The organism is Levilactobacillus yonginensis, from assembly GCF_964065165.1.
In the GTDB taxonomy this organism is placed as follows: domain Bacteria; phylum Bacillota; class Bacilli; order Lactobacillales; family Lactobacillaceae; genus Levilactobacillus; species Levilactobacillus yonginensis_A.
In genome coordinates, this window is record NZ_OZ061549.1 from 172,203 (window position 1) to 229,873 (window position 57,671).

Consider the following 57,671-nt stretch of genomic DNA (forward strand, 5'->3'; position numbering starts at 1 on the left):
CCGGCACTTGGAAGTACCGACCGTAAAACGATTCAACAGATTTTATAAAACGTGTAGGTGCGGATGGTTTAGTCCCAGCATTGGTGAAGCTGCTTGCTCTGTGCTAGGGTAATTGGGTTCAGCCATTAACATTTCTTTCGTTGCAACCCCTTGGCTTTCACAGACATCACACAGTGACTCGTAGGTGACATCATCTAATAGGAGGCCACATTCAGACACATCACAGTTAAAAATGACAGCGGATGAGGATTGTTCAATCTTCATTTCAGCGGCTAATTTTTGGTCTGTTTGGAAGGCCTGTTTCGCCAAGTCGGATTGACAATCTTCTTTGAACATATCGAGATCCAACCGGCAATCTTTCGCCAAAGATAATGCAAGTTCTTGCGAAAATTGTTCGTGGTCATCAACCACGGCCTTTTGCATATTTAAGAGGAATCTCCGTCCCTTGCGCTTGCCCTGAAAGAGAGCGGCTTTATAAGCTAAGATAGCTTCATAGTAAACATTGAAGCGTGCGTTTCTTTCAGCTAACGTTGGCCGACCTGAAAGGGATTGCCCAACGATTTGTTGATTGAGCAATGGCACAAATTGGAACGATACCTTGCTATTAAGATGATCAGCCAACCGCATGATATTACGTTCGGAACGCATGCACCGCGCCCCCAACGGGTTGACGAACAAATAGACTTCTAACACATTGCTTCCTCCTATACCTATCCTTGCTGGCAATCAACCAGGGTCGCCGAACAAAAAGTAACAATACCACTACATTAGCAAAATTTCAAAAAATAGCAACTGGAACGTTTGTTTGAGGTGAAGACCGTTCGTTTAAAACGCAACCTAATCATGCAACATTTTCCGACCCACGTAAAGCTAAACGCCTCATGATTGTTATTCTTGGGGTAAGGTGGGGTATGTCGTGAAACTTTTAACAAGGAAATGGGTTAATTACTCTCAGTCACGGGTGAAGTATGGTAAAATCGAAAGATAAGACGTGTATTACAGGTTGGGGGATAGTCACATGGTACAAAATTGGGATCAATTCTTATTACCGTATCAGCAAGCCGTTAGTGAGCTGAAAGTTAAGCTTCGCGGTATCCGCAAACAATTTGAGAATGGCAACGAACGGCCACCAATTGAGTTCGTGACTGGCCGAGTGAAACCGGTCGCCAGCATCAAAGAAAAGATGTCCCGCAGACACGTTGCCGAGGAACGGTTGGAACAGGATATGCAAGACATTGCGGGCTTGCGAATCATGTGCCAGTTCGTTGAAGATATTTATCAGGTCGTTGATTTGTTACGGCGGCGAACGGACATGACCATCCTTGAAGAACGCGATTATATTCACAATGAGAAGCCCAGTGGGTACCGTTCGTACCACATTGTGGTCGAATATCCGGTCCAACTGGTGAGTGGCGAGAAAAAAATCTTGGCCGAAATTCAGGTACGAACCCTGGCAATGAATTTCTGGGCGACTATTGAACATTCACTTAATTATAAGTATCAAGGGGCCTTTCCAACGGAACTGAGCGATCGTCTACAACGGGCGGCCGAAGCAGCATTTAAGTTGGATACTGAGATGTCCGAGATTCGTGAAGAAATTCAAGAGGCACAACAGTACACCCCGAAAAAAGACGGTGACGTATCACCAATTTCTCATCAGAGCAAGGAAGAATGACATGAAGGTTTCCATTTTTGGTAATAACGGTTCAGCCTCGCAGCGGGTTGCCACGGCCTTGAAGACCGGACTAACAGCTGCGGGAATTGAAATTGATAGTTTAAATCCAGACATCGTTGTCACGGTTGGTGGGGATGGGACTTTGCTGTCCGCGTTTCACCATTACAGTGATCGGCTGGATAAGATTCGCTTTGTTGGGATTCATACGGGGCATTTAGGTTTCTATACCGATTGGCGCGATTATGAGGTTCAAGATCTCATCGATAGTTTGGTGGAAGACAACGGGCAGAGTGTCAGCTACCCACTATTGACGATCGAAGTGGAGTACGCTGATGGGACGCATTCTGATCAAACGCTGGCCCTGAACGAATCGACAATTAAGAAAGTTTCTGGAACTATGGTGGCGGACGTCTACATAAAGGGAGAGTTATTCGAAAGCTTCCGGGGCGATGGCCTCTGTATCTCAACACCGACGGGATCGACGGCCTACAACAAGTCCGTTGGTGGCGCGGTGATCAACCCACGGTTTAACGCCATTCAAATGGCTGAAATCGCGTCGATCAATAACCGGGTCTTCCGGACGCTGGGGTCACCCCTGATTATTCCGGCGGACGAGTGGATTCGAATTGAACCCGCTAAGTCGACCGACAACGTCTTGATGTGTGATCAGTTGTCAATTGAAGGACGACCCATCAAGGCAATCAACTACCAGATTGCTCGGCAGCGCATTTCATTTGCTGAGTACCGGCATACCCATTTCTGGCAACGGGTCGAAACGTCATTCATTGGGAGAGAGCGTCCATGACACATTTTGAGTGGATCGTCGATGGTAAGAGTCCGGTACACGTGAGGACCGTGTTAATGGCCCATGGCGTGACCCGGACTTTTTTGAAACAGGTTAAATTCCACGGTGGCGTCGTCACATTGGATGATCAGGAGGTTCGAGTAGTAGCCATGGCTGAGCCTGGTCAGCGGGTGGGACTCCAGTTACCACCAGAACCAACCAATGAGCACGTCGCAACGTCCCACGGGCCATTGGAGATACTCTATGAAGATCCTCATTTTTTAGTGGTCAATAAGCCAGCTGAAATGGCCTCTGTGCCCTCGCACCTCTACCCGGATGATACACTGGCAAATCGGGTTAAAGGGCACCTGGTGGCCACACATGCGGACAGCACGGTCACGCACATCGTGACTCGACTGGACCGGGATACCAGTGGGGCGGTATTATTTGCCAAACATCACTTTGCCCATTCGATCCTGGATAAGCAGTTAAAGAATGGCGAACTGGATAAGCGGTACGTTGCCGTGGCTGAGGGAGGCATTATACCGGAACATCAGGTGATCGAAGCTCCCATTGGTCGGGCACCGGGTTCCTTTATTAAGCGGATGGTTCGGCCAGACGGCCGTCAGGCAACGACGGAATTGTGGGTGCGGCGGCAGTCACGGTCGGTCAGTTTGCTGGCGATTAAGCTGCACACGGGCCGGACGCATCAGATTCGCGTGCACTGCGCGTCAATTGGCCATCCACTGGTTGGGGATTGGTTGTATGGTCGGCAAACGAATCCGTGGATTCAGCGCCAGGCTCTGCATTGCGCTAGGTTGCAGTTCTATCAGCCTTTCTTAGATGAATGGATTACCTGCTATGCGCCATTGCCAGCGGACATGGCTAGTCTAATTGAAAATGAGCTTTCGTAAGTAGCACTTTCCGTACATAGTTGCGGGGAGTGTTTTTTTTATGGGATAAATTTATCTGAGCTGTAGGAGAAGTTATCCGTCTAAGCTATGAGAGAATCTGATAAATTCGATGAGTTATTGAAAAATTGGGGAGATATAGACCGATAAATTAAGATAATTTATTCTAGATACACGTTGCACACATCTTTGATTGTGGAAAATTAAAATACCGAATTAATTCAAAAAATTGATCAATAGAAGCTCTGATTTTAGAGTTAGTTGATGACGTGTTGCTTTTTGTGATTTAGCGAGTTAGTTTTACTATTTTTTAGACGCCACTAAAAACATCGCTTAGATGGCCTGTATAAAGGCAACTGGTTGGTTTTGTCAATATAAAACGCATCAGAAATTAGCTTGGATTTTTGAGACCATAAGCGGATAAAGATTGGATTGAATGTAGGCGCTTACTTTTAGTTGTCAAATTTAATCACTCGAATTTTAAACTTATTTTATGATTAAACTAGTATATGCGCTGAAACGGTGGTACTATAAATTCATCCGAGGACTGAATCATGAGGAGAATTATCAGTTAGGTTCAGGAATAACAGATGAGTTTATCTGTTTTGCGGGGTAGTGTTTGTTAATAATTTGAATAAATTTTCTAAGGACGGTGTTAAGAGTGAAATTCATGCGGCATCAGGCTTTTAACGGCGATCCCAAATTACGATACAAGATGTTCAAGGCAGGTAAGAAATGGGTTTTTGCTGCCTTGGCCACTTTTTCGCTTTTAGGGGGAGCAGGTCAATTAACTGCTCATGCTGACACCGCCAGTCAAGTTTCTGAAGAAGCACAGAGTTCTGTAGTTTCTTCTAGCAGCTCGAGTGGGGGTCATCAGCAAGCGGCTTACAAAGCGCTTCGAGTTTTAGTGCGGACAGTTCCGCAACTAAGGACAGTAATTCAGAAAAGACGAGTTCAGCCAGCAGTTCATCATCTTCTGCGGCTTCTTCGTCAGCATCATCAGCTACTAGTTCTGCAACTAGTAGTGCTTCATCATCTGCAAGCAGTGCGTCATCTTCAGCATCAAGTGCTTCCAATGATAAGCTAGATTCTTTAGCTTCATCAGCGGGCGTTAACACAACCTTGACAAATAATGTGGTCAACACGGTCAACAAGGTTGCTTCAACGGGAAGATCATCATTGCTAAAAGAAGCAGCATTTACCGCACCTGCAAGCAATGCGTCAAGTACTGCAGAAGATGCCAATTTAAGGGCAGCTTCTGGTGCAGTTACTTCGGCTGCTGCATTTAACACAGCAGCCGCTAGTTATGCAGCTAAGGTTTCTGGGCTGGATGACACTGACGTTGCCAAGTTATCCGCAGCATCAGCTGTTAGTGCAGCCAGCAGTGCTTATAATGAAGCTGTTCAGGCATACACCTTTACGTCGTACTATACGAGCTTATCAGCATCGTACGCAACGGCGGTTGGTAATAGTGCCGGCGATCCAGATGACTTGGACGCACATTCTACTAGTGCGGCAAGTTTAGCAGCTTCATACGCAGCTTCAGCCAATACTTATGTAAGTGCAGCCTCCAGTGCTGCTAGTGCGGCGGCAGTTGCAGCCGCTACTGGTATTGTTGAATTGGTCAGCAGCGCGAATGCTGTGACCGATGCAGAGAATACTAGTATTTCAACGGCAGCTTCCGATGCAGATGATGCGGTTGATACCGTCTATACAGCTACGCAATACGATAACCAAAATACGACATTAACCGGAATTTACACCAGTGCTAGCAGTGCGGCTTCAGTTGCTGCTGGTGCTGCTGAGACGGCCCAGACCTTACAGATCTCTGCCGTTGCAGCGTTAGCTACGGCAAAGTCCGCTGCAACTACCGGTGACTTTGAAACTGCTAACTCGGCTTACTCAGATGCAATGAATCTGCAAAGTCAAATGGCGACAACGGCTACTACGGCTAGTGCAGCTAACTCAACCGCACAATCCGCTGCTAGTGCTGCCAATTCGACAGCTTTAAGCGACATTGCCAGTTCAGCAGCGGTTAGTGCAACTGCTGCGGCCAATGCTGGCTCATTAGCTTCAAAGGAAGCTAATCAAGCAACAACCTACACAGGATCACAGTCAATTAGCTATGCGACTGCCGCAGCTAGTACGGCGGTTACGGCGACTAGTGCGGCCGCAGTTGCCAGTACCGCAGCAGCTAATTTAGCTGCTGCGACGTCACCTAAGGACGCTACCCTGTATGCACAGGATGTTGAGAGTGCCGCAGCAGATGCTGTTTCGGCTGAAGCAGATACTTCGACTGCGGCTTCAATGGCAGCTATGTATGATGGGTCATCAGTTGCTAACGCAAATAATGATGCTAACAACGCAACTGTCACGATGACACCATCGAATACTAAATTGAATGTTGGCGATACGCTTTCGTTATCTGCAAAGCTCGATATGAATCTTTTGAGTAACCAACACGGCGATGGTACCTACACTTATATGTACTCGACAAATGGCAAGGATTGGAGTGTTTGGGATACTCAAACTGGCACTTCGTCTGCTACGAGTACTAAAACATTGTCAGCCGCTGGAACTTACTACTTCCAAGTTATTGCAACTGGTAAAACTGGTACAATCTTAATCAGTCTGGGGTCTTATAGTGCTGGTTCAGCAGTTACAACTGTAGTCGTCACTGATTCTAAGGGTAACTATACAGATCAAGCGACAACCTCAGCTAGCTTAGCTACCAGCGCTGCAACCGTTGCAAGTGATGCTGCTAATTCAGCAAACGTCAGCGCTACACAATTGGCGACGGTTGATAAGACAGATGTCACGACTTCTTCTTATGCTGTTGTTGCTCAAAATGCGACCGCAACTGCTGATTCATATGCCACTAAAGCATCCACTGCGGCATCTGCTGCGGTTGTAGCTGCCGCATCAGCAATGTCGCTTGAGGCGGATAAAAACTATGATGCAGCTAGTTCCGCTGCTACAAATGCTGCAGCCAGCGAGACTTTAGCCAGCTCATACTCTGTACTGGCAAACTCAGCAGCCGCAGTTGCTGAAACCAACACTGTTGCTGCACTGAGCCAGGATGCAAACAATGGGAGTAAGGTTGCACAATCATTATTGGCTCAAAGCTATGCAGCTTCCGCAGCTTCGTCTGCCAGTGTTGCTGCTAGTGCGGCCAACCGAGCATTGTCAAATGCGAACGATGCAACTCATATCACGTCGTTGGCGCCAAGCTACGCTAGTTCTGTAACAGATTACAATAGTGCAGCCGATGCTGCTGCTTCTGCGGCTCAGAGCTACGCCGACGATGCAGGTTCATTAGCAACTGAAGCGGCATCCTATGCAGCGGCAGGAGACTTGAGCGGGGCTACTAAGGCGGCGACTAACGCTGCTACTGATGCTAGCTTAGCTGATCAACAGTTAAGTGCAGCTCAGACCCAAGCTGGGAATACCGCAGTTACGTTGATGGCATTACAGTCAAATTACGCTTCGGAAGTTGCTAAGGCTGATTTGACTGCTTCTGGTTCGCTTGGATTAGTTGGGAGCTCCGCTGCCAGTGTGGCTAATTCTTTGGCATCAGCTATGAAGAGCAACACGGCGTTGGGTGATACTTACGTTACGGCAACATCCTCATATGCTGCCGATGCTCAATTTGGTGCAACTCAAGCGGCATCAGCTGCTTCGGTCGCCAATGCGAATATGACGGCTGCTACGATGGCTTTGAATGGCGGAGATACAGTCTCAGCCAGTTCTTATGTAGCTGTAGCTGATAGTGCCCTAACGGCAGCTTCTTCATACATGGCGATGGCTAGTTCTGCTGCAAGTTCTGCGACGGTTGCAGCCTCTGCAGCAACTGCCTTTTCAGGTAATCTGAAGAGCTACGCAAAGACAACTGGGCTTACCGGGTCTACTTGGAATCCAACTGGAAATGCTCTGACACTTCTTGGATTGCCACTAACGCAAGGTTACACGGTGCAACCGGCTGCCGTAACTTCAACGACACCTGGTTCAACTTTTTCTTTAAGCGGATCAGCAGTTATTGGGATTATCAATGTCTATGGGCAAAATAGTTCCCATTCTTGGCAAGTTCAGGTTAATGGTAAATGGTATAGCTTACAGGATGCCACAACTAACTTTGGCCTGCAATTCGATGATACAGATAACACTGATGTGAAGATTGGTGTGTTACCAATCATTATCAGCGAATCCAGTACGCTTAAAGTTACAGTTCCCGATACTTTCACCGGATCACTACTGTTTCAGATGAATGCAAGCATTAACACCGCTGGTATTTCTTTGAACGGTAGTAATTACATTTCAAGTAATTTATCTGAAGTCGATGTTTATGACAGTGCCATTAACGCTAACACCATGACACTTTCTGGTGGCGATTACTTACTGAACAAAGAGGTTGAAGGGGTTACCGCAACAACTGATCCTGCCAATGCCAATGGGACAATCGCTTGGAAGAGTAGTGATCCTTCACTGGCAAAGGTCAGTGCGGCTGGTTTGGTTACAGCTGCGGACACTGGTAAAGGTGTTGTCACCATTACTGCAACGTTAACTAACGCTGATGGGTCTACAGTCGTTGCTTCGAAGGATATCACAGTCGGCAATGGTCTTGAAAACAAGACGGTTGATGCTGGAACTAATCTTGTTTGGACGCCTGAAGGAAATGTTCCTACTGCCAGTGGGGTTACTTACCAATGGTATAAAGGAAGCACTGCTGATGGCACTGGTACTAAACTTAATGGTCAAACTGGGACTAGTTTGGATCTCAAGGGTGTTAGTGCCAGTGACGCAGGAGACTACTACCTGCAAGTGAAGACTGCCAATAACACGGTTTACATTGGTCCAGGTGCTTTGACGGTTAACGCTGCCGAAACATCAGCTGCTTCATCTGCGGCATTAGAAGCTTCTAGCGCAGCCAATGCTACTGGAGATTATGCCAGCGTTGCTAGTTCTTACGGTAATTTAGCAAGTAACTATGCACCAAAGAACTCTGCTGCTAGTTCTTACGCAAAGCAAGCTAGTTCAGCAGCAAGTGCTGCTTTGTCAGCATCTTCTGCAGCCTCAGCGGCATCTTCCGCTGCACAAACCGCTCAGTCGCAGGCTGAATCGGCTGAAGCCAATGGAGATAATGACGCTGCTCAGAGTTATGCGTCTACTGCTTCGTCAGCTGCTTCAGATGCTAAAGAAGCACAGAGCAAAGCTTCAAGCGCGGCAGGGGATGCTTCTTCCTATGCTAGTTTGGCAGTTGCTGCTGTAGATGACTCAGATTCTGAATCTGCTTCAGCCTCAGAATCCGAATCCTTAAGTGCCAGTGAATCAGAATCACAAAGTGCTTCCGAATCCGAATCCTTAAGTGCTTCCGAATCCGAATCACAAAGTGCTAGTGAATCAGAATCACAGAGTGCTAGTGAATCCGAATCCTTGAGTGCCAGTGAATCAGAATCCCTGAGTGCTTCTGAATCCGAATCCTTGAGTGCCAGTGAATCCGAATCACAGAGTGCTTCCGAATCCGAATCTTTGAGTGCTAGTGAGTCTGAATCACAAAGTGCTTCTGAATCCGAGTCCTTGAGTGCTAGTGAGTCTGAATCACAGAGTGCTTCTGAATCTGAATCCTTAAGTGCTTCCGAATCCGAATCCTTGAGCGCCAGTGAATCTGAATCACAGAGTGCTTCCGAATCCGAATCCTTGAGCGCCAGTGAATCTGAATCACAGAGTGCTTCCGAATCCGAATCCTTAAGTGCCAGTGAATCTGAATCACAAAGTGCTTCCGAATCCGAATCGTTGAGTGCTAGTGAGTCTGAATCACAGAGTGCTTCTGAATCAGAATCCTTGAGCGCCAGTGAATCTGAATCACAAAGTGCTTCCGAATCAGAATCATTGAGTGCTAGTGAGTCTGAATCACAGAGTGCTTCTGAATCAGAATCATTGAGTGCTAGTGAATCCGAATCACAAAGTGCTAGTGAGTCCGAATCCTTAAGTGCTAGTGAATCAGAATCCTTAAGTGCTTCCGAATCCGAATCACAAAGTGCTAGTGAATCAGAATCCTTAAGTGCTAGTGAATCCGAATCACAGAGTGCTTCCGAATCCGAATCCTTAAGTGCCAGTGAATCTGAATCACAAAGTGCTTCCGAATCCGAATCATTGAGTGCTAGTGAGTCTGAATCACAGAGTGCTTCTGAATCAGAATCATTGAGTGCTAGTGAATCCGAATCACAAAGTGCTAGTGAGTCCGAATCCTTAAGTGCTAGTGAATCAGAATCCTTAAGTGCTTCCGAATCCGAATCACAAAGTGCTAGTGAATCAGAATCCCTGAGTGCTTCTGAATCAGAATCATTAAGTGCCAGTGAATCCGAATCACAGAGTGCTTCCGAATCCGAATCCTTGAGTGCCAGTGAATCTGAATCACAGAGTGCTTCCGAATCTGAATCATTGAGTGCTAGTGAGTCTGAATCACAAAGTGCTTCTGAATCCGAATCACAGAGTGCTAGTGAGTCTGAATCACAGAGTGCTTCTGAATCAGAATCACAAAGTGCTAGTGAGTCCGAATCATTAAGTGCCAGTGAATCAGAATCACAGAGTGCTTCCGAATCCGAATCATTGAGTGCTAGTGAATCCGAATCACAAAGTGCTAGTGAGTCCGAATCCTTAAGTGCTAGTGAATCAGAATCCTTAAGTGCTTCCGAATCCGAATCACAAAGTGCTAGTGAATCAGAATCCTTAAGTGCTAGTGAATCCGAATCACAGAGTGCTTCTGAATCTGAATCCTTAAGTGCTTCCGAATCCGAATCACAAAGTGCTAGTGAATCAGAATCCTTAAGTGCTAGTGAATCCGAATCACAGAGTGCTTCTGAATCCGAATCCTTGAGTGCTAGTGAGTCTGAATCACAGAGTGCTTCTGAATCTGAATCCTTAAGTGCTTCCGAATCCGAATCCTTAAGTGCTTCCGAATCCGAATCACAAAGTGCTAGTGAATCTGAATCCTTAAGTGCTTCCGAATCCGAATCACAAAGTGCTAGTGAATCAGAATCCTTAAGTGCTTCCGAATCAGAATCACAGAGTGCCTCAGAATCAGAATCCTTAAGCGCTAGTGAATCAGAATCACAGAGTGCCTCAGAATCAGAATCCTTAAGCGCTAGTGAATCCGAATCCCAGAGTGCTTCTGAATCTGAATCCTTAAGTACTTCCGAATCCGAATCACAAAGTGCTAGTGAATCCGAATCACAGAGTGCTTCCGAATCAGAATCCTTAAGTGCCAGTGAATCCGAATCACAGAGTGCCTCAGAATCCGAATCCTTGAGTGCCAGTGAATCTGAATCACAGAGTGCTTCCGAATCCGAATCTTTGAGTGCTAGTGAATCAGAATCACAGAGTGCCTCAGAATCCGAATCCTTGAGTGCTAGTGAATCAGAATCACAGAGTGCTAGTGAGTCTGAATCACAAAGCTCTTCCGAATCCGAATCCTTGAGTGCCAGTGAGTCTGAATCACAGAGTGCCAGTGAATCCGAATCCTTGAGTGCCAGTGAATCTGAATCACAAAGTGCTTCCGAATCCGAATCCTTGAGTGCCAGTGAGTCTGAATCACAGAGTGCCAGTGAATCAGAATCACAGAGTGCCTCAGAATCCGAATCCTTAAGTGCTAGTGAGTCTGAATCACAAAGTGCTTCTGAATCGGAATCCTTGAGTGCCAGTGAATCAGAATCACAGAGTGCCTCAGAATCCGAATCCTTAAGTGCTAGTGAATCAGAATCACAAAGTGCTTCCGAATCCGAATCCTTAAGTGCTAGTGAATCAGAATCACAAAGTGCTTCCGAATCTGAATCATTGAGTGCTAGTGAGTCTGAATCCCAGAGTGCTTCTGAATCCGAATCATTGAGTGCTAGTGAATCCGAATCACAGAGTGCCTCAGAATCCGAATCCTTAAGTGCTAGTGAGTCTGAATCACAAAGTGCTTCCGAATCCGAATCATTGAGTGCTAGTGAGTCTGAATCACAAAGTGCTTCTGAATCCGAATCCTTGAGTGCCAGTGAGTCTGAATCCCAGAGTGCCAGTGAATCCGAATCCTTGAGTGCCAGTGAATCTGAATCACAAAGTGCTTCCGAATCCGAATCCTTGAGTGCCAGTGAGTCTGAATCCCAGAGTGCCTCAGAATCCGAATCCTTAAGTGCTAGTGAGTCTGAATCACAAAGTGCTTCCGAATCCGAATCCTTAAGTGCCAGTGAATCTGAATCCCAGAGTGCCTCAGAATCCGAATCCTTAAGTGCTAGTGAATCAGAATCACAAAGTGCTTCCGAATCCGAATCCCAGAGTGCCAGTGAATCCGAATCCTTAAGTGCTAGTGAGTCTGAATCCCAGAGTGCTTCTGAATCCGAATCATTGAGTGCCAGTGAATCAGAATCCCAGAGTGCCTCAGAATCTGAATCATTGAGTGCGAGTGAATCAGAATCGCAAAGTGCTTCCGAATCCGAATCATTGAGTGCTAGTGAGTCTGAATCACAAAGTGCTTCTGAATCCGAATCCTTAAGTGCCAGTGAATCAGAATCCCAGAGTGCCTCAGAATCTGAATCATTGAGTGCGAGTGAATCAGAATCGCAAAGTGCTAGCGAGTCCGAATCCTTAAGTGCTAGTGAGTCCGAATCCCAGAGTGCTTCTGAATCAGAATCATTGAGTGCCAGTGAATCAGAATCCCAGAGTGTTTCCGAATCCGAATCATTGAGTGCTAGTGAGTCCGAATCACAAAGTGCTTCTGAATCCGAATCATTGAGTGCTAGTGAATCAGAATCACAAAGTGCTTCCGAATCCGAATCCTTAAGTGCTAGTGAATCCGAATCCCAGAGTGCTTCTGAATCCGAATCATTGAGTGCTAGTGAGTCTGAATCACAAAGTGCTTCTGAATCCGAATCCTTAAGTGCCAGTGAATCAGAATTCCAGAGTGCCTCAGAATCTGAATCATTGAGTGCGAGTGAATCAGAATCGCAAAGTGCTAGCGAGTCCGAATCCTTAAGTGCTAGTGAGTCCGAATCCCAGAGTGCTTCTGAATCAGAATCATTGAGTGCCAGTGAATCAGAATCCCAGAGTGCTTCCGAATCCGAATCATTGAGTGCTAGTGAGTCCGAATCACAAAGTGCTTCTGAATCCGAATCATTGAGTGCTAGTGAATCAGAATCACAAAGTGCTTCCGAATCCGAATCCTTAAGTGCTAGTGAATCCGAATCCCAGAGTGCTTCTGAATCCGAATCATTGAGTGCTAGTGAGTCCGAATCACAAAGTGCTTCCGAATCCGAATCATTGAGCGCTAGTGAGTCCGAATCCCAGAGTGCTTCTGAATCAGAATCATTGAGTGCCAGTGAGTCTGAATCACAAAGTGCTTCCGAGTCCGAATCCTTAAGTGCTAGTGAATCTGAATCCTTAAGTGCTAGTGAATCCGAATCACAAAGCGGTTCTGAATCCGAATCACAAAGCGGTTCTGAATCCGAATCACAAAGTGGTTCTGAATCCGAATCACAAAGTGGTTCTGAATCCGAATCACAAAGCGGTTCTGAGTCTGAATCCGGCGGAGCTGGTGCAGTTGTTGATCCAGGTACGAATGCCGGTTCCGGTGTGAACGCTGGTGGGACTAATAGTGGCTCTGGTCAAACCATTCATGGTGGAGACGGTGCTAAGATTAATTCTGGTTCTAAGGGAACAAACTCTCATGGAACAAGCTCTAACGGTCAGAATACCGGTGGAAATGCGGGCAGCTCAGAAACTGCGGGGACGTCTGGTAATGGTGTCCAAACTGGCGGTGATGCTGCTAAGGTATCTGCAGCCGGTACCAATGTTTCAGGAAGCAACTCGAGTTCTACTGGCTTGAATTCTGGTCAGACTACAGGTTCAAATGAATTACCTCAAACTAATGAGGTTGAAGACAGTGAAGCTGTTTCGGCCTTAGGTGTTCTGCTCGCTGGATTCTTGGGTCTGTTTGGTCTCAAGAGAAAGAAGCGTGACGAATAAAGTCTGAAGTGAGCCCATAATTCTAAGTGAATTCTGTGTGAACTGAATTAAAGAGTCTTGGTATGTAAATACATACCAGGGCTCTTTTTTTCGTCCATATATTGGCTCAATAATGGGGACTTGTGATTTTGAAATTATTTTACGAACGGTATATTAATTGCAATGCTTAGTTTCTACAGTAAATTTTATTATAATGTTTATTCTGCTAGAATAACTTAATATTAAAACCCGTTCTATAGGGTGTTCACGCGGCATATTTGTGGTAAAATTAATTTAGAAATTAAATTTTTTTGCGTGAAATTAAAAGGCATTTATATCCACATTCTCAAAAGTGTGGCAGCTAAGAACGGAAAAGTGAGATGGGCCATTCATGAATTATTTTGTTGATGCCGATTTAGGAGAAACAATTACTGGAATTGAGCAAGCTGAATTTAACCGTCTTGAGTTATTCAAAAAAGCTCAAATTCCGGCAAAGATTATATATATGCACCACAATCCGAAAATTCATATTTTTTTTAAAAAATTCAAAGTTCAAGATGATGCCTTCTCAATGTATGACTATTTTCAAAAGTCAATTAAGGTGAGTGATCAGGCACCTTTTGATTGGCCGTCGTACTGGCAAGACACCTGTAAATATAGTTTGCAATATAGTGCTGATTATCCGGATATTCGGGTGACTGATGAAACCGGGAAAATCATTATCTACGCTGGGTTCTTGGACAGTACCTATACTAAGTTAAACTATCTTAATCGGTTTGATAAGAATCACAACAAAATTCAGACTGACCTTTATGATAGTCGTGGATTTTTAAGCAGTTCAAACTTCTTAGCTGAAAATGGTCTGGTAAATTCGTCCGTTTACTACGATCCAAGTGGTAAAGTGCAAATCATCCGACAAAATTTAACTAGTGAAAAGAATGCGTATGTGCGTAATATTACGTTGACTGACTATAACGGACAACAATATTATTTTGCCACTGATGAAGAATTAGAAACTTTTTTCTTAAATGAAATCAACAAAAAGGGCGACGTATTCTATTCAGATCGTAGTGAAAACTTTGCCAAGTCTTTTGATATGACTAATTCAGAGCTGAAGATAATTGCTGTCCTCCATAATACACACGTCCGAAAAGGCCAAGACGTAGTAACCGGAACGATGAAACGGGGGGTGTACGATTATGTGTTAACACATCCTCAACATTTGGTTGGCATAATTTGTTCAACGGAACAGCAAAAGAAAGATTTATTAAAGCGATTCGACGACCTTCCACCGGTTACAGTAATTCCAGTTGGTTGTGCCATTCATCATAATGTAAAAACAAAAAAGCGAAATCTTCATCGAATAATTTGTATGGCTCGATATTCACCTCAAAAACAACTAATGCACCAAGTTAAAGCAGTAGAAAAATTGGTTCCTGAGTTTCCTGATATTGAACTTAATCTGTTTGGTAGTGGAAGTAGGGAAGGGGAACTTAAGGCATATATTTCAGAGCATAACTTGGAAAAAAATGTATTATTGAGAGGTTTTCAAAAAAACTTAAATGAAGAATATGCCAAGGGTTCATTATTTTTACAGACGAGTACAGAGGAAGGATTTTCTTTGAGTACGATTGAAGCACTTAGTTATAGTGTTCCGGTGATTGGGTATGACATTAATTACGGCCCTAGTGAAATGATTATTGACGGTAAGAATGGATTTCTGGTTTCGGCTGATGATCAAGACATGCTTTATAAAAAAATGAGAACGTACCTTAAGAATACTAAACTACAAAAGAAGTTTATGAAAAACTGTCGTTCTTCAATTCAAAAATTTGCACCTGAAAAGGTTCAGAAAAAATGGATGAAGTTGAATAAGTCGCTGATAAGTTAAGCGAAACTCAAAAATTAATTTAACTTAATTGAGATTGGAAAGGTAGGAATAATCTATATGAATTATTTTGTTGATTCTGATCTTGGCGGCGTTATCACAGGGATAGAGCAGGCAGAATTTAATCGGTTAAAATTGTTTCAAGAAGCCAAGATGCCTGCAAAAATCGTATATCTAACCTATAAGCCAAGAATGCAGGAATATGCAAAGAAATTTGGGGTACAAGGGCGCAGCTTTTCGATGTATGATTACTTTCAAGATGCCACTCAGTTTAAAGAAGTTGAGAATTATGATTGGCAATCTTACTGGCAGGATACCTGTCATTATCAGTTACAGTACGTTCCTTCAACTAGAGATATCCGAGTCAATAAGCCAGATGGTTCCTTATTAATGTATGCCAATTTTGTGGATGAAGATTATACGCAAGTTAATTATATTAATTATTTTGATAAGGATAGACAAAAAATTCGTCGAGACACTTATGATTGTCGTGGCTTTTTAAGTCGAACAACATTTTTGGAAGAAAAAGATATAACTAATTCGGAAATTTATTTTGATCAGAATGGTAGCGTTCGAATTGTCAAAGAATACACTGTCAGCCACGAAAAAGGAAAGTCGTTTTTAAGCCAGATTGTGCTACGGAACTATCGAAATAAGGATTATTATTTTGCCAACGAAGAGGAATTTCGAACGTTTTTCTTCAATCACTTATTTGATGATGACGATCTAGTTTTCGTTGATCGTCAAAGTGAAATGGCGAAAAGTATTCAACACACAAGAAAATCGGTCAAAATGGTTATGATTTTTCATAATGGTCATATTAAGGCTGGGGAAAGTGTCAAGCTAGGTCGCTTAAAATTCGGTGTTTATGACTACACATTGGCACATATAGATAGAGCATCAGCTTTTGTGACGTCAACGGCGCAGCAAACTGCTGATTTAAAAGATCGTTATGATAGTTTACCACCGGTCTTCACAATTCCAGTTAGTTGGACTGAACCACTACCGCTCACTGTTAAGGATTTCGAAGCCCGTAATCCTCACCGAATCATTAGTATTGCACGCTATTCAAGACAAAAACAATTACATCACCAAGTTAAGGCTGTAGAAAGATTAGTCCCCGAATTTCCAGATATCGAATTACATTTGTTAGGATATGGTGCCACGGTTGGGGCGGAGTTGGACAAATATATCAAGGAACATCATTTGGAAAGGAACGTATTCTTACGAGGTTTTCAGTTAGATTTAACTGAAGATTTGCGTAAAGGAAGTTTAGCCCTGCAGACTAGCATTGAGGAAGGTTTTTCGATTTCTTCTTTACAGTCATTGAGTGCTGCAGTTCCTGTGATTGGATATGATATTAACTACGGGCCTAAAGAAATGATCGTAGATGGTGAAAATGGGTTCTTGATACCAGCTGATGATGAAGAAATGCTTTACCAAAAAATGCGAGAATATTTGAGTGACAAGGCCTTACAGGTAAAATTTATGAAGAACTGTCAGCCATTAGCTCAGAAATTTTCAGCAGAAAAATTGAAAGCACAGTGGGTCAAGCTAGTTAATGAAATTAATCCACAATCTTAAATATAAAATCAATCTTCCAACAAGATTCATGGATAAATATGAATTGTCGAGAATATACTTAGGGATTTAAATAATTTAGGGAGGAATTTAGATGATAGTATTGGCCTCACTTTTTGCACGGACGGGTGTTCAATTTTTTGTTCGTTGTTCAATATACGTTGCGTTGTTGGCATTAGTGATTATTGTTCGGTTAGTACACCGTCGATCTACCCGGAAAAAACTAGATCATTTAACCAAAGAAATGATGAAGCAAACAGAAAAGGATGATCAAGGAAAGTATCCTTGGGAATACGAAGATAGCAAAGCGCACTCATGGGATAACGAAGAAACACATACACGTCGCTGATTGTGGCTGAGTCGAGAAAGAGAGATGGCAAATGAATTATTTTGTGAATATACAATTAGGCGCCACGATAAGTGGTATTGAAGAAGCTCAATTCAGGCGATTGCAGCTATTCCAGAAGGCGGGTATTCCCGCAAAGATTATTTATATGGGGTATAGCTCACGACTGTATGAATATTCTGATAAATTTGGGGTGTTGGGTTCAACATTCTCAATGTACGATTATTTTCAAGGAACCACAGATTTTAACGAGGGCTATGGGGATTTTGACTGGCGTAGATATTGGGAGCAACGGTGCCATTATCGCTTACAATACATTGATGGAGCGAATGGTGAACGGGATATTCGTGTGATGGACGAAAATGATTACTTCGTAATGTACGCGCATTTTTTGAATGAAGAATATACACGTATTGATTACATAAATTATTTCAATCGTAACCATGCTAAAATGCGTCGAGATGTTTTCGATAGTCGAGGATTTCTCAGTCGTACATCATTTCTTGGTGAAGGTGATACAGTTATTACGGAACTTTATTATGATAGAGATCAGCACGTGCGTTTGATAAAGAGTTGTCGCACGGTTGAGGGACGTTCAGTTTTAACTAAAATTACACTAAAGAATTATAATAATCGTGACTATCTTTTTGATAGTGAAACAGAATTACAGACTTTCTTTTTAAATGAAATAAACCGCGAAGGGGATTTCTTTTTCTGTGATCGGAACAGCCTGTTAGCACCAGCTTTTTATCGAACAAAGCCGGAACTCAGAGTTGCTTCAGTTTTGCATAACACACATGTGCGCGCCGGGCAGGATATTGTGACGGGTGTTCTAAAGCATAATGTTTATGAATTTACGCTCGAGCATCCTGAACACTGGAATCGAATGATTGTTTCTACTGATAAGCAGAAGAAAGATCTTTTGGCTAGATTTACAAATCTACCACAAGTGGTTACAATTCCAGTGGGCTATGCAGTTCCTCATAAAGTTGATTTTAAAGCGAGAAGTCCGCACAGAATTATCGGAGTTGCCCGTTATTCACCAGAAAAAAATTTGATGCATCAAATTCAGGCAGTAGAACGTTTGATACCAGAATTTCCGGATATTGAGTTACATTTATATGGGCATGGTGACCGGGTTGCTGACGAACTTAGAAAATACATTCAAGAGCATCAATTAACCAAAAATGTTTTTCTGCGAGGGTTTAAGACGGATTTGACTGAGGAGTATAAACAAGCTTCTCTGGCATTACTTACAAGTCGTGAAGAGGGCTTTTCGTTATCAACATTGGAAGAATTAAGCTTTAGTATTCCTGTGATTAGTTATGACATGAATTATGGCCCTAGTGATATGATTAGTGATGGCAAGAATGGCTACTTGGTGCCCTCTAACGATCAAGAAATGTTAACGCAAAGAATTCGTGAGTATTTGGGTGATCATGATAAGCAGTTAGAAATGATGGCCAACTGTGAACCATTGCTAAAAAAGTTTTCTCCAACTGAGATTACCAAGAAGTGGCAAACATTCATTGAAGATGAAGAAATTACTAGTGGTGTAGATAAGAAGTAACTGACAAGTCAGCTAGGTTCTATCTGTGTGTCTTGAGACTATCTAACTTAGTCATTGGGCCAACACCTAAAGACAAGGGGCACCTGTATTTTGAAGAAACATAATTTTTTTAAGATTGTTGTACGAATTCTATTTTTACTCGTTGTTGGCGTGGTGGTTTTCTTTACTGTCAAAAGTATGAATAAAATTTATATTTCTAAATTTGGTAATAAGCATTATTATCAAAGGGTTAAATCTGTCAGTACGAACGATGGTTTAGTGAATCAGAAAATCTATTCTAAGGCGACACTGAAGAAGTTAACGACAGTTACCCATGGGACTAAGTACACTGGTAATACTAGCCTTGACCGCGTTTCAGAAACCTACCATTACAAGATTAAAAAAGACAACATTAGTAACTTTATGGGAAATGACGGTGTTTTGCAGCTATACAATAAGTCTAAATTTATGTCTGATGCGATGGTTCGTGATGCAGCTATGATGTGGAATACGTTAGCTGGACAGACAATCGTTGAAGTAGTTGATTCACAAAATAAGTCTGATGAAGTAATTCATGACAGTCAAAAGAAGACCAAGTATGGTGTTGGTGGTCAAAGTTATAATGGTATGGGCATGATATTTTATCCCAACGATTGGGCAGTGACAGGGTTGACCAAACAGAACAAACAAAACTGGAAGGAAGCCATCCTACTTAAAGAAATGGGCCATGCTTTGGGTGTTCCTAATATGGGAGGCGGTTTGATGGGAACCAATGATCAAGTCGCAAATTTAAAAAATGCCGATTTTATGGGGGCGTGGGGTGTTCAGCTCTCTAATGCACCTAAATCTAATCTTAAGGGAATTACGACTACAAGAATGGATGGCGCAGTTCTCAAGATTGCTGGGATTGCGTGGCCTCGTCCGCGTAAATTGGCCAATTGGGTCCTTACTAAGCCATCTGCCCATATGGTTTATAACAATGGTAAAATCACCTCAACGATTCCTAAGTAGGTGAATTCAGCGCTAAACATGAAAGAATTATCTCTGCACTGTATAGTTACTTAAATAACCGGTTTTAATTGTAAACCAAATTAGGTATACTAAGCTTGTGTGAGTAATAAATCATGTTTTAGTCAATGCTCAAGTGAAAGGGCTTCCTTTCACAAAAATGATGGGAGTGTCGGGCTGTGTATTATTTTGTTAACGAGTATATTCTCCAAAAAAACTCTAGTGTTGAACATACAGCGATGAAACGGGTTAAGTTATTTAATCACTATAAAACACCCGCTAAGATTGTCACCAAGATTTATGATCGGTTATTACACCAGACGATTAAGAAGTTTGATGTTGACGACAGTGAAATCTTGAATATGTTTGACTACTTCCAAGAAGCAACTGCTTTATCTGCTGATAAGTTTTTGACAACTGAAGACATGAATATTCCAATTGAATACGAAATTAATGTTGGTGCCAACTTCAGTGGAATTTTTAACGGTGACCGGTTGGTGGAGAACGTCGGGTTTATTCCTGGCACGATTGGTCGTGTTTTTTATCAGGAATTTTTCGACCAGCAAGGCAATCGAGTTGGCACTGATCTTTGGGACTGGCGTGGGTTTAAGTCAGCGACACAATATTTTGGACAGAACGGTCAGCTGATTTCTCAGCGGTATTACAATGTTTCAGGGGCAACGGTATTAGAAGAATACTTTGCGCCTGATACAGAAGGGAAGCCGCTTTCTTCCCGTTTGATTTTGAAGAACTATCGGGATAAGGGTGATTTGTTCTTCCAGAACGTGGATGACTTATTCGTTTTCTTCCTGAATGAGCTGAGCAAGCAAGATGCTGACACAACGTTTATGGTCGACCGTCCAGGTACTGGGGTTCAACCAATGTTGGCCTTGAATGATGCATCAAAGAAATACTTGTACATTCCAATTAATCATGGGGTAAATCCTAATGATCCTGTCTTTACAGATATGGATGGGTTCTTGCAGCCTGCCTTTGAACACTTTAATCAATTCGATGGGTTTATCACGGATACACCGCAACAGGCAGAGCACTTGCAGACACGCTATCCTAAGGCGCACATCTTCTCAATCTCAGGGACATCGACGTTACCAGTCTCCAAAGAGGGAACGGGCAATGTGGCTGTTAGTGACCGGAAGCCGCACAGTTTGGTCTATGTTGGCCGGATTGCACCGGACAAGCAGATCGATCAACAATTACGGATGTTTGCGTTAGTTAAGGATCGGGTGACCGATGCGACAATGACCTTATTTGGTTATGGTGACCCTAAATATGTTGAAGAAATGAAGAAGTTAGTCACTGAGCTGAAGCTAGATGGCAGCGTGACGTTTATGGATTACGTACCTGGGTTGGACAAGCTTTACGACCAATATCAAGTTATGACAAACATGTCGATGGCTGATGGTGGTCCACTGGCGATGCAAGAGGCTATGATTCATGGGGTTCCTGTAATTAGTTACAAGTTCAACTATGGTCCAGCCGAGTATATCAAGGATGGTAAGGATGGTTTCCTTGTCGATTCTGGTCAAACGTTAGCTATGGCAGAGGACGTTGTAAAGCTGTTCAACAATGATAAGCAATTAGCCGAATTTAGTGATGCCGCCTATACTTCAGCACATACCCGTTGGACACGACGGAAAGTCTGGAATCGTTGGCAAAAAGAGCTAGGCCTCTAAGGTTGATGAAGAAAGGATGATCCGGGAATGTACTATTTCTTAAACGACAACATGCAATTCTCAAAATCTGGGATTGAACAATCTGAAATAAATCAACTTAATTTATTTGAAAAGCACCAAATTTCAGCTAAAATTGTAACACGAGTTTTTGCCATGGATTTGACGAACGTTTTAAAGGACGCGAAAATTGATCGCAAAAGTTTCGTGAATTTATTTGAATACTTCTGTGGCAGCCGAGATGTAGAGAGTCGGCCGTTCATGCTGAATGATTTCCCATTACCTGCGAATACGACAACGACGCGTAAGGATAATCAATTACAGGTTTTTGCACAAGGAAAAATGTTGATGATTATCTACTTCCGTGGAAATTCTGAGGAGATTAGTAACGTCCAGTATTTTGACATCAATGGTCGGACCGTTTCAATGGTTTGGTGGGACGTTCGTGGGTTCAAGTGTCTTGAACAGTTCTTTGATTGGGACGGAAAAATCTCACAAGAACTGTATTCTGGTCCCGATGGTCGCGTGCATATTGAAAAAAATCATTATCTCAATCGTGCCGGAAAAGAAAGTTTATCTTGGCGGGTGCTGAACTATAAAAACAGTGACTGGGTGTTCTCCGGAATGAATGAGCTGACGCGATTCTTCTATGATGAATTGAACACGCTTGATGACCACAACGTTTATATCTGTGACCGGACTGTTGAATGTGACTGGGCGCTCTTCCATATGCATACCCCAGCGTTTAAGGTTCTGCACCTTCACAACGACCACGTGTCTGACCCAAGTGATATGCTCAATTCGCCCCTGAACAACAATTATACAAATGCGCTGAACAACTGGGCGCAATGGGATGCTGTTATTTCTTCGACACCTGAGCAGTCTAAGGACGTTGAAAACCGTTTTGGAACGGATATTCCGGCATTTACGATTCCCGTTGGTTACGTGACAGATGATGAAATTGCTGAGAAACATCAGGACTTTGCCAGTCGACAAAAAGGGCTAGTGGTCCACGTTGCCCGGCTAGCACCAGAAAAGCAACAAAACCATTCAATTGAAGCCTTTGCTGAAGTTCACAAGCAATTTCCTGACGCCCGGCTTGAACTGTGGGGTTATGCTAACGGTGACATTGAAAAGAAGTTTAAGCAACAGGTGATGGATGCTGGTTTAACAGATGTGGTCTTGTTCAAGGGATACACGAACAATATCGCAGATGTCTATGATCGCGCCGAAATTGGGGTTCTTCCAAGTCGGGCTGAAGGTTTTTCTCTGACGTTATTAGAAGCTCAATCACATGGTGTCCCAATGATTGCTAACGACGTTAAATATGGGCCTAGCGATATTATTCAGGATGGTCAAACTGGTATGTTGACCGAAGATGGTCATCCAGAACAATTGGCAGCAGGTTTGATCAAGTTGTTAGGCGATCAGAAACTCTTAGAACAGTACAGTGAGGCTGCCTATGAGAATGCCAAACGGTATTCAGAAGATGCCGTTTTTGAAAAGTGGCAGAAGCTAATCGACTACTTTGATAGTTTGATTCATGAAAAGGCAGCAGTTTAGTCCAATTATCATTATTAAGACCGCCAAAAACGAGTAGCGTTTTTGGCGGTCTTTTTGTAAGGAAGGGACGCAATGAATTCTAAGAGTCGGTTTAAAGTGTTAGCAGCCGTAATTTTAGTGATTATCCTATTCAGTGGGATAACATACTTTGGAAAAAGTTATCATCAAGATCTCGTCAAAGGCCCCAATAACCATTATTATCAACGAACGAAGACGTTTAACAAGGGAAAGATTCAACAGCATCTCTACTCACAGTCTGAGTTGAGTCAGCTAACGTCAATTACCCATGGTAGCCAATATTCAGGCAATACAAGCTTGGATAGTGCATCGACTGATCACGTGTATCAGCTCAATGGACAACCGTTACCTAATATCGTTGGGCCTGACGGGGTGCTCCAGTTATATAATCAGTCTGGCTTCATGACCAGCCAGATGGTCGTGGCGGCTGCTAAGTATTGGAATAAGATTGCCGGGGAAAAGATAGTTGAAGTGGTGTCAAAACAGTATCAGAGTGATGAGGTAATTCATGATGGACAGAAGAGCCAGGCCGTTTTGGGTGGACAGACATATAACGGTCAGGGGATCCGATTCTATCCTGATAATTGGCGTAGTATTAGTACCTTGTCTAAGCGAAATCAAAATAATTGGAAGGAAGCGGCACTTATTCATGAGATTGGTCACGCACTGGGGGTTCCCCATCTGGGTGGGGGAATCTTAGGTACGAATGCCAATACTGATGGGATTGCAACCACTGAGCTGATGGCGACGTGGACGGTTGCACAACCAAACTCGCCGAAACAGAATAACTCGGGCGTTCGTAGTACAGATATTGATGCCGCAGCTTTAGCCTTAGCGGGTCTTAGCTGGGAAAAGCCCCAACGACTGGCCAGCTGGGTGTTAAAGACGCCTGGGAGTTATGTGAACTATGATAATGAGAAGATTGTTTCCACAATTAAATGATAGATAAGCTCAAAATTGCTTCTTAGAAGAGGGCGTCATGCTGGATCAAAGTATGATAGACCACTTTCTAGGAAGCTTTTTTTGTTAACTATGGTTTGTTAAATTAAGAAACCGCCGACTTCAGATGAAGTTGGTGACAACGTAGCTGATTTTTAGCGAGTAAATGAAAGTTAAGTAACCAAAAATACCCAAATCAATGAGCGTTGTGAGTCAGCTTGAATTTAAAGAGTCCCTGTAGTGGGCTTCAATATGTTCGCTGATGTAAAGCTTTCTAAGAGTTCAGCAATTATTGAAAGCTTTAGCAGAAGGCAAGGTAAGCGTCAAAGCTCGAATTGATAGCTAAAGGGACTGACAATATGGTGTTACACATACGGCACTATGGGGCATAAATTCAAATCGATATTTTAATTTGATCTTGTAGTAAACAAACTAATGGGACGAAGTGCTTGATTTATGCAGCTTAATATGACCAATGAAATCGGTACCATTTTTACGAACAGACAGATAATTTAATTGAATTCTAATTTAACGAACCAAAAAAGCAAAAAAATAGTTCCAGAATTGTTAATCGTCTCGGGCGTGCACGACCAGACGGTATTAGTGATTAACATCTACACACATCTTCAAAATCCTTTAATACCGGCGTTTGTAAACTGATTATAGTAGACAAACACCTGATTTATTACTTGTATTAAAGCCCCACAACGAAATCGGACTAAAACAAAATTTATGTGATAATTTTAACGAAAGAAACTTTTTCGCCATTTTCTCAGATATACCAATTACAAATACCTTTTTAGAATAGTATGTATAGTAAATTTATGATAAGATGACTGTGTTGAGGCGTTCGTTTACAGGGAATATTTGTTTATAGACGGTACGCTTCATATTAGAAACGTGTATAGGCCAATTGTTATTACAGCCTAACATTGAGTGCGAAATTAATTTTTAACGTAGCGCTTGCAATTATATCTATCATTGTCAACTTCAAGGAGGACGATTAAAAGTGAAATTCATGCGGAACAAAGCTTTTAATGGCGATCCCAAGTTACGTTACAAGATGTACAAGGTAGGGAAGACCTGGGTCTTCGCTGCATTGGCTTCTTTTTCGTTATTGGGCGCTGGGACTCTTTCTGCAAGTGCTGATTCTACCAGCAAAGCAGATAGTGCCACTAGTAGCTCAGCGGTCGCTTCAAGTGCAAGTAGTTCATCAAGTTCTGAGGCAAGTCAGCCAGCCACCAGCACTGCAGCCAGCAGTGCGGCAGCTTCTTCGGCTGTTTCATCCAGTGCCGCAACTTCAGTAGCAAATTCAGGAAATTCATCTGACACTACCGTAGTCCCAGTTGCCGAATCAACTGGTGTGTCTACGTCTAGTAGTTCATCGAATTCATCTTTAAGTAACGAGACAAGTGGTACTACCAGTGCAGTTGCCACTAGTGCCGAAGCTACGAGTGCGTCAACAATTGACGCTGCTAGCGTTGCTGCTACAGCAGCTCAGTCCGTTCACACCGACGTGACGTTGAGTGAGAACGTGACAAAGACGGTCACTAAGGTAGCAACTACTAGAAAAGCTGTTACGACTCCAGTTGTTGAGACCGCTATGGTTTCAGCTGCGAGTTCCAGTGCAAATGCTGGGAGTGGGGCAGACAGTACAGCAGCTAGCACGGCGTCAAGCGCCGCAGCTGCCGCTCAGGAAAGTGCCAGCAACGCAAGTAGCTATGCAGGTTTAGTGCAAACCTCTGACACTGAGGATGCCTATGCTGCAACTAGTAGTTACGCCGCTAAGACGACGACTGCTGCTGACTTGGCACAGTATTACAACAGTTTGGCCTCTGCGTTCAAGCAGGCCGTCGCAGATGGTAAGGGTGATTCCGATACTAACATCGAGAAATACACCACTGCGCTCTCATACGCTAGCTCTGCAGCTCAGAACGCAGTGTCATACGCTGACCTGGCTTCCAGTGCAGCAGCAGTTGCTAAATCAGCCGCTGCTACTGGCTTGAAAGACCTAGTAAGCAGTGCTAACGAGCCAACGTTCTCCGCAGCCACTGCAGCTAGTGAAGCAGCTGCTTCAGCATCAGCCGCAGCCAGCAGCGCATACAATGCAACACAATACGATACCAGTAATGCGGCTGCCGTTGCTGCTTATGCCACTGCCAACAGTGCCGCTGCGGATGCTGCCAACGCTTCATCCTTGGCCGCTTCGATAGCAGGTGATGCACAGGCACAATACAATTTGGCCACCAGTGCTGCTTTGAGTGGTGACTACGAGGCTGCTAGCAATGCTTTAGTTGCCGCTAATAGTTTGGCATCTCAAGGCTTAGATGCATACTCAGCTGCAAGTACTGCTAACTCGACTGCGCAATCGGCAGCCGAAATGGCCACGTCGATTGCTGTAAGTGATGCAGCTGTGAAGGCTAACTCCAGCGCCATGTTAGCTGCTAACTCAGCTAGTGCAGCTAGTTCATTGGCAACTGCAGCATCGAGTTACCACGGGAACCAGTCAGAACAGTACGCAAGTAGTGCTGCGTCACACGCAACGCTGGCTAACTCTAGTTCCTCATTGGCCAGTTCAGCCGCTTCGGCTGCTGCAGTTGCGACGAGTGCTGCCGATGCTGCTTCATTAGCGCGGGTTGCCAGTTCAGCCGCTGCTGACGCTAGTCTTTCGTTGCAAGGTGCTTCTAGTGCTGCCTCATTGGCTGCCGCTTACAACACTAATACTGAAAACACCCAGACTGGTGAAGATTCAGATACAAGTGCAATTGGTGGGACGACAAACGCTATTGTGACGACGAATGATGCTGTGACGATCGGTACAGGTCAAGATGGCTCAATTACTTTATCTAACAGTATGACACTTGGGTCATACAAAGAAGGTGGCCTACTAGGCGGAACTTACGATTACAAATTAGATGGTAACGCAACGTTCACCTGGTACGTTTCCACCGACGGTAAGAACTGGACGGTAGATTCCACCACTACTGGAAACAAAACGACTACAACCTATACGCCAGCTTATACGGCTGCGGGGACATACTACTATCAACTAGTCGTAAGCGGTTCTAAGGTTGCCAAGTCGACTTTAGGATCCGTCAAAAATAGAGCAACATTCTCAACTCCTTCAAACGTAATTACCGTTGTGGTTTCACACGCTGACGGCAACTACACGAATCAGGCATCGAGTGCTGCTGCTGCTGCTAATACGGCCGCCGCTTTAGCCTCATCCATGGCGAGCGCAGCCAACTCTAGTTATGATTTATTAGCAAGTACAATCGACATCAGTTTGAACAATGATATCTCAATCTACTCCTACGCTCAGCTTGCTCAGCAGGCTACCTCAGGTGCTTCATCATACAGTGCCTTAGCAGTTGCAGCTGCGAGCGCGGCTACTGAAGCAAGTAGTCTGGCGGCTGTTAACGAAGCTGCTCACAATTATACAGATGCTTCTTCTTATGCAGCTGCAGCTCTCGTGGCACAAAATGCTGCTAGTTCCTACGGTGTATTGACCAGTTCAGCGGCCTCGACGGCGGCTGGTCACTTGGATCAAGCATATAACGCAGCAACTGCACAAGAAAATGCTAACAAATACTTGGCATCCAGTTACGCGGCAACGGCATCATCTGCAGCCATTAAAACGGGTGCTCAAGCAGAAATTGCGAACTCAAATGCGGCCGATGCGGCGAACGCCTTTGCCTCAGCACCAAATTATCAAGACCTGGCTTCTGCAGCCAATGCCGCAGCAATCGCTGCCAACGCAGAAGCTTCCATGTATGCAAGCTCTGCCGTTGAAGTTTCAAAGAAGGCAGCTTCATTTGCCGCGGATGGTGATTTAGTTAATGCCAAGGCACAAGCCAACAACTCGTTGACACTGTTGGAATGGGCGACAAACTCCGCTAATGCGGCTGCTAGTTCCGCTAGTTTAGCTACTAAGACGATTGTAGAAGCACAGTCATCTGCAACCAGTACGGCAGCTTCTTCAACTGCTGCGATTGATTCAGCAGCTACGGCGTCTGCACAAACCGCTGGCTCAACTGCTGCTTCCTTAGCTGCAGCCATGACGCAAAACACGAGCTTGGGGGCTTCTTATGTAACTGCCGCCGCAAGCTACGCTCAAGATGCTCAGTTTGCTGCTGCTACGGCTGATGCAGCTAACAACGAAGCTAACAACTACATGTCAATGGCTTCTTCAGCAGTTGCCGCGGGTAACTTTGCTATGGCTAGTGAATACTCCACTGCAGCTGACGCAGAATTAGTTGCTTCAGCACAGTTAGCTTCAACCGCTACGGTAGCGGCTTCAGCTGCAACTGAGAATGCTAAATATGCTGTGATGTATTCTAACAACTTGGGTTCTTACAAAGGAAAGCCATCTGCTGATGCATGGTCTCTGCTGGGGGTAATTATCTCTGGTGGGTTCACCCAGCAAGCAACGAAGACGACTTCCACTACTTCGGGGAAGACGATTACGCTTAGTAACAGTGCTACCACTGGATTGGGAGCTATCAACGCAACCCATACTGCAACCTGGTATGTTCAGATTAACGGGGTTTGGCAGAAGGTTAACGCCGTTGGTAGCGGACTGTTCAACTCAACTACCGAGTCAGGCGATATTAAAGACGCCAGCGGTAAAGTCGTTGCTAGCTACACACTGACTGATACTACGCCATGGTATTCAGGTGCAGCCACGGCTGCAAGTACTATGTCCGTAACAATTGCTGATGACTTTACTGGATCACTGGCCTTCCAATCATCCGCCAGCTACACGGGGACTAGTACGATTACCGGTTCCTTCTGGAGTCAATTATCTGCAATCGATGTTTATGACAGTGACATTCCTGCTACTGGTATTAGCATTGATGGGGATGATTACATTCTGAACAGTTCAGATACGCATACCTCTGGAAACTACACGGCAACGACTAACCCTGGTAACGCCACTGGTGACATTACGTGGTCCAGCAGTGATGAATCAATTGCGACGGTTAATTCCGATGGGGTTGTTACTCCAACCTCAGCAACATCAGCAGGTAAGGTAACAATAACTGTAACCATCACGAACGCTGATCAAACTACTTACACGGCAAGTAAAGTAGTTACGGTCGGTAACGGTTTGGCAGATAAGAATGCTAATACCGGTGATAAATTTACCTGGTCACCAGAAATGGAAACCGATGAAACTAGTAGCAATTTGACTTACCAGTGGTATTACTCTGCAACTGCAGGTAGTCAAGGCACAGCAATTGATGGTCAGACGAATGCCAACCTGAACATTGACGAAATTACCGCAGCACATCAAGGCTACTACACGTTAGTTGTAACGGCCACTGTTGATGGTAAGACGTCAATTAGTACGTTAGGTCAAGCATACTTGACGGTTGATTCCAGTTACACGAACGGGTCTTCTTCATCAGCTAGTCTTGCAACTGATGCGGCCAACGAAGCAGCTGACTATGCGAGTGTTGCCAATTCTTACGGGAATGTGGCACAGCAATACGCTGAAAACGGATCAAATGCTAGTTCTTACGCAGCGCAAGCCTCAACTGCAGCGTCAACTGCTACTTCTGCAGCGTCTGCAGCGCAATCCGCAGCAGATGCAGCGTCCGCTGCTTACTCAGCGGCATCATCAGCTGAGGCTGAAGCTGACAACTCAGCCGCTTCTAGTTATGCAAAACAAGCTTCCGCAGCTGCTTCAGCCGCCAAGGAATCTAAGGATCACGCATCTAGTGCAGCATCAGATGCACATTCTTATGCAAACCAGGCAATTGTAGCAACTGATGATAGCGACAGTGATTCAGACTCTGACTCTGACAGCGATTCCGACAGTGACTCAGACTCCGACAGTGACTCAGATAGCGACAGCGATTCAGACTCCGACAGTGATTCCGATAGCGACAGCGACTCAGATAGCGACAGTGATTCTGATTCCGACAGCGATTCCGATTCCGACAGTGACTCCGACTCCGACAGCGACTCCGATTCCGACAGTGACTCCGATAGCGACAGCGACTCAGACTCCGACAGTGACTCAGACTCCGACAGTGATTCCGACTCCGACAGCGACTCAGACTCTGACAGTGACTCCGATAGCGACAGCGACTCAGACTCTGACAGCGATTCTGATTCCGACAGCGATTCCGACTCCGACAGTGATTCAGACTCTGACAGCGATTCGGACTCCGACAGTGACTCCGATTCCGACAGTGACTCCGACTCCGACAGCGACTCCGATAGCGACAGTGACTCGGACTCCGACAGTGATTCCGATAGCGACAGTGATTCCGATAGCGACAGCGATTCAGACTCCGACAGTGACTCAGACTCCGACTCCGACAGTGATTCCGATAGCGACAGTGACTCAGATAGCGACAGCGATTCAGACTCAGATAGCGACAGTGATTCTGATTCCGACAGTGATTCTGATTCCGACAGCGATTCCGATTCCGACAGTGATTCCGATAGCGACAGCGACTCAGATAGCGACAGTGATTCGGACTCCGACAGCGACTCAGATTCCGACAGTGACTCAGACTCCGACAGTGATTCTGATAGCGACAGCGATTCCGATAGCGACAGCGACTCAGATTCCGACAGTGACTCAGACTCCGACAGCGATTCAGACTCTGACAGCGATTCAGACTCTGACAGCGACTCCGATTCCGACAGCGACTCTGACTCTGACAGCGATTCCGACAGCGACTCTGACTCTGACAGCGATTCCGACAGTGACTCAGACTCCGACAGTGATTCCGATAGCGACAGCGACTCAGATAGCGACAGTGATTCGGACTCCGACAGCGACTCAGACTCAGATAGCGACAGCGATTCAGACTCCGACAGCGATTCAGACTCCGATAGCGACAGTGATTCTGATTCCGACAGTGATTCTGATTCCGACAGCGATTCCGATTCCGACAGTGACTCAGACTCCGACAGTGATTCCGATAGCGACAGCGACTCAGATAACGACAGTGATTCGGACTCCGACAGCGACTCAGATTCCGACAGTGACTCAGACTCCGACAGTGATTCTGATAGCGACAGCGATTCCGATAGCGACAGCGACTCTGACTCCGACAGCGATTCCGATAGCGACAGCGACTCAGATTCCGACAGTGATTCTGATAGCGACAGCGATTCAGACTCTGACAGCGATTCAGACTCCGACAGTGACTCAGACTCCGACAGTGATTCCGATAGCGACAGTGATTCAGACTCTGACAGCGACTCCGATTCCGACAGTGATTCAGATAGCGACAGCGACTCCGATAGCGACAGCGACTCCGATAGCGACAGCGACTCAGATTCCGATAGTGATTCAGACTCCGACAGCGATTCCGATAGCGATAGCGACTCAGACTCCGACAGTGATTCCGATTCCGACAGTGATTCCGATAGCGATAGCGACTCAGATTCCGACAGTGATTCCGATAGCGATAGCGATTCGGACTCCGACAGTGATTCCGATAGCGACAGCGATTCGGACTCCGACAGCGATTCCGACTCTGACAGTGACTCCGATAGCGACAGCGACTCCGATTCCGACAGTGATTCCGATAGCGACAGCGACTCAGACTCCGATAGTGATTCCGATAGCGACAGCGACTCAGACTCCGACAGTGATTCCGATAGCGACAGCGACTCAGATTCCGACAGTGATTCCGATAGCGACAGCGATTCAGACTCCGACAGTGATTCTGATTCCGACAGTGACTCAGACTCCGATAGCGACAGCGATTCAGACTCCGACAGCGACTCAGATTCCGACAGTGACTCAGACTCCGACAGCGATTCAGACTCCGACAGCGACTCCGATAGCGACAGCGATTCAGACTCCGACAGCGACTCAGATTCCGACAGTGACTCAGACTCCGACAGTGACTCAGACTCCGATAGCGACAGCGACTCAGACTCTGGCAGTGATTCAGATTCTGATGGCAATTCCGGTTCTGGCGACTCCGACTCAGATAGTGACTCCGATTCTGACAGCGATTCTGATACGAATGGTGGAGCAGGAGATGGAAACGGTTCTGAAGGCGACAGTGACTCAGGCTCAGGATCAGGATCTGGTAGTGGCTCAGGCACAGGATCCGGTAGTGGTAACAGCAACTCCAACAATGGTGGATCTGGAACAACTGGTTCAGGCAATTCCAATGGCGGGGCATCTGCTGGTACTAATGGCGGGACTTCAAATGGTGGTGCTGCTACAACGCTTGCATACGCAGGGAACAATGGTGCTGTGACGCCAACTGCTACAAGCTACGCACAACCTGTTGTAACGGACCTGACGAGTACTAACGGAACGAACGAAGATGGTAACGACTCTTCTGCAGACAAATCTAACGACAAGGCCAGCGACAATAATAACAAGTCGACTGACAAGTCAAATGCTTCGAAGAGTGGTGCAGCTGCTGATGCAACCAACCAAACTGCGGATGCTGATAAGGCATCACAAGCAAATGATGGCAATGGTTGGACTCTCTGGGGGTCAATCTTAGCTGCCATTGCTGCAGTAACTGGTGGTTCATGGTGGTACTTCGGCGGTAAAAAAAAGAAGAATGACTAAGTAAATAATTCTTCGAGAATTACCATGCAAAGCAACAAAAGCAACAGAAGCAACAATATGGTCCAAGAGTGGGTATAATCAATTTATGCTCAGCGGGTCCCCTTCGGGTCAAACTGGGGGGACCCTTATTGTTAAAATGAAGTTAGTAGGAAAGGCGGCTCAATCTATGAAAAAGTCAGTAATCAAGCAATATCAGGTGGCTATTAGCAATCTTGGTAGTGTCAAGGATCGGGTGACTGGAAAGGTTACGCTGGCTTTGTCGGTATCTGATCGGCGTCATCGGGCAAAAATCCATTTTCTTCGGGATACCAGCATTGAACGTGTCTGGAGTCAGGTTGAGAGTATCTTGGCTGCGGCGCCACAGCATGCCTGGGTACGGATTGAAGTTGTTGAAGCAGTTCAAAGACAAAAGTTAGCCAGTCTCAAGCAGAATCTGAATGATATGTTTCGCATGAATTACTGGCGTCGGGGTGTCAGTTTTGATGCTGACTTCAAGACAGCACTGTTAGAAATGGAAATTAATGGTCACGAGTTTTTTAAACCCAGTAAGCGACATAAAGTTGGCAAAAATGCTTCAGAATCTTGGATTGATTTTGACCAAATTAAAAAGTATCTCCAAGCCCGAGATGATCGTTCAGCTCAAGGCATTGAAGATACCCAATATGTTTGGACATTTGTTACTAAAGGTATTTTTTCAGATGGTGAAAAAATCTGGCCATTGCGTGAGGATGAAAGTCGGGGAATTGGCGTCAGGGAGCTCACTAATCCAAGAGAGGAGATCAACAGCTACCTGCACGCAGGTGAAAAATTTTTGATGAGGCAGATTAAGGATGATGGTCAGTTTATTTATGGTTACTACCCAGCATTGCAGCGAGTCCTGACAAATTACAACAGCGTGCGCCATTTTTCCTCGATCTATGCCTTATTGGAGGCGATTGATTTCAGCAATCAGAATGAGGACGTTGCAAAGGCAAAGCTGGCACTTCAATGGGGGATTGATAACCTCACGTTGACTAAAGGTGATGCACTGTTTGCTGTTGAACATAATAAGAAAGCCAATGATGAGGTCAAGCTTGGTGCTCAGGCGATGTTGATATTGGCGCTGTGCAAGTACCAAGAAGTCACAACGGATGATTCGTTTCTGAAATACGCTCAGCAGGCGTTCAATGGCGTCACAGCGTTCCGTCAAGAATCAGGACGCTTCAATCACGTATTGAATGTGGATTTGAGTGTTAAAGATGCTTTTCGAATTATTTATTATGAAGGTGAAATTACGTTTGCACTGGCTCGCTTGTTTGAATTGACTGGCGACGAGGCGGTTAAGCAACTGATCAAAGAAACATTAGACTTCATGGTTGCGAATAATTATGGACAGTACCATGATCATTGGATTTCTTACGCTGTGAACGAAGCGCTTCAAATTTTCTCAACGAATCGGGATTACATGTCGATGGGTCTAAAGAATGTTTTTGATCATCTAGACTTTATTGAGAAACGGGATACTTCTTACCCAACGTTACTGGAGTTGTTAAACGCAGCCGTTAAGATGACGGACACCATTAAAGCAACTGGCAATGATGACCTGATGGAAGGCTATGATCTAGTTCGGTTACGGCAGGTTTGGCGTCAAAGGGCCGAACACGAAATGGCGACGGGAACGTTTGAGCCGGAACTGGCAATGTACTTTTACTATCCTGAAAAGTTTGTGGGCGCATTCTTTGCTCGGCATGATCACTTTAGAACGCGGATTGATGACTGTGAACACTTTCTGTCTGGCTTAATTAACTACTATAATTACAAATACTAAAGAGGAGTGAGTCTTGATGATAATTCTAACCAGTTTCTTTGCTTACAAGAAGGTCCAATTCTTCGTTCGAATGAGTATCTATGTGGTATTGGGAGTGGCAGTATTATTCGTCAGATTTAGAAATAAAAAGAAAACCCGTAAGCGATTGGATAAGCGGACTGAACGTATGATGAAGCATACGCCAAAGAATGCGGATGGCAAGTATCCTTGGGAAGAATAGGGCTGAAAGTTTCAGGTAAATAGTTGGTAGCAAGCAAAACTGCACATATGTATAAATATGTGCAGTTTTGCTGAATTTTGAAAGAAGTTATAAGTGGCTTAATTTTTTGAAGTAAGGCAAATTGACTAACTTATTCAAAACCCTAATAAACCAGCTACCCACCACCAGCACTACGATTAAAGCTCACATTGGTGAGAATTCAGGAACAACAATCGGGTAACTTAGAACTAACCAGGACGACAATAAAATAGTTATAGTAAAATAATGTATGTACAGTAAATTTGTGTTAACATGAACTTGTAAGCGCTAGCTCTTTCTTTGAGCTGGTGTAATGGCGTTTTAGATAATCTGTTGATGAGGGTAAGGCATCACTTGAGGAGGAATATGACATGGATAAAACAACCAGTTTAGTCGTTGATATTGATGGAACTTTGTGTGATTTAAAAACAAGTGACCAAAGTTATTTGGACGTTGCACCTAAGACGAGTGTCATCAATAAAATTCGAGAATGGCAGAAGCTAGGATATCGAATCATTCTATTCACGTCTCGTCAGATGAGAACTTACGAAGGAAATTTGGGGAAGATCAATAAGTATACGGCACCCATCACTGAGAAGTGGTTAGCCAAGTATGGTGTTCCGTATGATGAAATTATTTTTGGTAAGCCTTGGGCTGGCCGGGGTGGTTATTATATTGATGATCGGGCGTTTCGGCCGAGTGAGTTCCTTAAGAGTTCTCCCGAAGAATTAGAAGCGTTAGTAGATAAGGAGCGTGACGTACATTGACTAAGACATTACTTATGCTTTCAGCTGCTAAAATTGCCGACGATATGCAAGTGACTTTTGGGGATATCTACCCAGCTATGATTCCGGTGACAGATGGGCAATTGATTATTGATAAAACCGTCCAGCAGTACGCACCACTCGATTATCAAATGTACGTTGCCGTGAGTGCTAGCGACGACAGTGTTGAAAATCATATTAGCAAGAAAGGTTTAGCCATTCAGCCCATCAAAGTAGCCAGTGGATTGAATCTAAGTGAAGCCGTGGCCCAATCAATGCAGACGCTCCGCAAGAAGGGTGACCTGCAAGAGCTGACCGTTATCTTTGGTGATACGGTCGTTGAAGCGGCTGATTTAACGAAGCCGGATACAATTTTCACGCACCACGTAGCCGACGCTGGCCGGTGGACCACTGTAACCTTTGATGACCAGCAACACGTGAAATTTACGGATAAGATGGTCCCTCAAGACGACCAGACTGAGTATCAGGCGGCCGTTGGGGTGTTCAATTTCAGTGCTGGTCAGCACTTGGCGGAAGCTTGGCAGGGTGCTAAATCATTCTACGAAAACTTAAAAATTTATGATGAGCAGTACCCACTGTCCACGGCCGGGACGGAGCAATGGTTGGACTTTGGACATAGTGACAAGTATGCCGAGGCTAAACAAGTTGAAGCGAGGTTCTTTAACAAAACCAATATTGATTTCAAACGGGGGATTATCCGGAAAGAGAGTACGGATGTTGATAAGTTCTTGGGTGAAGTTAAGTGGTATTTGAAACTACCCAAGCGGTTATCTTACATTGCCCCACGGATTTTTGATTATTCGTTGAACTATAATGCACCGTTCGTTGAGATGGAGTATTTCTCCTATGAGAGTCTGCATAATCTCTTTCTGTATGGGAATTTTGAACTGGGATTTTGGCGGGAAATTATTGACGAAATGTTCTTCCTGCGCTCCGAAATGAACCAGTATCAAGTGACAGTCGACCATGATGAATATCAGAAGACGGTTGCGGATATGTATTTGAACAAGACGGTGGATCGGTTACACCGGTTGATTAAAGAAGATGAGTTCTACGCCAAGATTGCTGATAAACCACTGATTATTAATGGTGAACAATACCCGAGCATCAACGCAATTATTGAAGCGCTACCACAGGTGCTCGATAATAGTGGCGTTCTCAAGGGTGAGAATTTTGCGGTTATTCATGGTGACTTCTGTATGACCAATATTTTGTATGATAATTCTAAACATGTGATGCGGTTGATCGATCCACGAGGGAAGTTCGGTAAGTTTGATATTTACGGTGACGCTAAGTATGATTACGCTAAGATGATGCATAGTTTTTCCGGTAAGTATGATTGCATTATCTCGGACATGTTCCACGTTGAGGCGGATACAGATGGTCATCTGGACTATGGCTTGAGTGTTTCTGGAAATGAAGAACAGATTGGTCAGTTGTTTGAATCAATGCTGCAAGAGCATTTGAACGATGCCGCTGCCTACGAGCAAATTCAATTGATTGAATCATTGTTATTCTTGAGTATGATTCCGTTGCACAAAGATAAGCCAGAACGGCAAAAGGCCATGTTGGCAGTGGGAGTCACTAAGTTCGCGCCATTTATGGAAAAGACTTTGGAGGGGTAATATTGCAAATTGTTGTCACGATGGCTGGACAGGGGTCCCGCTTCAGAAAAGTTGGGTATACAGTTCCTAAGCATGAAATTGAAGTTCGTGGTAAGAGTCTGTTTGAATGGGCCATGCTGTCATTGAAAGATTTCGTGGATGAGGAGTTTATCTTCGTCGTTAGAAAGAATCAGTATGACCGTGATAAATTGGAGAAGCTGATTGACCAGGCAGGGATTCACCGATTTCAATTAGTTGAAATTGACGAATTAACCTCTGGCCAGGCATCGACGGTCATGGCCGCTAAGAACGTACTCAAGTAAGAGACTGGGGTTGCCGTCTACAATATTGACACTTACGTTGAACCGAACAATATTTTAAAGGCGGATTTGGCAGATTGCGATGGTAATCTGACGACCTTCACGGCTCCGGGGGATCATTGGTCTTTTGTTCAACTGGATGAAAGCGGTCACGTAACTGATGTCGTGGAAAAGCGGCGGGTCTCTGACCACGCGTCCGTGGGGTTCTACTATTTTGCCAGCTTTCAACAGTTTGCGGACATCTACCAACGGTATGGAGCGGCCATCAAACAGGAGTACGGTGAGGTCTACGTGGCGCCAATGTACCATTACTTGCTTCAGGAGGGTGCCAAAATAACTTATACGAATATCCCATTTGATGTTGTCCATGTGCTTGGAACGCCGGAGGAATTGGCGGTCTTTAAGGAGGCGGCAACGAGATGAAACATGTTTGGGCGATTGTTTGTGGGACGCTCCGAGATGAAGTTGAGTTTAGTTTGATTATTGATCGATTGTTAACGTGGAGAGAAGAGGGGATGATTGAAGGAATTGTCTTCTCAACCTGGAAGGATGAACTGCGTGAGAAACAGGCATTACAGGAGAAACTAAAGTTAAATGATGTGAAGTTGGTAGAGTCGTTGCCTAATGATCCGCGAGTAGGAACATTAAAAAGCAATTCAATAAATTATTGGCGACAAGCTACGCAACTGCAGGCTGCCTTAGATGTTATTCCACGTGGTGCGGTTGTCCTAAAAACTCGTACAGATCGAGCATTACCAGCTACCCAGCGTTTAGTTGCAATACTCTCTGATGCAACCCCGTTACCAAAGGTGTCAAATGTTGCTGAGAACTTTAAACTACAGAATTTTCCGATTGAGTTTGGCCATCAAATTGCAGTTTTACAGGCTCGTTCCAGTAGAATTATGCAATATACAGATTATGCTTTTTTGGGCTACCACGATGACATTGAAAAGTTGATAAATTTTGATGTTTCCGAGTTTTATTTGTCAAGGGATTTGGTTGCTAACACACAGTTCTTCATATATCCATTTTTCAGAGATTTTCCTGTGATCAAAGACTATTTCCATCTGATCAATTTCCGCCCGCTAATTGATGATTTAGAAAATTATACGTTGCATGAAGGGGACAAATTTCCACATTTTTTTGAAAGGGTATATGCTGCCTTCTTTCAAATCTTATTGACACATTTTCGACTACTAAGTTTGAACCCAGAAAAGTTGGGGCCTATCGGGCAACCAATTGAGTTTGCTGATTTCTTTAAGACTGGGCATAGCGGTCATCTTGTTCATGATGCATTAGGAGTATCTTTTAATTCAAAAAAGATACTTGAAGACTTCGTGAAGCAAGCTGGAGCTGAAAACAATTTAAGTACAAAGAATGTACTTAAATTGTTTTCAACATTTGTGCCCGATAATTTGCAGAGAGCTACTCCAAAAGAAGTGGATGAGCTCGAAGCTTTTCAAAGAGATGAAGCTTTTTCAGCTCATCATTGGCTTCGCAGAACGCGGGTTGAGGTAAAGGCTACAAAATCGAAATATAGTGTTTCAATGTCATTTACTTTTCCAGGTGTTTCAGCTGAGGAGCAAGCCGAAATTTGGACTGCATGTTCAAAATCAAGTAACGTACCAAACTTTTTATTTGAATATTGGTGTAAGCATCAGCTTACACCAATTGATACGCCAGTATACCTGTTGAGTTGTGCGAAGGCTGGTAACCAGTATGGTATCTTGACTTTGACCAGATTATTAAGAGAGCATAAATTGAGTGATGAGGTTGCAAAGGAAGTAGTACGTATCAATAACTTTCGGGCGAGCATGCATCGTCTTCACGGAACAATCAACGTCAAGGTAAGCTGTTATATCTTAAGTTATTGGGCATATGTCTGTCAGGAGCAGCAAGAAGTGTCGCCTGAGCTTTCGAAGCAGGTTCATGCGGTACTGAAACGTTATCTCCCTGGAAAAGCTGAGGCATTTATGCTGGCTTCAAAGGAGTCTACAAAATTAGAGCTGTTCTTTGACGAACAATTATGCAAGGCTGACGATGGTGAGCATCAAGTCCGTTACCGTCGACTAGTAGAATTAGCTCTAGAATTAACGAAGAAGCGTAAATACTGGGATATTTTAAATGGCCTTTTTACGACGAAAGAGCCGAGAAATAAGGCAAACTATGAATTTGCTATTCGAAATTCGCTGTTGGGAGTTGATTGAAGCAATGTTTGCTCAAAAAATTTTGTTGGAACATAATCAAATTTTGAGAAGTATAGGAAATTCAGACACCCAAGTTGAATCTGGTATTGGGAATGCGGTTACGTTGTATGTCTTTTTGAATTTGATGAGCATCCAAAAAATCAAACCTAATACGATGACACAATTATCGAAAGAATTTGTGAAGGAAAATGATCCAAGCCATAATTTTCTTGAAGAGGAAGAGGTGCTGAGTGCACAGCAGTTAGTTGACTTGATGTTAGTTACGTCTAATCCGACTGTGGCACTCGCAATTTGTCAGATGGTTCGTGAACAAACGCATAAAAAAATGAGTGCACATTATCGAGAACTTCCTTGGATAAATAAATTGGAAGGAGCTCTGGCAAATCAAACAGGGCGAATCCGGAGTTCTGTTAAGCAAAGATATGATATTAAAATGCTTCGCTGCTTAGGAGTAGCCTTCTCACAGTTAAAGTTGTCGTATAGGGATTTGATGCATCAAACTGATTGTGTTCAATCAGGCAAGTACTTTTACAATTCGACGATGTTAGTCAAAAATGGTGAATTGACAGGTGGTTACTTTTTCGGACCAAACAATGGTGATGCTATTGCATTTGACCATAAGAATATGTATGTGATATTGGGTGCAGAGAATGGCTATCAGCGTGACATTATTCTTTCAAAACTGATTGAAGGTGTAGATGAAGTTTCTGATTCTCAGTTGTCTGCTTATGCCATCGATGAATTGAATCTAAAGTCTAATCAACCAGTCGTCAGTTTTTGGGGAGATGTTTATCCTGGTGAATTTTATTCCAAGCGGCGTTTGAAACGCCAACAATGGGATCCACTTTTGGATGAAGGGTATGACTATACTTTTTTAGGGATGAAATCCTATCTCAAAAAAAGTAGTCTTAATGTCTTTAATCTGGAATCAGTTTTAGTAGATGATTTTGAAAGCTCAAAATTATTGAAATCAAAGACATTCGTACTTGGAAGTAAGCCTCGAAAAACATTGTTGGCTTTTAAGAAAGCAAATCTTGGGTTGGCTTTGATGGCCAATAATCATGGTGGGGATTATGGAGAAAATGGATTTGAACAATCCAGTAAATATTTAGAAGAAGCAAAGATTCCTCATATTGGTGTAGGACAGGATATTGATAAGGCAACAAACCCCGTACGAATAAATGGACAGGGTGTTAAGATTTCCCTCTTTAATGCATATTGGTACAACAAGAGATATTATCGGGAATACGAGTTTTACTCGTTGTTTGGCAAGATGGGTGTATCACCATTAGGTGAAGAACTACTTCATAAAATTGCTCGGGAACGACTCCAGAATCCAGATAGGTTGATAGTTGTTTCCCCACATTGGGGTACGGATTTTCAACCGGTGGCTGAACGTCAAAAACAATTAGCAATGAAAATGATTGTTGCAGGGGCAGATATCATCATAGGCCATGGGGCACACGCATTACAGGATATTGAGTTGATTTCGGGTCATCCAGTTTTTTATGGTCTTGGGAATGCTTTTTTCAACAGTGAAGGAGAATTTAAGAAATATCCTCATTCATTACCTTTTGGTGGATTCGCCGAAATAAGTGCCAGTGCGGGTGGTATGTTGTTAACTGTCCGATTTATGAACGCTGAAAATCATGAGACCAAGTTTCAACCACGAGCAGTCACGGAAAATGAGTTTTCCAAGTTGATTCTAGGTTTGAAGTCAAATGGGAGTCAATTAGATAACTGGAAGATTGACAATCAAACGCTGCAGTACGTGTATCGAAAAAATAGATTAAAATAAACAATTCAGCATATTTATATGGAATGCTAAATCATTAAATCTTTGTGGAGGGGATTCACTTGCGGACAGTATGGGCAATGGTTTGTGGAACAGTTAGAGATCAGGTTGATTTTAGTATGATAATGGATTTTTTATTGAAGTCCAGGCAGAAAGGAATCATCCAAGGTATTGTGGTAACTACTTGGAAAGATGAGTTCGCAAATCTGAAGTCGCTCCGTGAAAAGCTGGTAGAGAATGACGTCGCGATTGTAGAATCTGAGCAGAATGATCATTTAGTTGCGGGGATGCGGTCAGGTTCAGTGAACTACTGGCGTCAGGCTAAGCAAATGCAAGCGGCTTTGGATGTGATACCAGCTGAAGCTATCGTTTTAAAAACGAGAACTGACCGAGCATTGCCAAGTACACGTAAGTTGGTAGCAATGCTTGATGAACCCGATCCACTCCCAAGGGTGGCTGATAAAGTTCAACAATGGAATCTACCAAATTTTCCACAAGTCTTTGAACATCAAATCGCAATATTTAAAGCACGTACGGGTAGAATTCTTCAGTTTTCAGATTTTGCATTCATGGGTTATAGCGCAGATGTTCGCAAGTTAATTAACTTTGATATTGCAGAATTTTCGTTCACTAGGGGATTGGTTGCTAATATTCAATTCTTTATTTATCCGTTCATTCGACAATATCCAATCATCAGGGATTACTATCGGGTAGTTGATTTTTACCCGTTACTCATAGATTTAAAGGACTATACACAGACTGGTGGAACTAAATTTCCAGGTTTTCTTGAAAGACTTTATGCAGTTTATTTTGGGATATTAGCAATACACTTTAGAATTAGTAGTTTTCAACCTGAAGGATTTTTCGAAGATGCACAGCTACCTATTGAATTTAGTGATCTTTTTCATTCCGGTCATAAAAAGCTTTTAGTACACGATGCATTGGGTGTTACGTTTAACTCGCAATTGATTTTAGATGAATTTTTAAAGCAATCGATTGAAGAAAAAAATGTCACACAAAAAGGATTGTTTCATAGGTGGGGCAAAAGGAACGATGAACCCACAAGCGAGTCCGTAGTGGTACATGAAAGATCGACAAAGAACGTTTTAGCAATCTTGAAATCAAAGCATACCGATATTTTTGACCGCATTACTAATACTGAACTAGCCGAATTAAAAAGCTTTTCACAGAATAAAGATTTTTCACCGAATCATTGGTTGAGAATCAATACTTCTACGTTGGCTGAGCAAGATATTTCTTATAAAACATCACTGAGATTTGAATTGCCAGGTATTTCGGATGAGCAGCGTCAGGCCATCTGGCAGGAGTGTGAGAGTGAACTTAGTGCAAGTAGTGTCTTATTTAAATTCTGGATTTCACATGATGTGGCACCTAAATACAGCGCCCCCTACTTGATGAGCAGTGCTCGAACGAATAACCGTTTTAGTATTTTGACTGGAACGAGGCTTTTACAAGCTGGTTATTTGAATGAAGGGGAGATTTCAGAGATACTTCGAATCAATAATTTTTTTGCTGGTTTTCATGTTCATCATCATGAAATGAATGCAGAAATTGCTTGTTATATTTTGGCTAGGTATATGTATTTGAACGAGCATAAGATGAAAATTTCTCGCGCGACGACAGCTCAAGCGGAATATGTTTTTGAGAGATTTTTGCCAGAAAAGTTCAGTGAATTCAGTCAGCTTGTTAGTGAACCACAAAAGTTAATGACTTTCTGGGATAACCAGGTAGAACAACAAACTAAGGATTTTGCGCGGCAACGTGTCTTAGAAATGGCGTTAGAGACTACGCATCGGCAAGAATATTGGCAACAGCTTGAACCAATGATAAGTCATCAGCCGAAGTTCTATAACTACTTGGCTTCATATCGATATGGCGTAAAATGGCAACTGCTTTAGGGTTATTAATATAAGTCACATTAAATTGATGTAATTGAAAATGTTCAGGGAAAAATTGCAGGTTTTAAATTGTGATTCTTAGGTTGGCATATGCAAAATTTTGTGACCTGAAACTTAAGGGTAAGCTAGGGTTTTCAGGGAAATATGTTTAGCTAACGTTCTAAAGGTAAATACGTGGCCTCGTGGTTATTGAATTAGATGCTATTGATCTTGAATCCGGTATGATTGGAAATATCTTGGATTTATTGTTGTTTATCTTCTCCTCAGAGGGAATATTTGTTAGTGCACCCACACACGCTCCAATTAATCGACTATGTAATGATGGGTTCGAGTAAGACAACAACAGTTAAAGGGTTTTATAATTGTCTTCTGAGCAAGTATATTAATTCTGTTGTTAAGAGAGCAATTAATGATTTAGGGATTTTAGAGGTATCAATCGGGTGATTTACTAAAAGTTGGAAACTCATTAAGGACAGGCCGTTCTAGTATTTCTTCTAAAGTGGGCTGTCTTTAAATTTATAATTTCGGAAATACCCTGACAAGTTAAAAGTAATTGACGACAGAGAGGACAAAAGTTATGAAAAGATTAGCCACAAGTATTTTTCTGACAGTCATTTCCATAGTTGGCGTTTTATTTGGTTTATCCAGTATAGCTAGGGCGAGTAACTATCAAAATACGCTCCCGTTCTGTAATCCAGGGGGTGTCATAGATAAGAGTGCTTACTCACAAGGTGAATTGAATCAGCTAACGGCAATTACACATGGCACTGATTATTCCGGAAATCTAAGTTTAGATAGTGTCTCTTCACATTATGTCTATCAATTGATGGGTAGCAATTTAAAAAACTTTACGGGTTCCGATGGTGTTCTTCAGTTATATAATGAATCCAGTTTTATGACGACACAGATGGTTAAGGATGCCGCTAAGTATTGGAATATTATCGCTGGTCAAAATATTGTTGAGGTGGTTGATTCCGTTGAAAAAAGTGATGAAGTCATCCATGATGTTATGGATGGTAACCCTGGGGTCTTGGGCGGTCAAAGTTATGACGGGAATGGAATTAAATTTTATCCGAATAATTGGAAGCTTCAAAGTTTAGGTATCTCTACTCAAGCTCAGCAGAATTGGAAAGAGGCAACGGTTATTCATGAAATTGGCCATGCATTAGGTATTCCACATTTGGGTGGGGGCCTTGATGGTTTAAATGCCAGTAATTCTGGTGTGAGTTCAAGTGAATTTATGGCCTACTGGACGACAGAAATTGCTGGAGCTCCCTTAGTGAACATGAAGGGGATAACCAGTACAACAATGGATGCTGCAGCACTCGCAATGGCCGCGACTACCTGGCAGAAACCAAGGAAAGTTGCAGAATGGATATTTTCGGGAAGTTCGGAAAGTGTCAATTATTTTACTGGACTTGTAAGTGCAACACTTCCGTGGGGTGTGCAGATTGGATCAATGGGTGATTATATTCAATTGAAAAAGAATTGCTCGGGTGACTTGGTTGTAAAAGATAAAAATTATGATGTATATCAGTTGGATGATAAGGTTTTGGAAACTGGACAACTAGAAGTGGCAAAGAATATGGGATCCGTAGAACATATGGGTTTATTCGATCAAATAGTTACTGTAGGAACTGAATACCAAACTAAAAATGGTGACTCATATTATCGGGTGAATTTTAACAATGAAGACTACGTCGTGAATGCTAAAGCTTTTGAATGGGGTGTAGAAATAGATACACCAGATAATTTGCTTCAAAGTCAGGAAAAAGTAGATGAAGTGAAAACGATTGGGGCCGATGCGAGTGTTTACCAATTTGAGCAACAAGACTTTAATCAGAAACCCTCTATCAAAGCAGCCAAGGTGGGCACGACGAAGGCTCTTGGAATTGTGGGTAAGCAGGCACATGCGCTCATTAAGTATGTGAGTACGAATGGCTACATCTATTATCGAATTAATTTAGGCGGTGTAGACTATATTCTTCATTCGAGTGCTTTTAATAGTGCTAACTGGGGTGTAGAGATTAATTCTGAGAATGAAGTTATTCAAAGTAAAAAAAATGTAGATAAACAGCTTACAATTGGGAGTAAATATAACGTCTATCAGTTTGATGACCAAGTCATTGATGATAAGGGAACGCAAAAAGCTACGCTCTTAGGAAATACTGAAACACTAAATCTTGTTGGTAAGAATGTTAATATTTCGACGTCTTATACAAGCTCTAAAGGGAATACCTACTATCGTTTCAAGGTTGATGGAACGTCTTACGTTGTTATGGCAAATGCTTTTGATTCGGAAAATTGGGGCGTAGAAATCAATTCAGTAGATGAAGTTCTTCAAAGCTATGAAACTTATGAGACAACGATGCCAGTGTTAAGGCAGTATAATGTTTATCAATTTGATAATTCAATTATTGATAATAAAGAGACGGCGAAGGCAATTCAAGCTGGTAATACTCGGACGCAGAATCTTATTGATCAACAGGTGAAAGTTACTGAGAAGTATATCAGCAGTAAAGGTTACACATACTATCGAATCAAGGCTAAAAACCAAGAGTACGTTATTCAATCGGGAGCGTTCAGCCTCGATACCTGGGGTGTTGAAATTGGTCAAAGCGGTAACATGATACAAGCGTATGAACCGAGTGAAGATACTCAGTTAACGGTTGGTGCTACAGAAGATGTTTACCAATTCAGTGATGACATAATTGATCAGAAGAAAACGATTCGCGCCAAAAAAGTTGGTACGACAGATACTTTGCAACTGATTGATCAGAAGGTAAAAATAATTAAACGTTATCAGAGCTCAGCAGGCCATATCTACTATCGTGTTAACTTTGACGGACTGGAGTACGTTGTCCAGTCAACGGCTTTTAATTCTAAGCACTGGGGAGCTGAACTAGATTATGCCGACAATGTTCTTCAATCACGAGAGCCACTTAGCGTCACTTTGACAATAAAAAACACCTCTAATTTATACGATTTCGATGACAAGATTATTGATGATAAATTGAGCAAAAAAGCTGAACTGTTGGGAACCACGGTTGAGAAAGGGCTTATTGGAAAATCGGTCAAGGCAACGGAACTATATATAAGTAATCAAGGGTATCTCTACTATCGCATTTCAAGCGAAGGAACGAGCTATGCTACTAAAGCCTCTTCGTTTGATTTATCGGATTGGGGAGTTTTAATCAATTCACCAGGTGAAATTATTCAAGAGGGACAGACAGTTGAAAAGGTACTCACTATTGGTGCGTCGTACAATGTTTATCAGTTTAACGAAGTCGTTTTGTCTCAACAAGCAATTGCTAATGCCACACAAGCTGGTACAGCAGAAAAAATGGGATTACTTGATAAGCAGGTTCACGTTATAGAGAAATATACAAGCAATAAAGGGTATGTCTATTATCGAATCTTGGATTCGGGAAAAGAATATGTCATTAATAGTAGGGCTTTTAATTCAGAAAATTGGGGCGTTGAAATAAACTCTGCAGATGAGGTGTTGCAAAATAGGCAGTCAGTAGACCAAAGGATGGTGATAACTAAAACGTATAATGCTTATCAATTTGACGATACAGTTATTGATGAGAAGAGACATAAAAAGGCAACCCAAATTGATAATACTGAAAAACTTGGTTTAGTGGGAAAGTCAGTTCACGTGATTGAAAAGTATACAAGTAATCGAAATAATGATTACTACCGGATTGAGATTGGAAATGAACAGTATGTCGTGGGTGTTGGGGCTTTTGGATAACTACTAAGTAGTTTATTGAGAATTTTTATTTTCACTTTAACATGGTTATGGTTGAAAAATGGGATGCTGAATTCAGCATCCCATTTTTTGAAATCATAGATCATTTGAAGCTAAGGAACAGTTACTTGGGAAAAAGATTTTGAAATATATTTCGTCAACAGTTAATTTGTTACGATTTGAATGATTCGTAAGGATATTTTGAAAAAACGTTTGACTGTATCAAGCTTAATCATTATTAAGAGAAGTGGTATAGTGAAAACAGTTAATATTTTAGAGATGAATTTTGGCAAAAGCGTTATACATAGCTTTCGGTGAATAATTTAAGGGTGTGAGTGTGATATGGCAACAGAAATAAAAGGCGTCACTTTTTTTCAAAAAGGTTTAGTTTATGAGAAAGAACAATTTAGCAAAAGATTTGATTTTGCACCAGAAACTGGCAAGATGCTCAAGGACCACAAAATTTTTACCCGTTTTATGTCTGCAGATATCCGATTCAAATTGAATGAGAGACTTCATGTGGCCCGGAATGTGTCTGTAGAACCATACACTATTTTTGCTTCAGGGGGATATTTTTTTTCGATGGGCGCATTTAGTTATTCTCAAAGTAATTTACCAATTCATACGATTATTGGCCGGTATTCGGTGATTTCTGGTGCAGTGAGGGAAATGGGGCCTAACCATCCAATGAATCGCTTTACCTCGTCAATTCTGACCTACGACCCCCACAATGCTGCTCTCAATACGTATAAAGAAGATTTCAACGCACATATTGAACCGGTTCGAAGTGATGTGACAAGGGAGTATCCAATCATCATCGGCAATGATGTCTGGATTGGAGAAAATGTGACCTTTTCTTCTAAGGGGATTGTGGTCAATGACGGTGCCGTCATTGGTGCTGATTCGGTAGTTACCAAAGACGTTCCACCATACGCAGTGGTAGTTGGTGTTCCAGCTCACGTGATTAAATATCGTTTTGACCCAGATACCATTAAAAGATTAATGGCATTGAAGTGGTGGCAATATGATTTTGGACAATTTACAAATATTAAAGTTGATGATCCAATCGACAAATTTTTGGACGAGGTTGAGAGCCTACAAGCAGCTGGTAAACTCAAGCCTTATGAACCTGAAATTGTGACGATGGCGGATTTTGACCGTTTAGAAGAAAAATAATTTGGTTATTTATAAAGAGAGGTTACTGATATCTGATCAGTAGCCTCTCTTTTAAGTACTTTTGATAGAGTAAAGACTAAAAAACTAGTTGCCTTGGGGCTTTTTAGGGTGACGAATTTACAATTGAAGTGCAACAAATAAGAAGAAAATAAAAAAGAACTCATAGCCTGAGTCCTGTAAAATGAAGTCACCACAACAATCACTTAAAGGAGATCTTAGGCTATGAGTCCGTACAATCATCTTACCTTAAAAGACCGAGAATGCATACTGTTAGGAGTCACTTTAAACGATACTTATCAAGGTATTGCGGAGAAAATTGGCTGTTCAAAAGCCACCGTATCACGCGAAATTAAGCGCAACGGTGGCCGTGATGCATATTCAGCTGTCAAAGCACAAGAGAACTATCAGAGACGGCGACTGAAAAGCCGACGTCCTAGGATCTTAGCTGACTTGAAACTACGAGATTTTGTCCTTCACCGCATCGTTCAATGCCAATGGTCTCCGGAACAAATCTCAGGCCGTTTAGTTCACGAAAATAGCGAATGGCAAATCAGTTACAATACTATTTATCGCGGAATTAAACTCGATAATTTAGGGATTAAACGCAAGAGTCACGGTGCACGTGGCTTTGCCCGTAAGTTGCGTCACCGTGGCAAAACCCGTAAGGTCAAAGGAACGGTTAACGAACGACGTGGTCGGTTTAACGAGGTGCTTTCAGTTCATGAACGACCAGTTTCGTGCAATAAACGGAGCTGGTTCGGCCATTGGGAAGGCGACACCGTTCAGGGTAAAACTGGGCGTTCAGCTTTGGTTACATTGGTGGACCGTAAATCACGGTACTTATTGTCTCAACGAGTTTCCAAAGTAAACGCCAAGAACGTCACGCAAGCTATGATTGACCTACTGCATACTGTGACGCCCAAACGAGTTCGTACGCTTACGCCGGATCGTGGAACTGAATTCGCAGGATACCGCGAAGTTAGTCAAGAACTTGGTATTCCAGTCTATTTCCCAGATCCACATGCGCCCCAGCAACGGGGAACCAATGAGAATACCAATGGCCTTATTCGTGAGTACTTCCCCAAGGGAACCGATTTAGATCAGCTCACTGACCAAGATATTTATCAGTTCGTTGAAGTGCTAAATAACCGACCACGCAAGATTTTAGGCTGGAAGAGTCCATCTGAAGTTTTCTTTGGGACAAAGTTACACTTGATTTGACAATTCGTCGTCTTCCTCTTCAGTCTGAATGAAATCATCGATTCCGATTGGGGTGGGATTAAATGGTTGAATGTCACCCATGTCGATTAGGTGCTCCATTGAATGAATGAAATCTTCGATTTTGTCATCGCCACGAATTCCCTCGAAGTCAGCGAAGCCATATTGCCACCACTGAAGTTTTAATAGGTGTTGAATAATTTCAGGTGGGAATCGATATTTGAGAATTTTAGCAGGTACCCCGCCAACCACAGCGTACGGTGGGACATCTTTAGTGACTAACGCACCACCAGCAATGACGGCACCGTTGCCGACTGTAACACCTTTAGGAACAAAGGTAACGTTTTCGCCTATCCAAACATCATTTCCAATGGTAATCGGGCCACCATTTTTGACCTTGCTAGGAACATTTTGGAAGGATTTTCCCGCTTCCTCTAAGTAGTCCTGGTAGGCACTGTTATGCATATCATAGGTTAGCGTTGATGAGGTGAAACGATCGATTGGGTGGCTACCCTGCATTCGTCTAACTCCGCTAGCAATGGAGGAGTATCGACCAACGACAGTATTAAGTGGCAAATCATTATTACCAGTCAAACTAAACGCACCCATGGAGAAAAAGCGTCGGCCGCCAAGAAATAATGTATAAGGCTCTATTTGAGTATTTAGTGGAACTTCAATCAGAGAATCATATCTTAAACGATGAGAGTTATCTTTAATTATTCGTGTATAAATATGTTTCTCATTGAACATGTCTCGCAGTGACTGGTTAACCTTAAATTGTTTACGACGGGGCAAGTACATTGCTTCCAAACCATTCTGAGCAAAAGTAATGCCATTGATTTTTGATGTCATCCGGATGCTTCCTTTACGTTAAAGTTATTAGGTAGCAATACTAGCACTGTAAAATTACGCTCGCTGCCAGTTTGCTTTTTTATAACAACATTTTAAACTATTAAATAGCCCTTGTCAGTAGAGAATGCTAAGTTATAGGCTAATCCAGAAATATAAGAACCCCATGATTCGATATCTGTGCAAATAAATATTCTAAATAAAAAGATGAAATTGGGTAGAGAGTGCAATGCTCCCGTCCCAATTTCATCGTCAATTGCTTACAGCACATTTTCCCCATAAACCAATTTAACACCTAACGCATCAGCCACACTGGCTGCTTCATCAGCCGTCACATCAGCCGGCACGAGCACCACGCTATCTGCATCGGCCAAGCGTTTGCTAGCAATCCAATCGGCTTCACGGTCGTCACCGTACTTACCCGTGCTCAGGACTCGGTCGACACTCTGACTACCCAACCAATCCAGTGCCGCACCGCGGTCCTGTGGTCGAATCTGATCGAAGGCCGTATCAAACGTCAACGTCATGCCACCAGCAGCGGCAATCAGCGTACTGAGGACTTCAACGTCCAACTGGCTCTGGTCGGTGAGGGCACCAAAGATGGCGCCGTCCGCTCCTAATTGTTGGGCTTCTAACAAGTCAGCCTCCATCATCTTGATTTCCACGCCGTTGTAGGGTGATTTGCCACCCCGTGGCGCGATGATCAAGTCGAGGGCTACCTGGTGCTCATGGGCGTAACGTACGGCTTCACCCATGACGCCCTTGCTAACTGTGGTGCCACCAGCCGCTAAGTTATCAGCGAGGGCCACCCGTTTGGCACCCGCTCTAATGGCAGCGGGTAATTCAGTATAATTTTCTAGTAACGGTTCAACTAACAGCAAAATCGTCATCCTTTCTCTGGCCGCTTGCGTTACAGCGGCGAACAGTATGGTACAATGTACGCACCATTTTATTTCTTTAGGAGTGAAACTATTGAAACCGGAATCTAAGCAGCATCGGTCGTGGTTCTGGAGCTGGGTCGTCAATAACCGCCTAGTTTCCATCCTGACAATCACGCTCCTTATTTTACTCATTTTACTTGTCCTAAGTAAAGTCCCATGGCTCGCAACGCCGTTTGTTTTGGTGGGACAGATTCTGGGACTTCCCATTATTCTGGCCGGCGTGGGATATTATCTCTTAAATCCCGTGGTTGATCGGTTGGAAAAACGGGGGATTCACCGAAGTTGGTCCATCATTGGGCTCTTTATTTTGGTGGCCCTTTTGATTGCCTGGGGACTGCTCAGCCTGATTCCCATGATTCAGCGGCAAATGACGTCACTCATTACGGAGTGGCCGCACTACTGGCACCAGATTACGCAGACCAGTATGACCTGGCTGAAAGACGACCGGTTGGATGGCCTTCGCAGCCAACTGGACCAATTCAACCAGCAACTCTCATCTAGTTCGTCGACTGCCATCTCCACGTTCGCCAAGAATACGGTTAGCTCGGTCGGGGGAATCGTGAGTCGCGTTGTTTCCGTAGTGGTGGCCGTGGTGACGGCACCGTTTATCCTGTTCTATCTCTTGAGGGATGGTCACCAATTGCCTGATTATCTGGCAAAAATCTTACCGGTTAAGCGACGGTCTTCCGTGGTCCACCTCCTGCGAGAAATGAATCGGCAGGTCAGTAACTACGTTCGGGGACAGTTGATTGTGGCGTTCATTGTGGCCATTCTCTTCTACATTGGTTTCTTGATTGTCGGCTTACGGTTTGCCTTACTCCTAGGTATCGTTGCTGGGGTCCTGAATCTGATTCCGTATCTGGGGTCGTTTCTGGCCATGGTGCCGGCAGTTGTGGTAGCCGCGTTCATTTCACCGTGGATGTTGGTCAAGGTCCTCATCGTCTTTATTATTGAACAAACGTTAGAAGGGCGAATCATTTCGCCGATTGTGTTAGGAAGCTCCCTCAAGATACATCCACTGACCATTATCTTTATCCTGCTAATTGCAGGGAAAGCATTTGGGGTGCTCGGGGTCGTCTTGGGAATTCCAGGCTACGCCGTCATTCGGGTCGTTGCCACGGAAATCTTCCATTGGTATCAGAAATTTGCGGGTGGCTATGAAGAACCCGTTGTCGAACAAGGAGTCAGTGAAAATGAAGAAAATTGATCAAGCGACGGCTTTTCTGGCCGCTCGTCCCACACTATTTCGGTGCCCCGTCTGTCTGGAACCGTACGCCACGGTCGAGGGGCACAGCCTCATCTGTCCCAATGGCCACAACGTTGACCTCTCTAAGAAGGGGACACTGTATTTCATGCAACGCGCGGTAGCCAGCGAATATGACAATGCCATGTTAGCTGCTCGGCGGCGGATGCTGCAGGCTGGCTTGTTTAAGGGCATCACGGATGCCTTTGCGGCTAAATTGCCGGCAGCTCCGCAAACAATCTTAGACGTTGGCTGTGGGGAAGGGGCACCGTTAGACGACGTTCTCGCCCAGCGTGACGGGCAGGACACAGCCGTTGGGTTTGACCTGTCTAAGCCAGGAATCAACCTCGCCACGCAGCTTGAGAACAACGCGTTCTTCTGCGTGGCTGACCTGGCCCAAATGCCATTCACTGACAGCCAATTTACGGCGATTTTAGACCTGTTCTCGCCATCCGCCTATAATGAGTTCAACCGGGTCTTAGCGCCTGGAGGACAGCTCCTAAAGGTGATTCCCAACGCCGATTACTTAATTGAGTTACGGCAAGCCATCTTTCCAGCTGGCAGTACCCATGCAACTTACGATAACAGCAATGTTTTGAACCTGTTCCAGCAACATTATCCAGATTCGAGTGTTGAACGGATTCGTTACCAGGTACCGGTCCCAGCTGAGTTATTCAGTGACCTGATGTTGATGACGCCCATGCACTGGGGAGCGTCGGAAGACCGGTTAGCGGCAGTTAAGGCCAATCCGTTCCCAGAGATCACGGTGGACGTGACCCTCTTAACGGCACAAGGGATTTAGTAAAACGTTAAAAAATCTTATGTAAAGTTCTTGAACACCTAACGGCGGAGTGTTATATTGACCTATGAGAAATCGTTTGGCGGTCGACATCAGTGAATAACTGTTAGCGGCTGACAAGTAGCACTTCACTAAAGTAGTTCCTCGCCGTGCCCACACCGAGGAACTGCTTTTTATTTTGGCCTTTTTTAGATGGGCGAGGGAGTTGGGTAGTTCTTTTGGTTTGATCAAGTAACAGTCTTTTCATGGCGGGCAATTGGTTGCCTGACCTGGCTTATTGGAGGCTCTGGTTGAGTAGGTATTAGGTTGAAAATCAGCAAAGGTCAGTGGGGCCAATAGCATAATTTGATAAAACTTTATTGTAAGAAGTCATCAATTTAAAGCGGAGGCAGTCAGGGCGGGGCCAGCAGTGAAAATGTCGTTAGCTAGCGTATTTTGCTAGGTTATGACATGGGCGAATTTGAAGACCCGCGAACTTACGGGGCTTCAAATCGAGCGAGAAGCCCGGTCTTTGGCTGAAGCGTCCCCACAGCTGGTCCCCACCCTGACTGCCGGAGCGCGGTATTCATCCAAAGAATCTCTAGGAATATAATCTGCCTTTACCCTCGTTACTCTCTTGTCAAAACCCACTGAAAATGGCTATAATGATGGGACAGAACGAATGTTTGATAACAGAACGGAGAAGAGAATTTTATGGCAAACCACATTGCGTTATTTGAACCACTATTTCCCGCCAATACGGGAAACATTGCCCGGACCTGTGCTGGGACGGATACGATTTTAGACTTGATCAAACCCCTCGGATTTTCCGTCGACGACGCCCACTTAAAACGGGCTGGTTTGGACTACTGGGACAAGGTTGACGTCCGGTACCATGAAAATTTGCCGGCCTTTTTAGACACGATTCCGGACCCAACGCAACTCTACCTGGTTTCCAAGTTTGCTGACCAAGATTACACGGAACCAGACTACAGTGTGAACGAGAGTGATCACTACTTCCTATTTGGGAAAGAAACGACGGGGCTACCAGAACCCTTCATGCGGCAACACAGTGAAAAGTGCATTCGGATTCCACAAGACGACACGCATATTCGGGCCCTTAACCTGTCCAACAGTGCGGCGATTGTGATTTACGAAGTCATGCGCCAACAGGCTTTTCCTAACCTGGAACGGGTACACACTTACCCACATGACAAATTAAAATAAACTAAGATTGAAAGGAGGCTCACCGTTGGCTACCAAACGAAAAACAACGCGCCGAAAAACAACAAAGCGCCAGCCAACGAAGCGCCGGAAAACTTCGGCCAAAAAGCAGCCATTTCCATACACCGCTAATGTGATTGGTTTGGTTTTGATTGCCCTAGCGGCCCTGGGATTGTTTAATCTAGGTATACTAGGGACACTCTTTGCGAATCTATTACGTCTGATTGTGGGGGATACCTATCAGTTCGGTCTCATCGTGGTGGCTGCTTTGGGGGTCACCCTCACTGTAACGGGAGAACTACCGCGACTGGCACGTCATTACTGGTTGGGGAGTAGCTTGATCTACGGTGGTTGGTTGCTATGGATTTCTGCTAATCACTTCTTACAAGTAGACCAACACAGTCAATTTCTAAGCACAATTTGGCGGGATGGCCTGTCTGACCTCTGGACTGGTGGCTTAACCGCCCAGTTGGGTGGCGGGGTCATTGGGACCGTTGAGCTGAGCATTGTTGCGTGGCTGATTGCCCTGGTGGGTTCTCAGATTGCTGCCTGGTTGGTGATGGTTGGTGGGGTAATCGTCTTTTTCCAGATTCCCTTTAGTACGATTCAGTCGTGGTTGCAAACAACTTGGACAACGCTTCATCGCGGTGCGCAGGCTAGTAGTGCTGCTCTCAAACGGGGTGGAGCGAAGGTTCAGGAACGTCGCAATCAACGGGCCAAGTCCCGACCAGTCTCCACTGTGACTGACGATAAAACGGCACCTAACCTACCGACGGATCCAGACGACAAGGATCTGCCGGAGCCTCACGCCAAAACCAAAGATGAACCGAGCTATCACATTACCGTGGCGGCCAATGAGAATTCCAAACCGGCACCAACTTCCGAAACGGAGGAGACCACGGATACCACCGCTGATGCCTTGGCCAGCAGTACGCCGGTCGATCCCAACTATCAGTTGCCAACAGCCGACCTGTTAAAACAAGTACCACCGACTGATCAGACCGAGGAAGTTAACGCCATTGATGCCAACACTAAGATTTTAAAGCAGACGTTGGACAGCTTTGGGGTAGACGCCGAGGTCAAGAATGTTAGTCTGGGGCCGTCCGTGACCGAGTATGAGTTGCATCCAGCCATCGGGGTCAAGGTTTCCCGGATTGTTAATTTGGCGGATGACCTGGCTTTGGCGCTGGCAGCGAAGGGGATTCGGATTCAAGCACCAATTCCTGGCAAATCCTTGATTGGTATCGAAGTCCCTAATAAAGAAGTTTCAACCGTTTCCTTTAGAGACGTGGTTGAAGCGCAACCGGCGCACCCCAACAAACCGTTGGAAGTTCCGCTAGGGCGTAACGTGACCGGTCAAGTGGTGACCATGGACCTCACCAAGATGCCGCATCTGCTAATTGCAGGGGCCACTGGGAGTGGTAAATCCGTGGCCATTAATGGCATTATCACTAGTATGTTAATGAACGCACGGCCGGATCAGTTGAAACTCATGTTGATTGATCCCAAGAAGGTGGAATTGAGCGTCTACAATGGGATTCCGCACCTATTAACACCAGTGGTGTCCGAGCCCAAGAAGGCGGCCCGGGCCTTGCACAAGGTCGTGGCCGAAATGGAACGGCGCTACGAACTCTTCTCTCAGTTTGGTCAACGAAAGATTTCTGGGTACAATGCCTTTGTTCAAAAGGCTAATGCCGAGGATGACCAGGCCCGGCCAACGTTGCCATACATTGTGGTGGTGGTGGACGAACTGGCTGATCTGATGATGACGGTTTCTAATGAAGTAGAAGACGCGATTATTCGGCTGGCTCAAATGGGTCGAGCGGCCGGGGTTCACATGATTCTGGCTACCCAACGGCCTTCTGTGGATGTTATTACTGGTTTGATCAAAGCCAATGTGCCGTCCCGGATTGCTTTTGCCGTTTCCAGCGGGATCGATTCGCGGACTATTTTGGACGCTAATGGTGCCGAAAAATTGCTCGGCCGAGGAGATATGCTTTTCCAACCGGTCGATGCAAATTCACCGGTGCGGGTCCAAGGAGCCTTCATTCCGGATGATGATGTGGCTAATGTGGTTGATTTCATTAAGCAACAACAGTCCGCGGATTACGACGAGGATATGATGGTGACTGATGAGGAACTGCAACAGGAGGATGCTGGTGACAGCGATGATGAGTTGTTTGATGATGCACTGAAGTTTGTGGTCGAACAACAGAAGGCTAGCACGTCATTACTTCAACGGCGCTTCCGCATTGGTTACAACCGAGCTGCTCGGATGATGGATGATTTGGAACAACGCGGTTACATCGGCCCCCAAGAGGGCAGTAAACCACGACAAGTTTACAAGCAGCCAGATAGCAGTGCCGACCAATCTCAAAACGATTAACGATAGCTTTATAAAATCTCTCCCACACCACCACTATTTTGGGTTGGTGCCACCCAACGCGTTAAGCTACGGGTGAATGGGGGAGATTTTTTTGATTGAATGGATAGCAGTCTCGGATTGGTTTGCAGCAGTGGTGACCATTATATTTAGTAAGTGTCCTAACCAACGCCTTGGACAATTGCAGGTGGGTTATACTAGTTTTGACGATGAATAATTAGTAGCTTTGCGTCAGATAAATATACCAAAAAAGACGCCAACCGTTCATTAAGAACAGCTGACGTCTTTTAAAGTAAAATTTACTGCATCAATGACGCAACGGCACCAAAAATTAAGGAACCAATCGTTGCGATGATCATAATCCAAACAAATACGTTCGTGATTTTTTGAAATGTTGATTTTTTCTTTTTTTCCATGCGGGGATAGCCACCTCTTTGCGTGCATTCTACTCAATTAGTTTACCGTGGCAAGAAGAGAATTGCAACCGGCTGGTGTAACTTGTCAACTGCTTGTCACAAATATGATTGAACTGCTCATGCCCATGATGATTTAACCGTTTTTGGAACAATACTAATCAGAATTTTTTTCGTCATCAGTTAGTAGGAACGCCACCCGGTGAGGCAGACCTGGGGCCTAAGAAGCGGTCCCCAGGGCGCCTTGAAGCCTCAAACTGCGAGTCTTCAAGGTTGGCCGTCCTCTAAGCCTGGACAGTCCGTCATCAGTTGGCAGGAACGCCACCCGGTGAGGCAGACCTGGGGCCTAAGAAGCGGTCCCCAGGGCGCCTTGAAGCCTCAAACTGCGAGTCTTCAAGGTCGGCCGTCCTCTAAGCCTGGACAGTCCGTCCAGTCTAAGAGGACCGACACGGGGTTCTGTTCCTGCCAACTGATGACTGCCATTGTTTGAAACAATTATGTGGGGGTGACAGCTTCTAAAAAT

34 protein-coding genes and 1 pseudogene are annotated in these 57,671 nt (G+C 44.1%); 30 read left to right on the top strand and 5 right to left on the bottom strand.

Going from position 1 to position 57,671, the window contains the following annotated elements:
- Nucleotides 1-42: 42 nt before the first annotated feature.
- Nucleotides 43-693, bottom strand: a complete 651-nt coding sequence (locus AB3Y94_RS00980; protein ID WP_125683873.1) for a DsbA family protein — start codon at nt 691-693, stop codon at nt 43-45.
- 325 nt (nt 694-1,018) lie between these two features.
- Here AB3Y94_RS00980 and AB3Y94_RS00985 point away from each other — a divergent pair, with 325 nt between their 5' ends.
- The 4 genes and pseudogenes from AB3Y94_RS00985 to AB3Y94_RS01000 all read left to right on the top strand — a co-directional run.
- Nucleotides 1,019-1,675, top strand: coding sequence for a GTP pyrophosphokinase family protein (locus tag AB3Y94_RS00985; RefSeq protein WP_125683871.1), 657 nt, complete (start codon nt 1,019-1,021; stop codon nt 1,673-1,675).
- A 1-nt stretch (nt 1,676) separates the two neighbouring features.
- Nucleotides 1,677-2,480, top strand: a complete 804-nt coding sequence (locus AB3Y94_RS00990) for an NAD kinase (RefSeq protein WP_125683869.1) — start codon at nt 1,677-1,679, stop codon at nt 2,478-2,480.
- Nucleotides 2,477-3,373 carry an RluA family pseudouridine synthase gene (locus AB3Y94_RS00995; protein WP_367294743.1) on the top strand — a complete coding sequence of 299 codons (897 nt, stop codon included), beginning with the start codon at nt 2,477-2,479 and terminating at the stop codon, nt 3,371-3,373. Before AB3Y94_RS00990 ends, AB3Y94_RS00995 begins: the two co-directional genes overlap by 4 nt.
- A 667-nt stretch (nt 3,374-4,040) precedes the next feature.
- Nucleotides 4,041-4,172: pseudogene (locus tag AB3Y94_RS01000) on the top strand (KxYKxGKxW signal peptide domain-containing protein); the annotation flags it as partial.
- Between the two features lie 49 nt (nt 4,173-4,221).
- Here the strand turns inward: AB3Y94_RS01000 and AB3Y94_RS01005 are convergent.
- Entirely contained in the window at nt 4,222-4,614 is a 393-nt protein-coding gene (locus AB3Y94_RS01005) for a hypothetical protein (RefSeq protein ID WP_367296529.1), read from the bottom strand.
- Here AB3Y94_RS01005 and AB3Y94_RS01010 point away from each other — a divergent pair.
- From AB3Y94_RS01010 to AB3Y94_RS01115, 22 genes are all read left to right on the top strand, one after another.
- Nucleotides 4,550-13,369 carry an LPXTG cell wall anchor domain-containing protein gene (locus AB3Y94_RS01010; protein WP_367296460.1) on the top strand — a complete coding sequence of 2,940 codons (8,820 nt, stop codon included), beginning with the start codon at nt 4,550-4,552 and terminating at the stop codon, nt 13,367-13,369. The genes AB3Y94_RS01005 and AB3Y94_RS01010 overlap by 65 nt on opposite strands.
- 370 nt (nt 13,370-13,739) lie before the next feature.
- The gene (locus AB3Y94_RS01015) at nt 13,740-15,239 is read left to right on the top strand and encodes a glycosyltransferase (protein ID WP_367294744.1); all 1,500 of its coding nucleotides are present in this window, start codon (nt 13,740-13,742) and stop codon (nt 15,237-15,239) included.
- Between the two features lie 57 nt (nt 15,240-15,296).
- A complete protein-coding gene (locus AB3Y94_RS01020; protein WP_367294745.1) occupies nt 15,297-16,820 on the top strand; it encodes a glycosyltransferase in 1,524 nt (507 codons plus the stop codon).
- Between the two features lie 91 nt (nt 16,821-16,911).
- Entirely contained in the window at nt 16,912-17,166 is a 255-nt protein-coding gene (locus AB3Y94_RS01025) for a hypothetical protein (protein ID WP_367294746.1), read from the top strand.
- A 31-nt stretch (nt 17,167-17,197) separates the two neighbouring features.
- Complete coding sequence (locus AB3Y94_RS01030; RefSeq protein ID WP_367294747.1) at nt 17,198-18,733, top strand: glycosyltransferase; 1,536 nt, start codon at nt 17,198-17,200, stop codon at nt 18,731-18,733.
- A 90-nt stretch (nt 18,734-18,823) separates the two neighbouring features.
- Entirely contained in the window at nt 18,824-19,723 is a 900-nt protein-coding gene (locus tag AB3Y94_RS01035) for a hypothetical protein (RefSeq protein WP_367294748.1), read from the top strand.
- A gap of 176 nt (nt 19,724-19,899) precedes the next feature.
- Nucleotides 19,900-21,414, top strand: coding sequence for an accessory Sec system glycosyltransferase Asp1 (asp1, locus tag AB3Y94_RS01040; protein WP_367294749.1), 1,515 nt, complete (start codon nt 19,900-19,902; stop codon nt 21,412-21,414).
- Between the two features lie 27 nt (nt 21,415-21,441).
- Complete coding sequence (locus AB3Y94_RS01045; protein WP_367294750.1) at nt 21,442-22,974, top strand: glycosyltransferase family 4 protein; 1,533 nt, start codon at nt 21,442-21,444, stop codon at nt 22,972-22,974.
- A 72-nt stretch (nt 22,975-23,046) separates the two neighbouring features.
- Entirely contained in the window at nt 23,047-23,934 is an 888-nt protein-coding gene (locus AB3Y94_RS01050) for a hypothetical protein (RefSeq protein WP_367294751.1), read from the top strand.
- A 1,015-nt stretch (nt 23,935-24,949) separates the two neighbouring features.
- A complete protein-coding gene (locus AB3Y94_RS01055; protein ID WP_367296461.1) occupies nt 24,950-32,494 on the top strand; it encodes a KxYKxGKxW signal peptide domain-containing protein in 7,545 nt (2,514 codons plus the stop codon).
- 166 nt (nt 32,495-32,660) lie between these two features.
- Nucleotides 32,661-34,301 (top strand): glycosyl transferase family 1, encoded by a 1,641-nt coding sequence (locus tag AB3Y94_RS01060; protein ID WP_367294752.1) that lies wholly within the window; start codon nt 32,661-32,663, stop codon nt 34,299-34,301.
- A 16-nt stretch (nt 34,302-34,317) separates the two neighbouring features.
- Nucleotides 34,318-34,521 carry a hypothetical protein gene (locus AB3Y94_RS01065; protein ID WP_125682688.1) on the top strand — a complete coding sequence of 68 codons (204 nt, stop codon included), beginning with the start codon at nt 34,318-34,320 and terminating at the stop codon, nt 34,519-34,521.
- A 389-nt stretch (nt 34,522-34,910) separates the two neighbouring features.
- Nucleotides 34,911-35,306 (top strand): capsular biosynthesis protein, encoded by a 396-nt coding sequence (locus AB3Y94_RS01070; protein WP_125682686.1) that lies wholly within the window; start codon nt 34,911-34,913, stop codon nt 35,304-35,306.
- Nucleotides 35,303-36,949 carry a hypothetical protein gene (locus AB3Y94_RS01075; protein ID WP_367294753.1) on the top strand — a complete coding sequence of 549 codons (1,647 nt, stop codon included), beginning with the start codon at nt 35,303-35,305 and terminating at the stop codon, nt 36,947-36,949. Before AB3Y94_RS01070 ends, AB3Y94_RS01075 begins: the two co-directional genes overlap by 4 nt.
- A gap of 2 nt (nt 36,950-36,951) precedes the next feature.
- The gene (locus AB3Y94_RS01080; RefSeq protein ID WP_367294754.1) at nt 36,952-37,251 is read left to right on the top strand and encodes a hypothetical protein; all 300 of its coding nucleotides are present in this window, start codon (nt 36,952-36,954) and stop codon (nt 37,249-37,251) included.
- A gap of 66 nt (nt 37,252-37,317) precedes the next feature.
- Nucleotides 37,318-37,671, top strand: coding sequence for a hypothetical protein (locus AB3Y94_RS01085; protein ID WP_367294755.1), 354 nt, complete (start codon nt 37,318-37,320; stop codon nt 37,669-37,671).
- Nucleotides 37,668-39,455, top strand: coding sequence for a hypothetical protein (locus tag AB3Y94_RS01090; RefSeq protein WP_367294756.1), 1,788 nt, complete (start codon nt 37,668-37,670; stop codon nt 39,453-39,455). The genes AB3Y94_RS01085 and AB3Y94_RS01090 overlap by 4 nt, the downstream gene beginning before the upstream one ends.
- Entirely contained in the window at nt 39,448-41,253 is a 1,806-nt protein-coding gene (locus AB3Y94_RS01095; protein WP_367294757.1) for a CapA family protein, read from the top strand. The genes AB3Y94_RS01090 and AB3Y94_RS01095 overlap by 8 nt, the downstream gene beginning before the upstream one ends.
- 59 nt (nt 41,254-41,312) lie before the next feature.
- A complete protein-coding gene (locus tag AB3Y94_RS01100) occupies nt 41,313-43,169 on the top strand; it encodes a hypothetical protein (RefSeq protein ID WP_367294758.1) in 1,857 nt (618 codons plus the stop codon).
- A gap of 577 nt (nt 43,170-43,746) precedes the next feature.
- The gene (locus AB3Y94_RS01105; RefSeq protein WP_367294759.1) at nt 43,747-46,926 is read left to right on the top strand and encodes a GW dipeptide domain-containing protein; all 3,180 of its coding nucleotides are present in this window, start codon (nt 43,747-43,749) and stop codon (nt 46,924-46,926) included.
- 339 nt (nt 46,927-47,265) lie between these two features.
- Nucleotides 47,266-48,099, top strand: coding sequence for a CatB-related O-acetyltransferase (locus tag AB3Y94_RS01110; protein ID WP_225426687.1), 834 nt, complete (start codon nt 47,266-47,268; stop codon nt 48,097-48,099).
- A gap of 222 nt (nt 48,100-48,321) precedes the next feature.
- The gene (locus AB3Y94_RS01115) at nt 48,322-49,320 is read left to right on the top strand and encodes an IS30 family transposase (protein ID WP_367294760.1); all 999 of its coding nucleotides are present in this window, start codon (nt 48,322-48,324) and stop codon (nt 49,318-49,320) included.
- Here the strand turns inward: AB3Y94_RS01115 and AB3Y94_RS01120 are convergent.
- A complete protein-coding gene (locus tag AB3Y94_RS01120; RefSeq protein ID WP_367294761.1) occupies nt 49,306-50,169 on the bottom strand; it encodes a CatB-related O-acetyltransferase in 864 nt (287 codons plus the stop codon). The genes AB3Y94_RS01115 and AB3Y94_RS01120 overlap by 15 nt on opposite strands.
- A gap of 257 nt (nt 50,170-50,426) precedes the next feature.
- The gene (locus AB3Y94_RS01125) at nt 50,427-51,056 is read right to left on the bottom strand and encodes a copper homeostasis protein CutC (RefSeq protein WP_367294762.1); all 630 of its coding nucleotides are present in this window, start codon (nt 51,054-51,056) and stop codon (nt 50,427-50,429) included.
- An 82-nt stretch (nt 51,057-51,138) separates the two neighbouring features.
- Between AB3Y94_RS01125 and AB3Y94_RS01130 the strand changes: the two genes are divergently transcribed.
- The 4 genes from AB3Y94_RS01130 (at nt 51,139) to AB3Y94_RS01145 (ending at nt 56,738) form a co-directional block, all read left to right on the top strand.
- A complete protein-coding gene (locus AB3Y94_RS01130) occupies nt 51,139-52,314 on the top strand; it encodes an AI-2E family transporter (protein ID WP_367294763.1) in 1,176 nt (391 codons plus the stop codon).
- A complete protein-coding gene (locus AB3Y94_RS01135; RefSeq protein WP_367294764.1) occupies nt 52,301-53,152 on the top strand; it encodes a methyltransferase domain-containing protein in 852 nt (283 codons plus the stop codon). The genes AB3Y94_RS01130 and AB3Y94_RS01135 overlap by 14 nt, the downstream gene beginning before the upstream one ends.
- A gap of 690 nt (nt 53,153-53,842) precedes the next feature.
- Complete coding sequence (locus AB3Y94_RS01140; protein WP_367294765.1) at nt 53,843-54,355, top strand: tRNA (cytidine(34)-2'-O)-methyltransferase; 513 nt, start codon at nt 53,843-53,845, stop codon at nt 54,353-54,355.
- Between the two features lie 25 nt (nt 54,356-54,380).
- Nucleotides 54,381-56,738: a DNA translocase FtsK gene (locus tag AB3Y94_RS01145; RefSeq protein WP_367294766.1), complete on the top strand. Its 2,358-nt coding sequence runs from the start codon at nt 54,381-54,383 to the stop codon at nt 56,736-56,738.
- 296 nt (nt 56,739-57,034) lie between these two features.
- On the opposite strand, the gene AB3Y94_RS01150 is transcribed toward AB3Y94_RS01145, so the two are convergent.
- Entirely contained in the window at nt 57,035-57,151 is a 117-nt protein-coding gene (locus AB3Y94_RS01150) for a DUF4044 domain-containing protein (protein WP_125682660.1), read from the bottom strand.
- Nucleotides 57,152-57,671: the final 520 nt, after the last annotated feature.

Bases quoted from the DNA above. Each gene is read 5' to 3' on its own strand.
- AB3Y94_RS00985 (WP_125683871.1), top strand. From the start codon at position 1,019: ATGGTACAAAATTGGGATCAATTCTTATTACCGTATCAGCAAGCCGTT.
- AB3Y94_RS00990 (WP_125683869.1), top strand. From the start codon at position 1,677: ATGAAGGTTTCCATTTTTGGTAATAACGGTTCAGCCTCGCAGCGGGTT.
- AB3Y94_RS00995 (WP_367294743.1), top strand. From the start codon at position 2,477: ATGACACATTTTGAGTGGATCGTCGATGGTAAGAGTCCGGTACACGTG.
- AB3Y94_RS01015 (WP_367294744.1), top strand. From the start codon at position 13,740: ATGAATTATTTTGTTGATGCCGATTTAGGAGAAACAATTACTGGAATT.
- AB3Y94_RS01020 (WP_367294745.1), top strand. From the start codon at position 15,297: ATGAATTATTTTGTTGATTCTGATCTTGGCGGCGTTATCACAGGGATA.
- AB3Y94_RS01025 (WP_367294746.1), top strand. From the start codon at position 16,912: ATGATAGTATTGGCCTCACTTTTTGCACGGACGGGTGTTCAATTTTTT.
- AB3Y94_RS01030 (WP_367294747.1), top strand. From the start codon at position 17,198: ATGAATTATTTTGTGAATATACAATTAGGCGCCACGATAAGTGGTATT.
- AB3Y94_RS01045 (WP_367294750.1), top strand. From the start codon at position 21,442: ATGTACTATTTCTTAAACGACAACATGCAATTCTCAAAATCTGGGATT.
- AB3Y94_RS01050 (WP_367294751.1), top strand. From the start codon at position 23,047: ATGAATTCTAAGAGTCGGTTTAAAGTGTTAGCAGCCGTAATTTTAGTG.
- AB3Y94_RS01055 (WP_367296461.1), top strand. From the start codon at position 24,950: ATGCGGAACAAAGCTTTTAATGGCGATCCCAAGTTACGTTACAAGATG.
- AB3Y94_RS01060 (WP_367294752.1), top strand. From the start codon at position 32,661: ATGAAAAAGTCAGTAATCAAGCAATATCAGGTGGCTATTAGCAATCTT.
- AB3Y94_RS01065 (WP_125682688.1), top strand. From the start codon at position 34,318: ATGATAATTCTAACCAGTTTCTTTGCTTACAAGAAGGTCCAATTCTTC.
- AB3Y94_RS01070 (WP_125682686.1), top strand. From the start codon at position 34,911: ATGGATAAAACAACCAGTTTAGTCGTTGATATTGATGGAACTTTGTGT.
- AB3Y94_RS01090 (WP_367294756.1), top strand. From the start codon at position 37,668: ATGAAACATGTTTGGGCGATTGTTTGTGGGACGCTCCGAGATGAAGTT.
- AB3Y94_RS01105 (WP_367294759.1), top strand. From the start codon at position 43,747: ATGAAAAGATTAGCCACAAGTATTTTTCTGACAGTCATTTCCATAGTT.
- AB3Y94_RS01110 (WP_225426687.1), top strand. From the start codon at position 47,266: ATGGCAACAGAAATAAAAGGCGTCACTTTTTTTCAAAAAGGTTTAGTT.
- AB3Y94_RS01115 (WP_367294760.1), top strand. From the start codon at position 48,322: ATGAGTCCGTACAATCATCTTACCTTAAAAGACCGAGAATGCATACTG.
- AB3Y94_RS01120 (WP_367294761.1), bottom strand. From the start codon at position 50,169: ATGACATCAAAAATCAATGGCATTACTTTTGCTCAGAATGGTTTGGAA.
- AB3Y94_RS01125 (WP_367294762.1), bottom strand. From the start codon at position 51,056: ATGACGATTTTGCTGTTAGTTGAACCGTTACTAGAAAATTATACTGAA.
- AB3Y94_RS01135 (WP_367294764.1), top strand. From the start codon at position 52,301: ATGAAGAAAATTGATCAAGCGACGGCTTTTCTGGCCGCTCGTCCCACA.
- AB3Y94_RS01140 (WP_367294765.1), top strand. From the start codon at position 53,843: ATGGCAAACCACATTGCGTTATTTGAACCACTATTTCCCGCCAATACG.
- AB3Y94_RS01150 (WP_125682660.1), bottom strand. From the start codon at position 57,151: ATGGAAAAAAAGAAAAAATCAACATTTCAAAAAATCACGAACGTATTT.